The 57322-nt window shown below is 29.8% G+C and carries 63 protein-coding genes (1 of these 63 only partly in view); 11 read left to right on the forward strand and 52 right to left on the reverse strand.

The genetic code is table 11. The annotated features are described in order from the left end of the window. The 4 genes from C4S76_RS07390 to recG form a co-directional block, all read left to right on the forward strand. Positions 1 to 106 carry the final stretch of a T9SS type A sorting domain-containing protein gene (locus C4S76_RS07390; protein ID WP_105193831.1) on the forward strand. The gene continues 1904 nt to the left of window position 1, outside the view, so 106 of the gene's 2010 nt are visible here — the last part of the coding sequence; its start codon lies off the left edge, out of view; it ends in the stop codon at positions 104 to 106. 45 nt (positions 107 to 151) lie between these two features. Further along, positions 152 to 424, forward strand: coding sequence for a hypothetical protein (locus C4S76_RS07395; RefSeq protein ID WP_146105712.1), 273 nt, complete (start codon positions 152 to 154; stop codon positions 422 to 424). 56 nt (positions 425 to 480) lie between these two features. Continuing rightward, on the forward strand, positions 481 to 1800 hold the full coding sequence (locus tag C4S76_RS07400) for a TlpA family protein disulfide reductase (protein ID WP_105193833.1): 1320 nt from the start codon (positions 481 to 483) through the stop codon (positions 1798 to 1800). A gap of 200 nt (positions 1801 to 2000) precedes the next feature. Continuing rightward, positions 2001 to 4103 carry an ATP-dependent DNA helicase RecG gene (gene recG / locus C4S76_RS07405; RefSeq protein ID WP_105193834.1) on the forward strand — a complete coding sequence of 701 codons (2103 nt, stop codon included), beginning with the start codon at positions 2001 to 2003 and terminating at the stop codon, positions 4101 to 4103. 39 nt (positions 4104 to 4142) lie between these two features. Here the strand turns inward: recG and C4S76_RS07410 are convergent, their stop codons facing one another. The 7 genes from C4S76_RS07410 to sppA form a co-directional block, all read right to left on the reverse strand. Next, the gene (locus C4S76_RS07410) at positions 4143 to 5615 is read right to left on the reverse strand and encodes a mannitol dehydrogenase family protein (protein WP_105193835.1); all 1473 of its coding nucleotides are present in this window, start codon (positions 5613 to 5615) and stop codon (positions 4143 to 4145) included. An 87-nt stretch (positions 5616 to 5702) separates the two neighbouring features. Further along, positions 5703 to 6938, reverse strand: coding sequence for a rod shape-determining protein RodA (gene rodA / locus C4S76_RS07415; RefSeq protein WP_105193836.1), 1236 nt, complete (start codon positions 6936 to 6938; stop codon positions 5703 to 5705). Positions 6939 to 6940: 2 nt separating this feature from the next. Beyond that, positions 6941 to 8971, reverse strand: coding sequence for a penicillin-binding protein 2 (gene mrdA / locus C4S76_RS07420; protein ID WP_105193837.1), 2031 nt, complete (start codon positions 8969 to 8971; stop codon positions 6941 to 6943). Next, complete coding sequence (locus C4S76_RS07425; RefSeq protein WP_105193838.1) at positions 8968 to 9483, reverse strand: rod shape-determining protein MreD; 516 nt, start codon at positions 9481 to 9483, stop codon at positions 8968 to 8970. The genes mrdA and C4S76_RS07425 overlap by 4 nt, the downstream gene beginning before the upstream one ends. After that, positions 9473 to 10309 (reverse strand): rod shape-determining protein MreC, encoded by an 837-nt coding sequence (mreC, locus tag C4S76_RS07430; protein WP_105193839.1) that lies wholly within the window; start codon positions 10307 to 10309, stop codon positions 9473 to 9475. The genes C4S76_RS07425 and mreC overlap by 11 nt, the downstream gene beginning before the upstream one ends. 23 nt (positions 10310 to 10332) lie before the next feature. Beyond that, on the reverse strand, positions 10333 to 11361 hold the full coding sequence (locus C4S76_RS07435) for a rod shape-determining protein (RefSeq protein WP_105193840.1): 1029 nt from the start codon (positions 11359 to 11361) through the stop codon (positions 10333 to 10335). Between the two features lie 146 nt (positions 11362 to 11507). After that, entirely contained in the window at positions 11508 to 13271 is a 1764-nt protein-coding gene (gene sppA, locus C4S76_RS07440) for a signal peptide peptidase SppA (protein WP_105193841.1), read from the reverse strand. Between the two features lie 33 nt (positions 13272 to 13304). On the opposite strand from sppA, the gene folK reads away from it, so the two are divergent. From folK to C4S76_RS07455, 3 genes are all read left to right on the forward strand, one after another. Beyond that, positions 13305 to 13715, forward strand: a complete 411-nt coding sequence (gene folK / locus C4S76_RS07445; protein WP_105193842.1) for a 2-amino-4-hydroxy-6-hydroxymethyldihydropteridine diphosphokinase — start codon at positions 13305 to 13307, stop codon at positions 13713 to 13715. 85 nt (positions 13716 to 13800) lie between these two features. After that, positions 13801 to 15219, forward strand: coding sequence for an OmpA family protein (locus C4S76_RS07450; protein ID WP_105193843.1), 1419 nt, complete (start codon positions 13801 to 13803; stop codon positions 15217 to 15219). 80 nt (positions 15220 to 15299) lie between these two features. After that, a complete protein-coding gene (locus C4S76_RS07455; protein WP_105193844.1) occupies positions 15300 to 16157 on the forward strand; it encodes an aldo/keto reductase in 858 nt (285 codons plus the stop codon). A gap of 60 nt (positions 16158 to 16217) precedes the next feature. On the opposite strand, the gene rplQ is transcribed toward C4S76_RS07455, so the two are convergent. The 44 genes from rplQ to dut form a co-directional block, all read right to left on the reverse strand. After that, positions 16218 to 16730: a 50S ribosomal protein L17 gene (gene rplQ / locus C4S76_RS07460; protein WP_105193845.1), complete on the reverse strand. Its 513-nt coding sequence runs from the start codon at positions 16728 to 16730 to the stop codon at positions 16218 to 16220. A 9-nt stretch (positions 16731 to 16739) separates the two neighbouring features. Further along, positions 16740 to 17732: a DNA-directed RNA polymerase subunit alpha gene (locus C4S76_RS07465; protein ID WP_105193846.1), complete on the reverse strand. Its 993-nt coding sequence runs from the start codon at positions 17730 to 17732 to the stop codon at positions 16740 to 16742. 23 nt (positions 17733 to 17755) lie between these two features. Next, positions 17756 to 18367: a 30S ribosomal protein S4 gene (gene rpsD, locus C4S76_RS07470; RefSeq protein ID WP_105193847.1), complete on the reverse strand. Its 612-nt coding sequence runs from the start codon at positions 18365 to 18367 to the stop codon at positions 17756 to 17758. 18 nt (positions 18368 to 18385) lie between these two features. Next, on the reverse strand, positions 18386 to 18778 hold the full coding sequence (gene rpsK / locus C4S76_RS07475; RefSeq protein ID WP_105193848.1) for a 30S ribosomal protein S11: 393 nt from the start codon (positions 18776 to 18778) through the stop codon (positions 18386 to 18388). Positions 18779 to 18791: 13 nt separating this feature from the next. Then, positions 18792 to 19169, reverse strand: a complete 378-nt coding sequence (gene rpsM / locus C4S76_RS07480) for a 30S ribosomal protein S13 (protein ID WP_105193849.1) — start codon at positions 19167 to 19169, stop codon at positions 18792 to 18794. 4 nt (positions 19170 to 19173) lie between these two features. Then, complete coding sequence (gene ykgO, locus C4S76_RS07485; protein WP_105193850.1) at positions 19174 to 19290, reverse strand: type B 50S ribosomal protein L36; 117 nt, start codon at positions 19288 to 19290, stop codon at positions 19174 to 19176. 11 nt (positions 19291 to 19301) lie between these two features. Continuing rightward, positions 19302 to 19517, reverse strand: a complete 216-nt coding sequence (infA, locus tag C4S76_RS07490; protein WP_055425352.1) for a translation initiation factor IF-1 — start codon at positions 19515 to 19517, stop codon at positions 19302 to 19304. Between the two features lie 6 nt (positions 19518 to 19523). Next, positions 19524 to 20903, reverse strand: coding sequence for a preprotein translocase subunit SecY (gene secY, locus C4S76_RS07495; RefSeq protein WP_105193851.1), 1380 nt, complete (start codon positions 20901 to 20903; stop codon positions 19524 to 19526). Between the two features lie 7 nt (positions 20904 to 20910). Then, on the reverse strand, positions 20911 to 21360 hold the full coding sequence (rplO, locus tag C4S76_RS07500) for a 50S ribosomal protein L15 (protein ID WP_105193852.1): 450 nt from the start codon (positions 21358 to 21360) through the stop codon (positions 20911 to 20913). A 5-nt stretch (positions 21361 to 21365) separates the two neighbouring features. Then, a complete protein-coding gene (rpmD, locus tag C4S76_RS07505) occupies positions 21366 to 21542 on the reverse strand; it encodes a 50S ribosomal protein L30 (protein ID WP_105193853.1) in 177 nt (58 codons plus the stop codon). Between the two features lie 3 nt (positions 21543 to 21545). Beyond that, positions 21546 to 22067: a 30S ribosomal protein S5 gene (gene rpsE, locus C4S76_RS07510; RefSeq protein WP_105193854.1), complete on the reverse strand. Its 522-nt coding sequence runs from the start codon at positions 22065 to 22067 to the stop codon at positions 21546 to 21548. Positions 22068 to 22079: 12 nt separating this feature from the next. Then, on the reverse strand, positions 22080 to 22436 hold the full coding sequence (gene rplR, locus C4S76_RS07515; RefSeq protein ID WP_105193855.1) for a 50S ribosomal protein L18: 357 nt from the start codon (positions 22434 to 22436) through the stop codon (positions 22080 to 22082). 12 nt (positions 22437 to 22448) lie between these two features. After that, positions 22449 to 22994 (reverse strand): 50S ribosomal protein L6, encoded by a 546-nt coding sequence (gene rplF / locus C4S76_RS07520; protein WP_105193856.1) that lies wholly within the window; start codon positions 22992 to 22994, stop codon positions 22449 to 22451. 12 nt (positions 22995 to 23006) lie between these two features. Next, on the reverse strand, positions 23007 to 23405 hold the full coding sequence (gene rpsH / locus C4S76_RS07525) for a 30S ribosomal protein S8 (RefSeq protein ID WP_105193857.1): 399 nt from the start codon (positions 23403 to 23405) through the stop codon (positions 23007 to 23009). Between the two features lie 67 nt (positions 23406 to 23472). Further along, entirely contained in the window at positions 23473 to 23742 is a 270-nt protein-coding gene (gene rpsN, locus C4S76_RS07530; protein WP_105193858.1) for a 30S ribosomal protein S14, read from the reverse strand. Between the two features lie 8 nt (positions 23743 to 23750). Further along, a complete protein-coding gene (gene rplE, locus C4S76_RS07535) occupies positions 23751 to 24302 on the reverse strand; it encodes a 50S ribosomal protein L5 (RefSeq protein ID WP_105193859.1) in 552 nt (183 codons plus the stop codon). A gap of 11 nt (positions 24303 to 24313) precedes the next feature. Then, entirely contained in the window at positions 24314 to 24628 is a 315-nt protein-coding gene (gene rplX / locus C4S76_RS07540; protein WP_105193860.1) for a 50S ribosomal protein L24, read from the reverse strand. Between the two features lie 15 nt (positions 24629 to 24643). After that, positions 24644 to 25012, reverse strand: a complete 369-nt coding sequence (rplN, locus tag C4S76_RS07545) for a 50S ribosomal protein L14 (protein ID WP_105193861.1) — start codon at positions 25010 to 25012, stop codon at positions 24644 to 24646. 7 nt (positions 25013 to 25019) lie between these two features. Next, on the reverse strand, positions 25020 to 25274 hold the full coding sequence (gene rpsQ / locus C4S76_RS07550) for a 30S ribosomal protein S17 (protein WP_105193862.1): 255 nt from the start codon (positions 25272 to 25274) through the stop codon (positions 25020 to 25022). Positions 25275 to 25305: 31 nt separating this feature from the next. Next, entirely contained in the window at positions 25306 to 25482 is a 177-nt protein-coding gene (gene rpmC, locus C4S76_RS07555; protein WP_105193863.1) for a 50S ribosomal protein L29, read from the reverse strand. Positions 25483 to 25493: 11 nt separating this feature from the next. Continuing rightward, a complete protein-coding gene (rplP, locus tag C4S76_RS07560) occupies positions 25494 to 25916 on the reverse strand; it encodes a 50S ribosomal protein L16 (protein ID WP_105193864.1) in 423 nt (140 codons plus the stop codon). 15 nt (positions 25917 to 25931) lie between these two features. After that, complete coding sequence (gene rpsC, locus C4S76_RS07565) at positions 25932 to 26627, reverse strand: 30S ribosomal protein S3 (protein WP_055425367.1); 696 nt, start codon at positions 26625 to 26627, stop codon at positions 25932 to 25934. 2 nt (positions 26628 to 26629) lie between these two features. Further along, a complete protein-coding gene (rplV, locus tag C4S76_RS07570) occupies positions 26630 to 27034 on the reverse strand; it encodes a 50S ribosomal protein L22 (protein WP_105193865.1) in 405 nt (134 codons plus the stop codon). Positions 27035 to 27044: 10 nt separating this feature from the next. Continuing rightward, positions 27045 to 27323 (reverse strand): 30S ribosomal protein S19, encoded by a 279-nt coding sequence (rpsS, locus tag C4S76_RS07575; RefSeq protein ID WP_105193866.1) that lies wholly within the window; start codon positions 27321 to 27323, stop codon positions 27045 to 27047. Between the two features lie 6 nt (positions 27324 to 27329). Beyond that, positions 27330 to 28151 carry a 50S ribosomal protein L2 gene (gene rplB, locus C4S76_RS07580; RefSeq protein WP_105193867.1) on the reverse strand — a complete coding sequence of 274 codons (822 nt, stop codon included), beginning with the start codon at positions 28149 to 28151 and terminating at the stop codon, positions 27330 to 27332. 15 nt (positions 28152 to 28166) lie between these two features. Beyond that, a complete protein-coding gene (rplW, locus tag C4S76_RS07585; protein WP_105193868.1) occupies positions 28167 to 28457 on the reverse strand; it encodes a 50S ribosomal protein L23 in 291 nt (96 codons plus the stop codon). Between the two features lie 4 nt (positions 28458 to 28461). Then, a complete protein-coding gene (rplD, locus tag C4S76_RS07590) occupies positions 28462 to 29091 on the reverse strand; it encodes a 50S ribosomal protein L4 (protein WP_105193869.1) in 630 nt (209 codons plus the stop codon). Continuing rightward, the gene (rplC, locus tag C4S76_RS07595) at positions 29082 to 29705 is read right to left on the reverse strand and encodes a 50S ribosomal protein L3 (protein WP_105193870.1); all 624 of its coding nucleotides are present in this window, start codon (positions 29703 to 29705) and stop codon (positions 29082 to 29084) included. The genes rplD and rplC overlap by 10 nt, the downstream gene beginning before the upstream one ends. 167 nt (positions 29706 to 29872) lie before the next feature. Continuing rightward, the gene (locus C4S76_RS07600; protein ID WP_146105713.1) at positions 29873 to 30421 is read right to left on the reverse strand and encodes a hypothetical protein; all 549 of its coding nucleotides are present in this window, start codon (positions 30419 to 30421) and stop codon (positions 29873 to 29875) included. A gap of 652 nt (positions 30422 to 31073) precedes the next feature. Beyond that, a complete protein-coding gene (locus tag C4S76_RS11795; protein ID WP_181044082.1) occupies positions 31074 to 31226 on the reverse strand; it encodes a hypothetical protein in 153 nt (50 codons plus the stop codon). A gap of 136 nt (positions 31227 to 31362) precedes the next feature. After that, entirely contained in the window at positions 31363 to 32019 is a 657-nt protein-coding gene (locus C4S76_RS07605; protein WP_105193872.1) for a hypothetical protein, read from the reverse strand. 55 nt (positions 32020 to 32074) lie between these two features. Continuing rightward, the gene (locus C4S76_RS12115; RefSeq protein ID WP_262494552.1) at positions 32075 to 32206 is read right to left on the reverse strand and encodes a hypothetical protein; all 132 of its coding nucleotides are present in this window, start codon (positions 32204 to 32206) and stop codon (positions 32075 to 32077) included. Between the two features lie 104 nt (positions 32207 to 32310). Beyond that, entirely contained in the window at positions 32311 to 32964 is a 654-nt protein-coding gene (locus tag C4S76_RS07610; RefSeq protein WP_105193873.1) for a hypothetical protein, read from the reverse strand. A 4-nt stretch (positions 32965 to 32968) separates the two neighbouring features. Beyond that, positions 32969 to 39589, reverse strand: a complete 6621-nt coding sequence (locus tag C4S76_RS07615; protein WP_105193874.1) for an RHS repeat-associated core domain-containing protein — start codon at positions 39587 to 39589, stop codon at positions 32969 to 32971. An 11-nt stretch (positions 39590 to 39600) separates the two neighbouring features. Beyond that, the gene (locus C4S76_RS07620; RefSeq protein ID WP_105193875.1) at positions 39601 to 40029 is read right to left on the reverse strand and encodes a hypothetical protein; all 429 of its coding nucleotides are present in this window, start codon (positions 40027 to 40029) and stop codon (positions 39601 to 39603) included. A gap of 173 nt (positions 40030 to 40202) precedes the next feature. Next, positions 40203 to 42317 carry a prolyl oligopeptidase family serine peptidase gene (locus C4S76_RS07625; RefSeq protein WP_105193876.1) on the reverse strand — a complete coding sequence of 705 codons (2115 nt, stop codon included), beginning with the start codon at positions 42315 to 42317 and terminating at the stop codon, positions 40203 to 40205. 85 nt (positions 42318 to 42402) lie between these two features. Continuing rightward, positions 42403 to 43323 (reverse strand): PfkB family carbohydrate kinase, encoded by a 921-nt coding sequence (locus tag C4S76_RS07630; protein ID WP_105193877.1) that lies wholly within the window; start codon positions 43321 to 43323, stop codon positions 42403 to 42405. Positions 43324 to 43637: 314 nt separating this feature from the next. Continuing rightward, on the reverse strand, positions 43638 to 44567 hold the full coding sequence (locus C4S76_RS07635; protein ID WP_105193878.1) for a DUF3078 domain-containing protein: 930 nt from the start codon (positions 44565 to 44567) through the stop codon (positions 43638 to 43640). Positions 44568 to 44643: 76 nt separating this feature from the next. Then, a complete protein-coding gene (locus C4S76_RS07640; protein WP_105193879.1) occupies positions 44644 to 45249 on the reverse strand; it encodes a DUF4254 domain-containing protein in 606 nt (201 codons plus the stop codon). A gap of 34 nt (positions 45250 to 45283) precedes the next feature. Then, positions 45284 to 45472, reverse strand: coding sequence for a twin-arginine translocase TatA/TatE family subunit (gene tatA / locus C4S76_RS07645; protein WP_105193880.1), 189 nt, complete (start codon positions 45470 to 45472; stop codon positions 45284 to 45286). Between the two features lie 76 nt (positions 45473 to 45548). Further along, positions 45549 to 47087, reverse strand: coding sequence for a peptidoglycan DD-metalloendopeptidase family protein (locus C4S76_RS07650; protein ID WP_105193881.1), 1539 nt, complete (start codon positions 47085 to 47087; stop codon positions 45549 to 45551). Further along, entirely contained in the window at positions 47087 to 47881 is a 795-nt protein-coding gene (locus tag C4S76_RS07655; RefSeq protein WP_105193882.1) for a DUF4292 domain-containing protein, read from the reverse strand. The genes C4S76_RS07650 and C4S76_RS07655 overlap by 1 nt, the downstream gene beginning before the upstream one ends. A 6-nt stretch (positions 47882 to 47887) precedes the next feature. Beyond that, positions 47888 to 48904, reverse strand: a complete 1017-nt coding sequence (locus C4S76_RS07660) for a sugar phosphate nucleotidyltransferase (RefSeq protein ID WP_105193883.1) — start codon at positions 48902 to 48904, stop codon at positions 47888 to 47890. A gap of 46 nt (positions 48905 to 48950) precedes the next feature. Next, positions 48951 to 49385, reverse strand: a complete 435-nt coding sequence (gene dut / locus C4S76_RS07665) for a dUTP diphosphatase (protein ID WP_105193884.1) — start codon at positions 49383 to 49385, stop codon at positions 48951 to 48953. Between the two features lie 189 nt (positions 49386 to 49574). Here dut and C4S76_RS07670 point away from each other — a divergent pair, with 189 nt between their 5' ends. The 4 genes from C4S76_RS07670 to hemH all read left to right on the forward strand — a co-directional run bounded on the left by C4S76_RS07670 (position 49575) and on the right by hemH (position 55013). Further along, positions 49575 to 51122 carry a helicase HerA-like domain-containing protein gene (locus C4S76_RS07670; RefSeq protein WP_105193885.1) on the forward strand — a complete coding sequence of 516 codons (1548 nt, stop codon included), beginning with the start codon at positions 49575 to 49577 and terminating at the stop codon, positions 51120 to 51122. Positions 51123 to 51140: 18 nt separating this feature from the next. Next, a complete protein-coding gene (locus C4S76_RS07675; protein WP_105193886.1) occupies positions 51141 to 52403 on the forward strand; it encodes an exonuclease domain-containing protein in 1263 nt (420 codons plus the stop codon). A gap of 74 nt (positions 52404 to 52477) precedes the next feature. After that, on the forward strand, positions 52478 to 53539 hold the full coding sequence (locus C4S76_RS07680; RefSeq protein ID WP_105193887.1) for a class I fructose-bisphosphate aldolase: 1062 nt from the start codon (positions 52478 to 52480) through the stop codon (positions 53537 to 53539). Between the two features lie 445 nt (positions 53540 to 53984). Beyond that, positions 53985 to 55013, forward strand: a complete 1029-nt coding sequence (hemH, locus tag C4S76_RS07685; RefSeq protein ID WP_105193888.1) for a ferrochelatase — start codon at positions 53985 to 53987, stop codon at positions 55011 to 55013. A 37-nt stretch (positions 55014 to 55050) separates the two neighbouring features. On the opposite strand, the gene C4S76_RS07690 is transcribed toward hemH, so the two are convergent. Beyond that, the coding region (locus C4S76_RS07690) for a T9SS type B sorting domain-containing protein (RefSeq protein WP_146105714.1) at positions 55051 to 57322 on the reverse strand (2272 nt) is incomplete at its 5' end.

Raw genomic sequence — 57322 nt, forward strand, 5'->3', positions numbered from 1 at the left:
TGAAGATGATTATTTACTACCGATTAAAAATGTCTCTTCTTCTATGTTTATAGTTAAAATTACAAATGAGAAAGGAGATACCATAACGAAAAAAATTATAAAATAATAAATCCTAGGTTTCCTATTATTAAACATTAACATGCAACAAAAAATGAAAGTTATATTAAGCTCTGCGTTCATTATTTTTACTTATGTACAATCATTTGCATATAGTATATTACAAATAAATAATAATATTTCAATAGGAGATGACGGTCCTCCATTTCCTATTACTCCATTTGCTGGTGACCCTAGTGAACCTGTAGAACCACCAAAAAAGATTCCAGGTAGCCCTATTGACATTATTATACCTTTTTTACTTATAAGTGTAATTATTCTAACCGTATATTTTATACGTCGGAAGAATAAATTAAAAAATATTTAAAAACTAATAAAATTTCATAAATTAGCCTTGTTAAATTAATAACAAGGCTGTTTTTTATGAAAAAATTATTAATGAACTGTTTTTTAATTAGCAGTATATTACAAGCTCAATTTAATTTAAAAGGGACAATTAATAATTATTCTAACAAAAGAGTAATTATTAAATTAAATAAATCATTCGATGATGTATTAATAGGAAATCTAAATACTAGTAATAATGGAGAAATATCTATTCCTATCCGTGAAAAATATCATGGAATCATTGAGGTTACTCTTCCAGATGCAAAAAAAGCTTTAACATTCATTTCTGATAATACAAATATTAATTTTAATATTACTCTTAACTCAGATAATAACTTACAATTTAACAATGCAGGGAACCCTATAAATACAATTTATCAGGATTATCAAAATTATGATTTAAAAAAAAATATAATTTTGCCTGAATTAGAATCTATATTTAAAACTTATACTCCGAACGAAGATTTTTATAATCAAATAAAAAATGAAATCCAAAAAATTTCAAATCTTAAAGAACCAGATTTAGCTCCTTATCCATTACTTCAATATTATATTAAAACATCTGAACTTATTAAAACAACAGAAAATGCTACTAATAATAATGAAGTTCTAATTATACAGAAACAAATTACTGAACATTTTAAAAATGCTGGAGAAGAATTTGAAACTTCAGGTTTAGGGAGAAGTCTTCTCTATAATTATTTAAAATCCTCTGCTTCTATTACTAATAATCAGACTGAATGGGAAAATAATTTAGATAAATCTATACAAAGTTTATTAGAGGAAGTAGGAGTAGACACTAGCAGGGGGCAGGATATTTTATCCGCTACAATAAATTTCTTAAATAGTTATGGAATTATTAAATTAAGTAATAAATACATGAAAGAAGCTGAATCTTTAACCTGTGAAATCAGTCCAGATTTAAAAAATACAATAGAAAAAAATAATAATATTAAAGAGGGTAAAATTATACCCAATATCAAATTTACTCATAAACTAGACGGAAAATATTCTTCCCTTTATGATATTAAAACAAAATATAAACTTATCTTGGTATGGGCTACATGGTGTGGACATTGTAAAAGAGAAATTCCATATATAAAACAGTTTTATGATAACTTTAAAAAATCAGGAGGGGAAATTATAGGATTAGCTATTGAATATGAAAAAGAACCTTGGGAAAAAATGATACAAGACATTCCTTGGCTTAATGATTCTGATTTTCTTTATTGGGATAGCAATTTTTCTAAAGAGCTTAACATTAGTGGAACTCCTACTTTATTTTTAGTAGATAAAAATAATAAAATTTTAAAAATTTCTGCAAAAATATCAGATATTACTAATTTAATAAAGTAATAAATTAATACATTAATTATTTTTTTACCTTTATAAAACTAAAAGATCCATCTTGACTGCAATCAATAGTTATTAATTTTGAATTATTTATTATATTAAAAGTTGATTTTCTTGATTAAATAATAAATATATATTTATTATAACTTTTATTGGAAATAAAAAAATTATAAAATAACATCTGTTTTTTATATTTTTATAAAATGAGGAATTTGCATTTTCATACACTATTAGAATATGTTAAAGGAATTGGACCTGAAAAAGCAGCTTTACTCAAAATTCATTTAGGTCTTAAAACATGTGGCGATTTACTTAACTATTTTCCTTTCCGTTATGTTGACAAAAGTAGAATTTATACTATAAATGAAATAAACACAGCTTCTGCTGAAATTCAATTAAAAGGTAAAATAATTTCTATAAATGAAATTGTTCAGAATAAGAAAAAAAGATTAACGGGTATTTTTGAAGATTCTACAGGGACTTTAGAATTAGTTTGGTTTAATGTAACTAACTGGTTAATAAAAAGTATCCCATTATATGAAGAAATAATTATTTTTGGAAAGATTAATCATTTTAATAATAAATTTAATATGATTCATCCTGAAATTGAAAAAATTAATGACCCTAAAATAAATTCAACACCTCTTGAACCTATCTACTCTAATTCAGAAAAAATACAAAAAAGGGGAATAAATCAAAAATTTTTAAGAAAAATTATACATGAGATTCTTTTATCTTTAGAAAATCCAATACAAGAAAATTTATCTGACGAAATACTTTCGCAAAACAAACTTATTTCCAGAGCCCAAGCTTATAAAGAAATTCACTTCCCGACTAATTATAAAATTCTTCAACTATCTGAATATAGATTAAAATTTGAAGAAATGTTCTTTTTTCAATTGGGACTAGGTCTAGAAAAAAAATATAGGCAAAGTACTACTCCAGGATATTTATTTCGCAATATCGGTAACAATTTTAATAATTTTTTTTCACATCACCTTCCCTTCTCTCTTACTAATGCCCAAAAAAAAGTAATACGTGAAATAAGAAAAGACCTAGGAAGATCTGTTCAAATGAATCGTTTATTACAAGGAGATGTAGGCAGCGGAAAAACTGTAGTTGCATTAATGAGTATGCTTATTGCAATTGATAATGGATTCCAAGCTTGTATGATCGCTCCAACAGAAATTTTAGCTATACAACACTTTAACGGAATTAAAGAGCTTTTAGGAAATATGAGCCTTTCAATTAGCTTACTCACCGGGTCAACTCCAACTTCTGAAAGAAAAAATATACATCAAAATTTACAAAATGGATCTCTCAATATCCTTGTAGGAACCCATGCTGTGTTAGAAGATAATGTGGTGTTCAAAAATTTAGGTTTGGCCATTATCGATGAACAGCATCGTTTTGGAGTTAAGCAAAGATCTAAATTATGGAAAAAAAATACTATTCCTCCCCATATATTAGTAATGACTGCAACCCCTATTCCTAGAACTCTTGCTATGAGCTTTTATAGTGATCTGGATGTTTCAATAATTGATGAACTTCCCAAAGGTAGAAAAGAAATCAAGACTTACCATAGAACTGATGCTCAACGATTAATGGTATTTCAATTTATAAAAGATGTGATAAATAAAGGAAGACAAGTTTATGTTGTATATCCTTTAATTGAGGAAAGTGAAACATTGGATTATAAGGATTTAATGGATGGTTACGAAAGTATAGTACGAGAATTCCCTATGCCCAACTATCAAGTAAGCATAGTTCATGGTAGAATGAAACCTGCAGATAAAGAATATGAAATGGCTCGTTTTATCAATAAACAAGCTCAAATAATGGTAGCTACTACCGTAATTGAGGTAGGAGTAAATATTCCAAATGCATCCTTAATGATTATTGAAAGTGCTGAAAAATTTGGTCTATCCCAACTTCATCAATTAAGAGGTAGAGTAGGCCGTGGATCTAATCAATCTTATTGTATCCTGATGACAAAAACGGAACTTTCGAAAGAAGCTCAAAAAAGAATTCAAACTATGTGCGAAACTAATGACGGTTTTAAAATTTCTGAAGTTGATCTTGAAATAAGGGGACCCGGAAATATTTTAGGTACTCAACAAAGTGGTATGTTAGATTTAAAAATAACTAATTTAGTACATGATAAAGCTATTGTTTCATTATCAAAATCTGCTGTTGATCAATTATTATTTTCAGACCCTAAATTACAATTAGAAAAAAATAAGCCTATCAAAGAGTTTTTTTTAACTCATCATTTAGATAAATTTCACTGGGCTAAGATTAGTTAAATTTAATGTTTTAATAAAAAAATATTAAGTATAACGTATTTAAATTTTTTTTAAAACATTTTCAATACCTTGTTCTTTAATTTCATTTACTCTTTGTAAATATTGTTCAGTAAATTTAGAGGATGAAATTAAATCGGTACTTGAAAATGGAGATAATTTAAGGAATTGTGTTGCATCATTACTTGCGATTAATTTTTTATCTTCCTCAGTCAACCATGGTTCATTAATAGTGAAGGAATTACCTTTATTATCTTTTTTATATTTTAAATAATGTCTGTAAGCAGCAACAAAAAAGGTCAACCTGGTTAAATCTGCATTATCTTTAATCATTTTTATTAAATTAGGCATGATATAAACAGGAATTTTTGAAGCTCCATCTGAGCACAATCGGCTCAATTGATCACTAACGGACTTATTTGAAAATCTTTCAATTAACGTTTTTTTATAAACTTCTAAATCAATATCTCCTGGTGCTGGAACATAGGGAGTAATATCTCTATTCATAAAATCTTCCAATAAATGAATAAATAATTTATCATTCATTGCTTCATCTACTTGTCTATAACCTGTTAAAAATGCAGGATATGATAATAAAGAATGTGAAGCATTCAATAGACTTAATTTCATATTTTCATAAGCTGAAACATCATTTGTCATTTCTACTCCTACCTTTTCCCATAAAGGACGACCTGCTGCAAAATTATCTTCAATCACCCATTGTATAAAATCTTCACAAAAAACAGGTGCCGCATCATTTACATTATTTTGCTTATTTAATCTGTCTTTATCACTTGATGAAACAGCTGGGGTAATTCTATCTACCATACTGGTAGGAAATGTTACATTTTTTTCTACCCACTTATATAATTCAGTATCTTGAGCTTTAATAAATGAAAGAAATGCTTTGCTGCATATTTTGCCATTATGTTGCAAGTTATCACAAGATAAGATTGTAATAGGCCCATTTCCTAAGTATTCCCTTTTTTTCAAGCCTGCTGCAACATATCCAAATACTGTTTTGGGTTTATTATTAATCTCTAAATCATTCTGAATCATAGGTGATGTTAATATAAATTCTCCATTAACTTTATCTATATTATATCCTCCTTCTGTAATAGTTAAAGTAATAATTTTAATATCTTTATCTGCTATTTTGTTTATTATTTTATTTGAATCTTCAAAAGCCCATAAACAATCAATCAATGAACCTATTTCAAATGTTTCATTTTTACCATTTCTACCGCATACTGTTAAAGTATATAAATTATCTTGTCCCTTAAGTGCTTTATAAAGACTTTCATCACTAGGTAACAAACTAATTCCACAAATTCCCCAATTTTTCTGATCTGAATATGTTAATAAATGATTAGTATAAAATTCTTCATGAGCTCTATGGAAATTACCTATACCTATATGTACAATTCCTGCTTTTATTTTTGAACGATCATAATTAAATGGATGTATATCTTTATTTTTTAAACTAAATATCCCTTTTGCTTTTATTTCTTCCATAACATAAATATTTAGTGAAAATAAAAACAAAAATTACACCATTAAACAATAATTTAAGAATAATTTATCTCAATTAGTTAAAAGTAACTAAATTAAACTATTCTTATCTGCATAATTAAGCCGAAGAAATATAAATATAAATAAGGAAAAACCTAATAATGAACTTCCTCCATAGCTAAAAAAAGGTAAAGGAATTCCAACTGTTGGAAACAAACCAATTACCATACCTAAATTAATAAAAAAATGCATGAGCAAAACAGATGCTAAACAATAACCAAAAACTCTGGAAAAAGTACTTTTTTGTGTTTCTGCCAAATAATATATCCGTGCTATTAAGCAGGCATATAATATTATTAAAATTGAACTACCTACAAATCCCCACTCTTCCCCTACTGTACAAAATATATAATCTGTTCTTTGTTCAGGAACAAAACCTCCGGCAGTAACACTCCCTTGCTTATATCCCTTTCCCCAAAAACCACCCGAACCAATAGCTGTTTTTGAATATAATAAATTATATCCTGCCGTATCTCTATATTTTTTTTCCCCTTCATATAAAACCATAATTCTCTCTTTTTGATGTTTAGGTAATTTTTCAAAAACATAAGGAGATATAGCGCTTACAAATCCAGATATTGTTAAAAATACAACTATGAAAATAATATTGAGTGGTTGATTCCATTTTATTTTCCTTCTTAAAATGTACAAAAAAATTAATATTATAAGTAATAAAATTGCTATTATAATCCATGCAGGAATCCAAATAGAAAATAAAAACAAAATTGTAAAGTAAAAACCTATAATAAAAATCCATCCTGACATCCCTTCTCTATATAAAGCTATATAAAATGCTATAAATACTAAAATTGAACCTACATCGGGTTGTAACAGAATTAATATAATAGGAATAGTTATAATAAGTAGGGAAACTAATAATGAAAAAGTTTTTTTTATGTTGAAATTGGGGGAATCTATATAATTAGCCAACATTAATGAGGTGGATATTTTAGCCAATTCTACCGGCTGTAAGCTTATCGGACCAAAATTATACCATGCTTTAGCACCATTTACGACACTTCCAAATACAAGTACTCCAGCCAATAATATGAGTCCCAAAATATAAAATAATCCTGCAAAATTTTCAAAAAATTTAGGGCGTACCAAAAATGTCCAGCTTCCTACAATTACTGAAATTGTTAACCATATCATTTGTTTGGTTCCACTTAAAGAATCCACACTAAAGATATTAGCTACTCCAAACATTGCTATTAATAAATATAAAAATAGCATCAAACCATCTATGCCTCTAAATGTTTTACCCATTTTTAATCTCCTTCAAAATTATCTGTATCTTTTTTGGATATCAAAGATTCTTTATTTTGATTATTTATGATTTCTTGTATTAATTTTTGTTTAATTTTTGCTGAAAGTTTATTATCTGATTGTATTCTTTTTATACTATCTTTTATTTCAGTGCTCAAATTGGGTGGTATGTATTTTCCTATTCTTTTTAAGTATTCATTCCATTGTCTTGCATACTCTCCACTAAAATTAGCTTTTTCAATACTTTCCTCCATAGATGTCCTTTGTATAGAACCTGTAAGATATTTTTCTGCTATTAAAGAGGCTATAGGTCCTGCATATGTAGCCCCGAAACCTCCATTTTCAACCACTACAGCTACAGCAATTTTTGGTTTATCTGCAGGTGCTATAAGAACAAATATTGAATGGTCTTTTCCATGTGGATTTTGAGCTGTTCCTGTCTTTCCTTCTTGACTAAATACCTTGGTTGCTATTCTTCTTGCTGTACCACTTAAAACTACCATCTCCATTCCTTTATTAACAATATCAAAATATTTTCTATCTACTTTGGTATTTTTAGGTTTTACAAAATTCGGATTTGTTATAGGATTTCCATTTATTGCTTTTACTATATGCGGTGTATAAAAAAATCCCCTATTCGCTATGGCTGCTGTGTAATTCGCTATTTGTAACGGAGTTGCTAAGATTTCTCCTTGTCCGATAGAATTTGAAATTATGGTATAAATATTCCATTTATTTACTCCATATCGTCTATTATAATATTCTGAATTTGGAATATTTCCTTTGCTCCCTACAGCTAAATCATTATTCATGTAATTCCCTACTCCAAAACTTTTCATTATATCACTCCATTCATCAATACTTTTTTCTATATTATTGGGATATTTATTAAGTATTCTAACATACGTTTCAGCAAAAAAGTTATTGCAAGATTTTTGTATAGCTTTATCTATAGTTATTGGTGAATAAAAATATCCGCAGTGACACCCAATCCTTCTGTTTCCATAATGAAACCCGTGTTTACAAACAAAGGTTGTTTTTTCATCAATTACCCCCATCTGCATAGCCACCAAACCATTTAGCAATTTAAATGTAGACCCTGGCGGATACATAGCTTGAGCTGCTCTATCATACATAGGTTTATTTACAGAATCCATTTGCAAGGCATAAATATGCTTGTTTTTATCTTTTCCTATAAACACAGACGGATCAATCACAGGGGATGAAGCCATAGCTAAAATTTCACCATTATTTGGATCTATAGCTACTACACCTCCTCTTTTATTGGTTAATAATCTTTCAGCAAGATTCTGTAATTCATAATCAATTGTTAATGTTATATCCTCACCACTTTTCATCTGTTGGTCGTACTCTCCATTTTTGTAAGGACCTATACTTCTCATTTGCCTGTCTTTCTGAATATATTTAATGCCTTTAATACCTCTTAAATATTTTTCATAAGATTTTTCAACCCCAGACATTCCTGCTAAATTTCCAGGTAGGTAATAAGTAGAATCGGACTTTATATATTTTTCATTAACTTCATTTATATAACCTAAAATATTACCGGCTGAATTAACTAAATAATTTCTTTCAGGAGTTCTTACAATTGAAAATGCATTGTATTTAAATATTTTTTCTTGAATTCGAGCTAAATCTTCTGTTGTTAACCCTTTCATAAAGGTCATAGGAACAAGTTTAGAATAATTAGGATTTGCTTTTATATTATGTATTATTTTATTAAATTCGTTTGGGTTTATATTAACAAGTTTACAAAAGCTTAATGTATCAAAATCTTTTTCCATTTGGGCTTGTGTAAATGTTAATTCATAAGAAGGCGTGTTTCCTACTAAAATTTTACCATTCCTATCCATTATATATCCTCTTAAAGGAATTTGATATTCTGCTTTAATGGATGTGTTAGCTGCATTTAATTTATATTTTTCTGTAAATAACTGTAAGTATGCAATTCTAGCTATAAAAATAATTGTTATTGATATTAAAATCCAGATTAATATTTGAAACTTCTTCATTTTTCTAGTCTATTCTTAATAAATGCATAAAAAATTAATATAAATAAAAATGAAAATAAAGAGGTGATTAATGCATCTTTAACAGCCATTATAAACATTGATATTTTAAGACTTTCTAAAATGAATAAAGATAAATGATGAACTAAAATTATAAATATAAAATACGTTAAAAACTGTACTAAATTAAGATCTGAAAAATGAAATAGTTTCATTTCTTTTTGTAAATCTGAGATATATCTTATTACCGGGTTTCTTATATAAGCTATTAATATAGTGGAAAATGCATTTACTCCTCCTGTATCCATTAGACAGTCCACTCCAAAACCTAATAAAAATGCAAAAATTAAAAACCAATGTGATTCTGATTTATTATAGGGATAAAAAATTACCCATATAATATATACAATTGGGCTATACTTATGAAAAAAAAATATATTGTTAAAAATAAATACTTGAGCTAATATAAGAACAGGAATTATAATTATATTTATAAAAAATGTTTTATTGAGCATTGGTAATAGAATCTTGTAAACTTTTTATTTCTGTTCTGTCTAATTTATTTACTATATATACTTTTTGTATATTCCCCATATCTTGGAATAATTCAACAGATATATTCCAATTGCCTGTTTCTTCATCAATCGACTTTCCACTTACTCTTCCAATTAATATTCCTTCCGGATAAGTTCTTGATTTACCATCTGTTTCTATGGTATCTCCAATTTTAACACCAACATATTTTGGTATATCAGATAATCTCATAATTCGGGAGTCTTCTCCTTCCCAACTTAACGTACCATAATATTTACTAGATTTTAATCGAGCATTTATTTTTGTATTTTTATTAAGAATAGACATTACTTTAGAATAATTATTTGTTGAATTTATAATCATCCCAACTACACCTTCTGAAGATATCACTCCCATTTCAACATTAACTCCTTGTGCTCTACCTTTATCTATAATTAAAAAATTATTGGCTCGTGTTATTGAATTTGAAACTATATTAGCAGTTGTATAGTAATATTTTTGTTTATATTTAGTGGAATCTAACATAGGAATAAATTCCGGTTTAATTTTTTGATCTTTGCCTAAAAAAAGATTTCTATATTGTTTATTTTCTTCTAAGAGGCGTTCATTTTCCTTTTTAAGATTAAAATAAGTAGTAATGTCTGTTATATTCTTATCTACAAAACCAATAAAGGTAATTATTTTATTTTCAAGCAAAGAATTGTGGTATATATTTTTATTAAAAGTAAAAAATATAGCTATTGCCTGTAATAATAGAAAGAGTAAAAAACGACTATTTCTGTATAAAAATTTAAGTAATACAGACATTCATTTAATATTTATAGTAAGAATTATTTAATTAAAAAATTCTCAAACTTTTCTATGTTTTTTAATGCAATTCCAGTACCTCGTACTACTGCTCTAAGCGGATCATCAGCTATAAAGACAGGTAACCCTGTTTTTCTACTTATTCTTTGATCCAAACCTCTGAGTAATGCTCCTCCTCCTGCTAAATAAATTCCAGTATTATATATGTCTGCTGATAATTCCGGTGGTGTTCTAGAAAGAGTTTCCATAATGGCATCTTCAATTCTCAATATGGATTTATCTAATGCCCTGGCCATTTCTTTATAATTTACCATTATTTCTTTAGGCTTTCCTGTAATTAAATCTCTTCCTTGAACCGGTAAATCTTCAGGCGGATTATCTAATTCTTCTAATCCAGAACCTACTTCCATTTTAATGTGTTCAGCAGTCTTCTCTCCTATATATAAATTATGATGTGTCCTCAAATAATATACAATATCATTTGTAAATACATCACCGGCAATTTTTATTGAATTATCACATACTATTCCACCTAAAGCAATTACAGCTATTTCTGTAGTACCTCCTCCTATATCTATAATCATATTCCCTTTAGGTTGTGTAACATCTATTCCTACTCCTATAGCAGCTGCCATAGGCTCATATATTAATTTTACATCTTTTGCATTTACATGAGCTGCAGAATCTTTTACAGCTCTTTTTTCTACTTCTGTAATTCCTGAAGGAATACAAATTACCATTCTTAATGAAGGATTAAATACTTTTCCTTTAATGCCCGGAATTTGTTTTATAAATTCTCTGATCATATGTTCAGAAGCAGCAAAATCAGCAATTACTCCATCTTTTAAAGGACGTATTGTTTTTATATCATCATGTGTTTTTCCTTGCATTTGTTTTGCAGTTTCTCCAACAGCAATAGGTTTTCCGGTTCTTCTATCAATAGCCACTATTGATGGACTATCTACTACCACTTTATTATTATGAATTATCAAGGTATTTGCAGTACCCAAATCAATAGCTATTTCCTGTGTAAGAAAATCAAATAACCCCATTATTAAATGTTAATTTGTAATATTATTTATCTTATTTTTTTAATTAAAAATAATTCACCTTTTAAAAGGTGAATTTATGCAAAGATATAACATCTTATTGAAAAATATATATTAGTTAATATAATTTTAGGTTAAAAGATTGCATATTATTTTATGGATAATTCAAAAGGCATTAAATACAAAATTCCCGTATTTTTATTCATATTTTTTATTTTTTGATATAATTGATAATTATCTTTTCCTAAATCTTTTTTCAATACTTTTTCAACATAACTGCTTTGAATATCATCATCATCATTAGATTCCATTTTATTAAAAAAAGACTCTAAAAAATTTTTTTCTATGGGATATGAAATTGTATTATATTTCTCCAGTTTTGCTTTTTCAGCTGCAAAAACTATCGCATCATTAAAAGTTCCTATTTCATCAACTAATCTTCTATCTAAAGCCTGTTTACCACTCCATACTCTCCCTTGTCCTAAATTATCTACTTGTTCAAAGGTCATTTTACGATTATTCATAACAACCCCCACAAATTTTTTATATGTAATTTCTATTCCTTGAGTCATAACATCTTTCATTCCTGCAGTCATTCCCTGAGTGGGAGAATAATATAAAGAGTTGGTATTTGTAGTAACATAATCTGTAGTGATTCCTATATTGTTTATTAATTTCTTTACATTAGGTATCATTCCCAACACACCTATAGAACCTGTTATAGTATTTTCTTGAGCGTAAATTTTATCAGCTGCCATGGCTATATAATATCCACCGGATGCAGCCACGTCACCAAATGAAACAATTAATGGCTTTACCTTTTTAAGCTGTTCTAATTCATATAATATTTCAGCTGAGGCATTCGCACTGCCTCCCGGTGAATTTATTCTTAAAACAACTGCTTTAATATTTTCATCTTCTTTTATTTCTTTAATTTGTTTAATAAAAGTCTTAGAATAGACTGCATCATCTCCTTTTCCTGTATATATTTCTCCAACAGCATATAGTATTGCTATTTTATTTTTTGTATTTAAATCCAGATTTACATTTTCTTTATATTTTGATAAAGTAATTCTATTTATCTTTTTATCTTTAGAAATTCCTAATTTATTTTTAATAATTTGATCATATTCGGACTCATTAACTAATTTATCTACCAATTTATGCTTTAAAGATAAATTTGAAATAAATCCAAATAAACTGTCCGTAGATATATTAATATCTTGTGTAGATACTTTTCGAGAAACTGCAATATCTGTTGAAATTTTAGTCCATAAATTACCTAAAAGTTCTGTTAATTGTAACCGATTTTCTTCAGAAAGATTATTCCTCAAATAGGGTTCTACAGCAGACTTATATTTCCCATGACGCACTACATCAAAATCAATCCCATATTTTTCTCCTAAATTTTTAAAAAACATAATTTCTGTTGATAAACCGGTTAGCTCTACTATGGCATTAGGATTTAAAAACAAACTATCCGATACTGAGGCTAAGTAATAAGCTTTTTGTGAACAATCATTGCTATAAGCATAAACAAATTTTTTGCTTTCTTTAAAATCTAGTAATGCTTGCCTTATATCAGATATTTCAGAATATCCAACATCCGGGTTAGTTAATTTTAAACTAATCCCTTTTATTTTTTCATCAGTTTTAGCATGCTTAATTAAGTTTAATATATCATTAAGATATAAATTAGTTTTGTCCTCTAGTGAAAATATAGATATTGATTTTTCACTTGGGCTTTCCAAAACAGGTTTATTTAAAGTTATTTCTAAAACAGAATTATCTTCCACTCCAGAGAATAAAGAAGGAATTATTATTCCTAATAAAATTAACCCTATAACAGATATACCTATTAACGATAATATCCCTACAATGGTTGCCATTACCTGAATTGTAAATTTTTTCATTTCTTTGTAATAATTAAATTTTATTATTAGTATATGAATAAAGCTATTTTGTTACTCGGAAGTAATTTAGGAGATAAAATGAAAAACATATCTACCGCTCTATCACTTATTAATGAATCAATTGGATCTATTAAAAAAAAATCTAACATAATAAAAACTTTGCCTGAAGGATATAATTCTTCTAATACCTATTTAAACCTTGGAATTATTATTGAAACTTATTTATCTCCCATGCAATTATTAAAACAATTAAAAAAGATTGAACAAGATTTAGGAAGAATAAGGGATTCTTCTTATTCTGGAACATATGAAGACAGAATTATTGATATTGATATAATTTATTTTAATAACATAATTTATGAATCTAAAAAGCTAGTAATTCCCCATAAAGCTCATACAAAAAAAAGAACTTTTTCCAAAAAAATAATATATGAGTTAATTTAATTTTTTTTTATTTCAAAAAAAAATAATACTTTTACTCTCTGGATAAAGTTATAAAAATATTTATATTACTAATTAAATAATAGCTATGAATAAAAAATATATTCTATTTGTATTAATAGTTTTTTACGCTCTTAAAGCACAATCTCAAGAAGTAAATAGTAGTGATTTCTCTGAGGATTATGTAAAATTTACTAACGATCAAAAGCAATTTAATGATTGGTCTGTTTCCATATTTGGAGGTATTCCATGGCTTCAAGCAGCTGACTTTACATCTATTGATAATGGTATGTCTGGATCTTGGAGAGTTGGTTATGATTTTCAAGCTTCCATTAATAAACAAATTTCTCATGTATTTGGATTAAGTTTATTAGGACAGTTTGGTGAATCTAGGCAGGGATATGGTAATGACCAAATTGATGCAAAAACAAAATACTTTGGAATTACACTATTGGGAGATTTAAATGTTTCTTCACTTTTTAGACGTATTGATAATAGGTCTCCATATAGATGGGCAGCTCATGTTTATGCAGGTGTAGGAACCATCCAATATAAAGCATACAGAAAAGATATGACTTTAGGAGAAACAAAATATACTAAAACTGCTGATGAAGATATGGGTGTTGGATCTTTATTCGCACAAGTTGGAGGAGGTTTGGTATATAAAATAAATAACAAATGGGATGCTATTTTCAAAGCTATGTATGTGGTAACTGGAGATGAACAATTTGATGGTTCTGGAAAAACTGGCCATTATACTGAATTTCATTCCGGAGGAAGCTCAGATAATTTTATAACTACTTCTTTAGGGGTTACATATAAAATTGGTAAACATAATGAATATCTAGGTTGGGTTGATCCATTAAGAGAAATATTTACAAAAATTAATGATAATGCGAATAATCAGTTAGAAGTTTGTGTATTTGGAGATAAAGATGATGATGGTGTTTGTGATGACTGGGATCGTGAATTAGACACTCCTAAAGGAGCACGAGTTGATGGTTCTGGTAGAGCCTTAGATGTTGATATGGATGGAATTATAGATCTATATGATAAATGTCCTACCTTCCCAGGAAAAGCGAATACAGAAAACCCTGAACTAAACGGATGTCCAGAAGCTAAAGAAGTTCCCGATGTTGTTAATAATATTATAGCTACTATGGGGGGAATCCAATTTAATTTAGATTCAGATAAAATTTTACTAGAATCTCAACCTATATTAGATAATGTGGCTGATATAATCAAAAATTATGGTAAAGACACCCGATTTTTAGTGGAAGGTCACACAGATGCTAGAGGAAATGATGCATACAATTTCAGCTTATCTAAAAGACGTGTAACTTCTGTTATAAAATATCTTGTATCTAAAGGGGTTACCCCTTATCAATTAACTGGAAAAGGTTTGGGATTCTCTGATCCAAAATATCCGGAATGTAAACCGGCCAATAAGTGTCCAGAATGGAAAAATAGAGAAAATAGAAGAGTTATATTTAAGTTACTAGACTAAAAATAATATAAAAAAAAAATAAAAATACCTCTCATAAATGAGAGGTATTTTTATTTTTATAACTTTATAAAAAATAAATTATGAAACCAGACTTAGTTATTAGTACTATGAATTGGGGAACTAATGGTAAAAATTTCTCAATTGATCAATCGGCAGATCTAATTAAAGAATGCTATAATGAAAATCTTTTAAAATTTGATTTGGTTAACATTAGTGGTGATTATAGTGTTGAGAACTTATTTGGAAATGCATTACAAAAAACAGGTATAAATAGAGATAACATTAAAATATCAACAAAATGTGGAATCCTTTATTATCAATCGGGGTTTAATAATAAAATCAAAACTTATAATACTTCAAAAAAACATATTATTACAACTGTAGATAATACACTTCAAAATTTGAAAACAAATTATATTGACGTACTTTTTATACAAGGACAAGATTATTTAATAAACCTTGAAGAATTAGGCACTACTTTTACAGAACTGAAATTAAGTGGAAAAGTGAAATATTTTGGAGTATGTAATTTTTCAACATTTGCTTTCGATGCTCTCAATAAAAAAATACCATTAATAACTAATCAAATAGAATTTTCTTTAATAAAGCCTTTAGCCTTATTTAATGAAACCCTATTACAATTGGGTTACCTTAATAAAAAAACTCAAATCTACTCACCTTTAGGCAATTATTTTTCCAACAAAACAAATTCAAATCAAAAATTAAACGAGGCACTCGCAGTAATGGCAAAAAAATATGATGCCTCAATTAATCAAATATTATTAGCCTGGACATTAAAACCTCCTTATAAAATTACTCCAATTTTAGGAAGTACAAATATTGAAAGAATAAAGTTACAAAGTAAGGCATTTAATATTAAACTTAGCCTTGAGGACTGGTATAAATTATTAGAATTATCTACAGAAAAAACGTTTTAAACTAAAAAAACAACTCAAATAAATTTGAGTTGTTTTTTTAGTTTAATTAAATATTATTCTTTATTGAACTTCTTTTCCTTCTGATGATGAATCATCATTTTTAGTTTCTTCATTTTCTGAAGGTGCTTTATCAACTACCTGATCAACTTTTTTTGTTGTAGTGCGTCGACTTCTCCTAGTAGTTTTCTTTACAGTATCTTTTGATGTATACAATTCATTAAAATCTACTAATTCAATTAATGCAGTATCTGCTGCATCTCCTAAACGAAATCCAGTTTTAATTATTCTAGCATATCCTCCATTTCTTGAAGAAATTTTAGGCGCAACTGTTCTAAAAAGTTCAGTTACCGCTTCCTTATTTTGTAAATAACTAAAAACGATCCTTCGGTTATGAGTTGTATCTTCTTTAGATTTAGTTAAGAGAGGCTCAATATATGTTCTTAAGGCTTTAGCCTTAGCTACAGTTGTATTTATTCTTTTATGTAATATAAGAGATGAAGCCATATTTGAAAGCATTGCTTTTCTATGTGAAGCTGTTCTCCCTAAATGATTAAACTTTTTACCGTGTCTCATGATTTCTTATTATTCTGCGTCTAATTTATATTTTGAAACATCTAACCCAAAAGTAAGATTTTTTGAATATACTAAATCTTCTAATTCTGTTAGAGATTTTTTACCAAAGTTTCTAAACTTCATTAAATCTGATTTTGTAAAAGAAACTAACTCTCCTAAAGTTTCTACTTCAGCTGCTTTTAAACAATTTAAAGCTCTAACAGATAAATCCATATCTACTAATTTGGTTTTCAGTAATTGCCTCATATGAAGCGCTTCTTCGTCATAAGTATCTGTAGAAGCTACTACATCAGCTTCAAGAGTAATTCTCTCATCAGAAAATAACATAAAATGATGAATTAATATCTTAGCTGCTTCAGTCAAAGCTTCTTGAGGTGTTATAGAACCATCAGTCTGAATATCTAAAACCAATTTTTCATAATCTGTTCTTTGTTCTACACGATAATCTTCTACACTATAACTTACATTTCTAATTGGTGTATATATAGAATCAATAGCAATAGTGCCTACCGGCGCATGATTTGATTTATTTTGTTCTGCAGGAACATATCCTCTACCCTTATCTATAGTAAAAGTTATATTTAGATTAACAGATTTATCCATATGGCAAATTACCAAATCAGGATTTAGCACTTGATAAGATGATATAAATTTACCTAATTCACCTGCTGTTAATTCTGTTTTTCCTGAAACTTGAACAGTTACAGCTTCATTTCCTCCCTTATTAATTTGATTTTTAAACCTAACTTTTTTTAGATTTAAAATGATTTCAGTAACATCTTCAATAACACCAGGAATAGTAGAAAATTCATGATCTACTCCTTCTATCTTAATAGATGTTATAGCATAACCTTCTAATGATGATAGCAAAACTCGTCTTAAAGAATTACCTACAGTCAATCCAAATCCAGGCTCTAAAGGCCTGAATTCGAATTGTCCTCTAAAATCATCAGATTCAATTAAAATAACCTTATCAGGTTTTATAAAGTTTAAAATTGCCATATAAATTTTAGCTAATTTTTAAATTATTTAGAATATAATTCGACTATCAATTGTTCTTTGATATCTTCAGGAATTTGAATTCTCTCAGGTAAAACTTTAAATTCACCTGTAAGTTTTTCATCATTCCACACTAACCATTCATAGGATTTATGAGAATTATTAACTAAAGCATCTTTAATTACTTGTAATGATTTAGATTTTTCTCTTACCCCAACAACATCTCCCGGCTTCAATAAGTAAGAAGGAATATTAACTATTTCTCCGTTTACGGTAATGTGTTTATGAGAAACTAATTGACGAGCACCTGCTCTAGAATTAGATAACCCCATTCTATAGGTTACATTATCTAACCGAGATTCACAAAGTTGTAATAATACTTCACCAGTGATTCCCTTATTTCTTTGTGCTTTATCAAATAAATTAGCAAACTGTCTTTCTAAAATACCATAAGTATATTTAGCTTTTTGTTTTTCTGCTAACTGAATTGCATATTCAGATTTTTTAGCACCTCTTCTTTTATTCGGACCATGTTGTCCTGGAGGAAATTTTCTTCTTTCAAAATACTTATCTTCTCCATAAATAGCCTGTCCGAATTTTCGAGCTATTTTCGTTTTTGGACCAATATATCTTGCCATTTTTTAATTTAATAATTATTAAACTCTTCTTCTTTTAGGGGGTCTACATCCATTGTGAGGAATTGGAGTAACATCTATAATTTCACTTACTTCAATACCTGAATTGTGTATGGTACGTATAGCAGATTCTCTTCCTGCACCCGGACCTTTCACAAAAACTTTCACTCTTCTTAACCCTAATTCATACGCTGTCTGAGAACAATTCTCAGCAGCCATTTGAGCAGCATATGGAGTATTTTTTTTAGACCCTTTAAAGCCCATCTTACCTGCAGAAGCCCAAGAAATTACCTCTCCGTTTTTATTGGTTAAAGAAATAATTATATTATTAAAGGAAGCTTGAATATGTGCTTCTCCTACTGCTTCAATTTTAACTTTTCTTTTCTTAGTTGTTTTTGATGCTGTCTTTGCCATTGGTTACTATTTATTATTTAGTGGCTTTTTTCTTATTAGCTACTGTTTTTCTCTTACCTTTTCTTGTACGTGAATTATTTTTAGTTCTTTGCCCTCTTAAAGGTAATCCTAAACGATGTCTAATTCCTCTCTGACATCCTATATCCATTAAACGTTTAATATTTAATTGAATTTCAGAACGTAATTCTCCTTCTACTTTTACGTTTTCAGAAATAAACTTTCTAATATTATTAATATCATCATCATTCCATTCTGAAACTTTTTTGTCTTCACTAATTCCTGCATCTTTTAAAACTTTTGCTGCAGTACTTTTTCCAATACCGTAAATATAGGTAAGTCCAATAACTCCTCTTTTATTTTTTGGTAAATCTACACCGGAAATTCTAGCCATAGTATTAACCTTGTCTTTGTTTAAATTTAGGATTCTTTTTGTTTATGATATACAGACGTCCTTTACGTCTTACAATTTTGCAATCTGAACTTCTTTTTTTAAGTGATGCTCTTATTTTCATTTCTTTTTTTTTTAATATCTGAAAGTGATTCTCCCTTTAGATAAATCATAAGGTGACATTTCTAGTCTTACTTTATCTCCAGGTAATAATTTAATATAATGCATTCTCATTTTTCCTGAGATATGTGCAGTTAAAATGTGTCCGTTCTCTAATTCTACTCGGAACATTGCATTAGATAATGCTTCAATAATTGTTCCGTCTTGCTCTATATGCTTTTGTTTTGCCATATATAATTAATGAGGATTTCTACTTAATCTTGACTGCATTAAACCATCATAATGATGATTTAACAGATATGTATTGATTTGTTGTACTGTATCTAATAAAACTCCTACCATAATTAATAACGAAGTTCCTCCGAAAAATAAAGCAAAACTATCTGTTGCCGTAAGACCGATAATTTTAACAATTGCTGGTAGAATTGCTATTAAAGCTAAATAAATAGCTCCTGGTAGTGTAATTTTAGATAAAACATCATCTAAATAATCAGCAGTTTCTTGACCAGGTTTTACCCTAGGTATTAATCCTCCATTCCTTTTTAAATCATCTGCCATTTGATTTACAGGGATGGTAATTGCTGTGTAAAAAAAGGTGAAAACAATTATTAATATAGCAAACAGAGTATTATATTGCCAACTAAAAACCTGACTAAAGCCTGCCCAGAAGGTATTGTTGGTAGTATCAGATTTAACAATTAATCCTGGAATAAACATTAATGCTTGAGCAAATATAATTGGCATAACACCAGCTGCATTTACTTTTAAGGGAATATATTGTCTAGCAGCATTGGTTATGGATCGTAAAGATCCTGACTTGGTTCTACTTACATATTGAACTGGAACTTTTCTCACAGCTACAGTTAACATAATACATAGAATAATTACGAATAACCATACTAGCACTTCAACTAAAATCATAATTAATCCCTTACCTGTATCTCCCATTTGAATTCCAACTTCTTTTACAAACGCTGTCGGAAAGCCAGCTAAAATACCTACCATAATTAAGATAGATATTCCATTTCCTATTCCTTTATCTGTAATTTTTTCACCCATCCACATCGCAAATATAGTACCTGATATTAATATAATAATACTTGGTACCCAAAATAGCATTACACTATGAGGGTCTACTAAATAGGCACTTCTAAACTGTTCATAAGGTAAAAAAACTTGTGTTATAGAAGTTAAATAGGCGGGTGCCTGAATCAAACATATAATGATAGTCAACCATCTGGTTATTTGATTTACAGTTTTACGACCACTTTCACCCTCTTTTTGTAATTTTTGAATATATGGAATTGCTAACCCCATTAACTGAACAACAATAGATGCAGATATATAAGGCATAATACCCAAAGCAAATATAGAAGCTTTACTGAAAGCTCCTCCTGTAAATGAAGATAATAACCCTAACAATCCTGTAGCTTGCTGGTTACCTCCATTATTTTTATAAATATCAAGAATATTATCTACTTCTACCATATTAATTGAAGGTAAAGGAACATGTGTTCCAAACCTATATACTAATATTAAAGCAAAAGTAAAGATAAGTTTTTCTCTTAATTCTTTAATGCTCCAGATATTTTTTAATGTCTGTATAAATGCTTTCATGTTACTTTTATAAGGTGTTAGCCTGTCCTCCTCCTTTTTCTATAGCTTCTTTTGCAGAAGCTGTAAATTTATCTACTGTAATATTAATAGATGATTTAAGTTCACCTCTTCCTAATATTTTTATTAAATCATTTTTAGATGCTAAACCATTCTGAACTAATATTTCTTTAGTTATATCACCAGTAATTTTTTTAGTATCTATTAAATTCTGAAGAGTATCTAAATTTATACCTATATATTCTTTTCTATTAATATTTTTAAATCCAAATTTAGGAATTCTTCTTTGTAAAGGCATTTGTCCACCTTCAAAACCTATTTTGTCTTTATGTCCTGAACGTGATTTATCTCCTTTATGTCCTTTAGTAGATGTTCCTCCTTTTCCGCTTCCTTGTCCTCTACCTAACCTTTTACTATTGTGTGTAGATCCTTTTGCTGGCTTTAAAGTATGTAAATTCATTTTTATTATTCTTCTACAGTTACTAAATGTTTTACTACTGCAACCATACCTAAAATTTGAGGGGTTGCTTCATGTTCAACAGTTTTATTTAACTTTGTTAAACCTAAAGATTCTAACGTTAATTTTTGATTTTTAGGTCGTTTTATTGAACTTCTTTTTAAGGTTATTTTAATCTTAGCCATTTTTTATCCTTTGAATACTTTAGATAGTGAAACTCCTCTTTGTATAGCAATTGTTTCTGCACTTCTTAAATTTAAAAGAGCCTTAACAGTTGCTTTAACAACATTATGCGGATTAGAAGATCCTTTTGATTTGGAAAGAACGTCTTTAATCCCTGCAGATTCAAGTACTGCACGTACAGCTCCACCTGCAATTAATCCTGTTCCGTGAGATGCCGGACGGATAAAAACATTAGCACCTCCATAACTTGCTGATTGTTCATGTGGAAGCGAACCGTTTAATACAGGAACTCTTACCAAATTCTTTTTTGCATCTTCAATAGCTTTTGAGATAGCACTGGCAACTTCTTTAGATTTACCTAAACCAAAGCCAACCACACCTTTTTCATCACCTACTACAACAATAGCAGAAAATCCAAAAGCACGTCCTCCTTTAGTTACTTTAGTTACCCTTTGTACTCCGATTAATCGATCTACTAATTCTAAACCTCCAGGTTTTACTCTTTCAATATTTTTTATTCCTAACATAATTCTGATGTATTAAAATTTTAAACCTGCTTCTCTAGCACCATCTGCTAGAGCTTTAACTCTACCATGATAAACAAAACCATTTCTGTCGAATACTACAGTTTCTATTCCTGTTGCTTTTGCTCTTTCTGCAATTTTTTTACCTACAATTGTAGAGATTTCAGATTTAGTACCATTAAGACTGGCCACTTCTTTCTCACGCGAAGATGCGAAAGCTAATGTTTTACCAGTAGTATCATCTATAAGTTGAGCGTAAATATCTTTATTACTTCTATATACAGATAAACGAGGTTTAGAAGCAGATCCAAAAATATTTTTACGTACTCTTCTTTTTACTCTTATTCTTTTTTCTTCTTTAGTTAATGCCATAACTTAATTTTTTTATGCGGATTTACCAGCTTTTCTTCTAATTTGTTCACCTACAAATCTTACACCTTTTCCTTTGTATGGTTCTGGTTTACGAAGTGATCTAATTTTAGCACATACCATACCCAACAAATATTTATCATGCGAAGATAAGGTAATTATTGGATTTTTTCCTTTTTCTGTTAAAGTTTCTACTTTTACTTCTTTAGGTACTTCTAAAACTACTAAATGGGAAAAACCTAAGGCTAATTCTAATTTTTGTCCTTGGTTTGAAGCTCTGTAACCTACACCAACTAATTCTAATTTTTTTGTAAATCCTTCAGAAACACCTATAATCATATTATTCACTAAAGCTCTGTATAATCCATGTAAAGCTTTATGTTCTTTGTTATCTGAAGGTCTTTCTATAGTAATTTGTGAGTTTTCTATATTTAAAGCAATTCCTCCAGTAAGTTGTTGTTTAAGCTCGCCATTTTTTCCTTTTACAGTCACAAGATTGTTATTATATTCAACTGTTGTTCCTGTAGGTATATTTATAATAGATTTTCCTATTCTTGACATTTCTTCAATTTTTTAATAAACATAACATATAACTTCTCCTCCTACATTTTCCTGACGTGCTTTTTTATCAGTCATTACACCTTTAGAAGTTGAAATAATAGCAATACCTAAACCATTTAATACTCTTGGAAGATCTTTTGAACCTGAATATTTTCTCAATCCTGGTTTTGAAGCTCTCTGTATATTTTTGATAGCAGGAAGATTAGTAAATTTGTCGTATTTCAAAGCTATCTTGATAATACCTTGTACTGTTCCTTCTTCAAACTTATAATTAAGGATATATCCTTGATCAAAAAGAATTTTAGTAATTTCTTTTTTTATTTTAGACGCAGGAATTTCTACCACTTTATGTCCTGCCATCATTGCATTTCTTATTCTTGTTAAATAATCTGCGATTGGATCTGTTACCATATTTTTTTTAATTTTAGAGTATAGAATATAAGATTCTACTTTTAAAATTCATATTTTATTTCTATTATTACCAACTAGCCTTTTTAACTCCTGGTATTAACCCTTCATTTGCCATTTCTCTAAAGGTAACTCTAGAAATTCCAAAAACTCTCATATATCCTCTTGGTCTTCCGGTTAGTTTACATCTATTATGCAACCTTACGGGAGAAGAATTTTTAGGTAATTTCTGAAGAGCTTCATAATCTCCAGCTTCTTTTAAAGCTTTTCTTTTGGCGGCATATTTAGCAGCTAATGCTTCTCTTTTGCGCTCACGCGCTTTCATTGATTCTTTTGCCATATTTTTGTTTAGTTCTTTTTAAATGGTAAACCAAAATGAGTTAAAAGTGCTTTTGCTTCTTTATCAGTTTTTGCACTAGTTACAAAAGTAATATCCATTCCTTGAATTTTTTTTACTTTATCAATATCTATTTCAGGAAATATAATTTGTTCTGTGATTCCTAAATTATAATTTCCTCTACCATCGAATCCGTCTGCTTTAATTCCATTAAAATCACGTACACGAGGTAGTGCAGAAGAAACTAATCGATCTAAAAATTCATACATTTTATCTCCTCTTAAAGTAACCATTGCACCGATAGGCATTCCTTTTCTTAGTTTGAATCCAGCTTCATCTTTTTTTGATAAGCAGGCTACTGCTTTTTGACCAGCTATTAATGATATTTCATCAACTGCATAATCAACGATTTTTTTATCGGCAGTAGCAGAACCTAAACCTTGGCTAATTACAATTTTTTGTAATTTAGGTACCTGCATCACAGATTTATATCCAAACTCTTCTCTAAGTGCAGAGATAATTTTATCTTTATATAATTTTTTGGGTCTTGCTATATATTGCATAATTTCCTTTTTTAAATTGCCTGTCCTGATTTAGTTGCAACTCTTACTTTCGTATCTCCTTCTATTTTATAACTAATACGTGTAGGTTTTCCTGTTTTAGGATCTAATAGACCTAAATTAGATATGTGAATGGTAGCTTCTTTTTCAATAATACTACCTTGAGGACTTTCTGCAGAAGGTTTTTTATGTTTTTTAACTATATTAACACCTTCTACTATAGCTCTATTTTTATCAGGATATACGACTAATACCTGTCCTTGCTTTCCTTTATAAGCTCCTGCAAGAACCTGAACTTTATCTCCTTTTTTAATTTTTATTTTTGCCATTTTCTTAATCTTTGCTTATAATACCTCAGGAGCTAATGAAATTATTTTCATATACTCTTTATCTCTTAATTCTCTAGCAACCGGCCCAAAAACACGGGTTCCTCTCATTTCTCCTGCAGCGTTCAATAAAACACAAGCATTATCTTCAAAACTAATATAAGAACCATCTTTTCTTCTTACCGCTTTTTTAGTTCTTACAACAACAGCTTTTGATACCTGTCCTTTTTTTGCATTTCCAGATGGAGTTGCATCTTTAATCGTTACAACAATTTTATCACCTACTGATGCATATCTTCTTCTTGAGCCACCTAATACTTTAATAACCAAAGCTTCTTTTGCTCCTGTATTATCTGCCACTTTTAATCTTGATTCTGTTTGTAACATAACTGTATTATTTTGCTCTTTCTAATATTTCTATTAATCTCCATCTTTTATTTTTGCTCAATGGACGAGTTTCCATAATGCGAACGGTATCTCCTTCGTTGCATTCATTCTTTTCATCGTGAGCTGTATATTTTTTAGTTTTCATAATAAACTTTCCATACATGGGATGTTTTATTCTTGAAACTTCACTAACAACAATTGTTTTATTCATTTTGTTACTAGATACTACTCCGATCCTTTCTTTTCTTAAATTTCTTTCCATATTTGAAATTAACTTCTTTTCGGATATTTTATTATTTAAGGGCTGTCGCCAACCTTGCTATTGTTTTCCTTAATTCTCGTAATTGAATTGGATTTTCAATTGGAGATATTTTATGTGACATTTTTAGCTTTGCGTACTCTATTTTTTTTTCAGCTAATTTTGCTTTTACTTCTTCCTGATTTAAATTTTTAATATCTATTGCTTTCATTGATCTTAATTTTAGGATTGTACAAAATCATTTGCAACAACAAACTTAGTTTTAACAGGAAGCTTTTGAGCAGCTAAACGTAATGCTTCTTTAGCGACATCATAAGGAACTCCTCCTACTTCAAATAGAATTCTTCCTGGAGTTACTCTCGCCACCCAATATTCAACAGCACCTTTACCTTTACCCATACGTACTTCGGCTGGTTTTTTTGTAATAGGCTTATCTGGAAATATTTTTATCCATAACTGACCTTCTCTTTTCATATAACGAGTCGCAGCTATACGAGCTGCTTCTATTTGTCTTGCAGTAATGAATACTGAATCTAACGCTTTTATTCCGAAGGTTCCGTATGCTAGTTGGTTTCCTCTGTAAGAAAGACCTTTCATTCGGCCTTTCTGCATTTTACGGAACTTTGTTCTTTTTGGTTGTAACATAATTACCTAAGATATTTATCTTCTTTCTTTAACTTTTCTTTTTTGAGTCTTTTTTTGAAGACCTACTAATGGAGATAATTCTCTCTTACCATATACTTCACCTTTCATAATCCATACTTTTACACCTAAACGGCCATAAGTGGTATGGGCTTCGGCAATGTAATAATCAATATCTGCACGGAAAGTAGATAATGGAATTCTTCCTTCTTTAAAAGATTCAGATCTTGCCATTTCAGCTCCGTTTAAACGTCCAGAAATCATAATTTTAATACCTTCTGCATTCATTCTCATTGTAGAAGCTATCGCCATTTTTACTGCCCTTCTATAGGAAATACGACTTTCTATTTGACGAGCTACACTTTCTGCTACTAATTTAGCATCCAGTTCTGGGCGTTTAATTTCAAATATGTTAATTTGAATTTCTTTTTTCGTAATCTTTTTTAACTCTTCTTTTAGTTTATCTACTTCTTGTCCTCCTTTACCGATAATAATTCCCGGACGCGCAGTGGTAATTGTAATGGTAACTAATTTTAGAGTTCTTTCGATGTAAATTCTGGAAACACCTGCTTTTGATAAACGAGCTTCTAAATATCTTCTTATTTTGTAATCTTCTGCTATTTTATCTCCAAAGTTTTTTCCACCATACCAATTAGAATCCCAACCACGGATGATACCTAATCTATTACCTATTGGATTTGTCTTTTGTCCCATAATTAATTTACTTCGTTTTTATTCCCTAAAATAATTGTTACGTGATTAGATCTTTTTCTAATTCTATAGCCTCTACCTTGAGGGGCAGGACGTAATCTTTTTAACATAGCGCCACCATCTACGAAGATTTCTTTTACAAATAGTTTTGCTTCTTCAACATCTTTCCCTTCATTTTTTACCTGCCAATTTGAAATTGCACTTAATAAAAGTTTTTCTAATCTGATAGATGCTTCTTTTTTGGAATATTTTAAAATATATAATGCTTTATCAACGTCAACTCCTCTAATGATATCAGCCACTAATCTCATTTTTCTTGGAGAGGTAGGACAATTATTCAGACGAGCAATAGCTAAGTCTTTTTTAGCTTCTTTACGTGCTATTGCACTATTTTGTTTTCTGTTACCCATTGCTTACTGTTTATCTGTTGCCTTTATTTTTATTTCCTGCATGACCTCTAAATACACGTGTAGGAGCAAATTCTCCTAATTTATGTCCAACCATATTTTCAGTTACATATACTGGAATAAATTGTTTTCCATTATGAACTGCAAAAGTTTGCCCAACAAAATCCGGAGAAATCATTGAGGCTCTTGACCAAGTTTTTATTACTACCTTTTTCCCTGATTCTACATTTGCTTGGACTTTTTTATTTAATTTATAGTGAATGTAAGGTCCTTTTTTTAACGAACGTGCCATATCAGATTATTTTCTTTTTTGTAAAATATAACGATTCGATTCTTTCTTTTTTGAACGAGTCTTGTATCCTTTTGCAGGCATACCTTTTCTAGATCTAGGATGTCCTCCGGTAGATCTACCTTCTCCACCTCCCATTGGATGGTCTACAGGGTTCATTGCTACTGGTCTTGTTCTTGGCCTTCTTCCTAACCATCTGCTTCTACCAGCTTTTCCTGATACGATTAGCTGATGATCTGAATTGGAAATTGAACCAATTGTTGCCATACATTCTACTAAAATCATACGTGTTTCTCCTGATGGCATTTTTAGAACGGCATATTTACCATCCCTTGCAATCAATTGAGCACTGGTTCCTGCACTTCTTGCCATTTTAGCTCCTTGTCCTGGACGCAATTCTATACAAGAAATAACAGTACCTAAAGGTATGTTCTTTAATTTCATTGCATTACCTATTTCTGGAGGTGTGGTTTCTCCTGAAATAAGTTTTTGCCCAACCTTTATTCCGTGCGGGGCTACAATATAGCGTTTTTCACCATCAGCATATACCAATAATGCGATAAATGCCGTTCTGTTTGGATCATATTCTACTGATTTTACAGTAGCCGGAACGCCAAACTTATTTCTTTTGAAATCGATTTCTCTAAATCGTTTCTTGTGTCCACCTCCGGTATAACGCATAGTCATTTTTCCGGTATTATTTCTACCTCCTGACTTAGAAATTCCTCTTAAAAGAGATTTTTCTGGTTTTGAAGTAGTAATTTCTTCAAAATTGTTAACAATTCTGAATCTTTGTCCGGGGGTGATAGGTTTTAATTTTCTTACCGACATGATTCTTTTTAATAATTATATAGTTCCAAATACATCAATGGTCTGACCTTCTTTTATGTCTACCATTGCTTTTTTTAACTTATTTGATTTTCCTACCTGCAAACCTGATTTAGTAAATTTTGTTTTTACTTCCGGAGCAGAAATCAAAGTATTTACTTTCACAACTTTTACTCCATATGTTTGCTCTATAGCATGTTTAATTTCAGATTTATTCGCTTTGGTATTAACTAAAAATGTATAACGATTTTTAGTTTCTGAAAGTGAATTTGCTTTTTCCGATATAACAGGTCTTATTAATATAGACATGATTCTATTTTCTTAAATTTTCTTGAATTTTTTCTATTGAGCCTTCAAATAAAACTACTTCATTTGCTTTCAAAACATCATAACTGCTTATTTCGCTATATTCTAGCACTTTAGCATCCTGTAAATTTCGAGATGACAAATATACAAATTTATTTGACTCACCTAATATGAACAAAGTCTTTTTATTAGCTAATCCTAAATTATTAACCACCTGAATAAAATCTTTTGTTTTAGGGGCTTCAAATTTAAAATCTTCAACAACTTTTAGATTATTTTCTTTAAGCTTCTGACTAAATACAGATTTTTTCGCTAATCTTTTTAGCGATTTATTTAATTTAAACCTATAATCTCGGGGTTTAGGCCCAAACACTCTTGCACCGCCTTTAAACAATGGGTTTTTTATATCTCCTTTACGAGACCCTCCGGTACCTTTCTGACGATGAAGTTTACGAGTAGAACCGCTTATTTCTGATCTTTCTTTGGATTTATGCGTTCCTTGTCTTTGTGCTGCTAAATATTGTTTTACTTCTAAATAAACTACATGCTCATTAGGTTCTATTCCAAATATAGCATCATCTAAAGAAACTTTCCTTCCTGTTTCTTTCCCGCTTTTATCTAGTACTATTAATTCCATCTTCTTATAATTACATATGAATTTTTAGGACCAGGAACCGCACCTTTTACTATTAAAAGATTTTTTTCTTCGTCCACTTTTATTACTTGCAGATTTTGAACTGTAACTTGGTTACCCCCCATTCTTCCAGCCATTCTCATTCCTTTAAATACCCTGGATGGATCTGACCCCGCTCCGATAGAACCAGGTGCTCTTAATCGATTATGCTGACCGTGTGTTGACTGCATAACACCTCCAAAACCGTGTCTTTTAACCACCCCTTGAAATCCTTTTCCTTTAGAAGTTCCTGTTACATCTACATACTCTCCTTCTGAGAATAGTTTTACTGTTATTTCATCTCCTAATTTCAAATCATGAAATCCATGATTAAACTCCACTATTTTTCTTTTGGGAGTAGAACCTGCTTTTTTGAAATGACCTGCCAATGCTTTTCCTACATTCTTGTCACTTCTGTCATCGAAACCGACCTGAACGGCAAAGTAGCCATCTTTTTCTACGGTTCTGACCTGTAAAACCGAACATGGACCTGCTTGTATAACGGTACATGGGATGTTTTTCCCTTGTTCGTCAAATAAACTGGTCATACCGATTTTTTTTCCAATAATTCCTGACATTTCTGTTATTTATAATTTTTTCGGATTGCAAAAGTATAAAAAAAATCCTAATATTTTAACATTCTGATTCAAAATTTTTTATATTTTATGGATTATTTCATTTTTCTCTATTTTAAGGAAATAGGAAATTATATTTTTTTATAAAAAAATTTACCAAATTCTGAATTTTAAAATGTTAATTTAATACCTACTCCTTCTTGATTACTTATAATTGCTAATTTATAGTCTATACGGTTAGATATACCTGTAGTTTGCAAACTTTCATTGTATTGTTTTACTGATTCTCTAATTCTTTTTTTTCCTGATATTTTTAAAGGAATGGTAGTAACCAACATTGCTCCTCCTACAATTAAACTCACTGTAGATAATGTATAATTTTTTTCTGAGAAAGTCCCTTTATAATATCCCTCCCATGGATATGAGTTTATTGAGTGCTTTTTATCCCCTACATCTGTAAGATTATTCAAAGCTACTCCTCCTATGGCAATGATTAATCCTCCAAAAAAGGTAATATCCCCCACAGTCCTCAAAGTTTTTCCAGACTTATACAGGTGCAAAGATTCCGGATTATCTTTCATAAGTTCATGAATTTCTAATCGGGATAAATTTTCACCTTTCTGACTAATTTTTCTGGAATTTTTAAATTCCAGCATTTGACCTTGTGCCTGAATAATTAATCCAAACATTGTTATAAAACTCAATAATTTACTTTTCATTTGTAGTTATTTTTATTATTTATTTTTATTTTCATAGCAGAATAATCTATGGAATTATCCTTTATTGGAATAAGTATTAATTCTTTTACTATACACTTTCTAACTTACCGATAAAGTATTATAGCTTTATTTTTTTATAAATTTAACAAATCTTTTCTCTAAATTCTCTGTTCTTTTATTGGGTTGATTTAAAACCCTATCTACTTTACTATAAATTAGTGAAATATTAACTTCTCTTTGTTCTTTATTCTTTATCTTTGAAATATTAATCCTATAAGTTTTACTTGAAAAAGATTTCACTACAGTATATTTTTATTCTGGTACATAATTTTCTATTTTAAAGCATGATACATGTATAGGTAAATTATCTTCCATCATTTGAATATATGTATAGTTTTAAACATCACTACATTTAGGACTGAAAACTAAATTATGGTTAAAAATATAATTATATTGTGTGTTATTTTTCAGTTCATATCTTATCATTATTTGTCTCTCTTTTCTTATTTTAATTTTTGTATCCTTGACAAAAACTTGCGTATTGCTTGATAAAAAAAATAAAAAATAAAAAATAAAAATTACTTTTTCATTATCTTAATTAATTTTAGTTAATTTTCATAAAATTCAATTGTTTGATAGGCTTCTGTTACCCTCATTCTTCAAATAATTTATGCATTTCATTATTCAACCCACTAATAATTAACCCTGTGGCAGCTCCCTGCCAGAAATTACCTCCGATTAAGGCAGACCTAAAACCACCGCTAACTGTACAAAAAAAACAGGGTTTCAGCTTTCTTATCTCCATTAACACCTATAGCCGTACCCCCAATTCCTACCACTGAGGCTATCAAACTGCTAATACTCTGTGAAAAAATATAAGAAATTTCTGTGAAAATGCAAAAATTCTTCTAATCACTAGAACCTCGAAATTACAAGATTTTTTATTTAATAAATATATTTTCATTTTCTAAATAAAGTGTATCTTCAGTCTTACACTTATTATCATAAATAACATAATTATCTATTTGTAATTTTTTCATTCCTTTATAAAAACTATCAGAATTTTCTTGTCCTTTTATTCTATTATTTTTCAGTTCATTGAAAAAATTTAACAAATATATTTTTCCTTTTATATGTTTTTGCATATTCTTATCTATTGATAATTTATAAATTAGCTTAATATCCTTTTTGGAATCAATACTAATTAATCTGTTAAAATAATATAAAGAATCTAGTTTTCTTGTATCAGGGAAATATTTATTGTAATCAACTCCTGTTATAATTGAATCCATTAATAAATTAAGTTTTTTTCTATAATAAATACTACTCTCTCCTTCAACACGGATTAACATAACATTAAAGTGTCCGGCAACTAATTCACTATTTAAATTAGTATTATATTTTATATCTTCAATTAATACTGGTATTAAAAAATATTTTTTATTTGAATGATTAAATAATGTAACTTGAAACAAAGAATCTCTTTTAACAAATTGATATGACATCTCTATTTCTTCATTTAGATTAAAATTTTCTTTTTTTTTACATCCACTTATAAAAAGCAACATAAGTAACAATATTTTATTTAATCTTAACATTTCCTAATGATTTAATCTTATTATAAATGATACCAAATTTACTCTCCTTATATTATTATAGTGTTGTGATATTTCCTATTCTTCCTGTTAAAGATAATTTAGCTCTCCACCAAATATTGAAGGATTTTAAATTTCTTCGAGGAGCATCCATAAATGTTGTTGTATAACCTCCTCTTCCATTAATCATTTTCAATTCAGATTTAATGTAATAAAATGGAGAATTATCATCTTTTGAAGATCCTGTAGAATCACTATACCTTCATCTTCCTTTTCCAAAATCTATTTATTATTTTAATCATATTTGACTTTTAGAGTATCTCTTATATAAATATCTTTTTTATAAGGATAATATCCTTTTAACTTTATATTTTCAAACGCTTTCAATCTATTTTGTAGAACAGAGGATCTAGACATCTCGGATCGTACGGCATATTCAAATTGATTATTTAAAGCATCTCCATTATAATCAAATTTATACAATAAAGCTACTTTACTCTTTTTATTAATACAAATCCCCTCAAATAAACAAATTAATATACTATCATTCCCTATCCCATAGTTATTTTCAGGAACATAATTACATCGTGATGGATAGATTGAATCTATCTTTTTATTTAATGTTATCATACTTAACAAATCATATGAGCCTTCTATTTTATAAAAACCAAATAGTGTTTCATATCCTTCTAATTTATTAATTTTTCTACTTAATACAGGATATAAAAAATAGCATGAATTTCGTTTATCTACAAAAGAGAACCTATTTCCTATAAAAAAATAATTGGTATCTGTTTTATTAATATATTCTATGGTTAAAACTGTATCTTTTTTATTAAAAGTAGCCATCATTTCTATTCCATTCTCATTCTTTTTTGTATTTGTTTCTTTTTTTATGCAAGAAACTAATACTAAGAGTAAAATTATATAATATACAATGATATTCATTTTATTAAAATTTTATAATCCTTTCTAATATTTTAATTGAATTATATAACTTAGGATATTGTTCTGCTATTTCATTAGAAGCACCTAACAAATATCTATCCACACCGTTTCCAAAACCATTCAACCCTTTATTTAGCCACCCATTCATTTTCAATAAATTATATTGCATTTTATAGATAGCTGCATGTCCATAATTATCAAACCCTATTCCAGCACCTGGAACATCTGCTAATTGTGATAATCCTAATTTAATATGAATTACATGCCCCATCTCATGAAAGAATGTTGATGTCAATTGTTCTTTAGACGCAAAAGCTGCTGTCGCAAAATGAATATTTGAACTCCCATGCCCCCATATACTAGGAACTGTTACAGCTAATGCTTTAGCTCCCGTTGTATTATTTATAAAATAACCATCTCTAAAAGTATATCCTTTAGGCACCTTCATTGTTACTGCATTTAATCCCCATTTTTCTCCTCTAGGATATCCACTTTCAGAAACTGAGATATTTTTTGTTTTTATTTTTATTACTTCCTCTATATCTGGTTTTACAGGAGTATTACCTGACACTACATTAGGAGAGGTAGCTATTTGTTCATGTGGTTCCCTATATCCTGTCCAAATATTTCCTCCTAATTTATGTGCTTCTATTCCACCCATAACTCCGCCCATAATTCCACCTGTCACAGCTCCTAATAATCCTCCTTTCACTATATCTCCTCCACTTATAGCTGCACCGAATATACCTATTACTCCTCCTGTTGCAGCACCATATCCAGCTCCAGGAAGTATTCCTATTGGTGCATAAAGACTAGCTACTCCTCCTAAAGCTCCTGTGGCTCCCCCAGTTAATATACTTTTTGTAAATCCACTCCAACTAAAGGTATCTGTATACAAAGCATAGACCGTATAAGTAGCTCCCCCTATAAAAGCTCCTATAATCGCTCCACTTAAAATTATATCTAAGCCAAAAATCTCCCCACTCGGATCTGTATACATTAACGGATTATTCAATACATAACCATACCGGTTATAGTTTTGTGAGTTAAACGGCTCCTGTATATTATTATCCGGAGAAAGAAATTGTTTTAACACCGGATCATACATACGTCCATTCATATGAATCAATCCTACGGTAAAGAAATGCTCATGACCTGTATACCCCCGATCTATAAAGGTAAACTGAGGGTTTACCGATTGTGTATTTCCATTTTTATCGGTTACTTTGATAATTTTCCCCCAAGGATCGAATAAACGGCGCTCTATAGTCTGCCCCTGCTCATTACTTATAGCAAGAATTGTTCCCTGATAATCGCGATGCAAATAGTAAAAAGCGTCTTCTGTTTTTGAAAGGTTTCCGCCGGAGCCGGAAAAACGGGATATAAAAATTAGAGGAGCGTCATAAGGACTTCCGGATATATAGCTGATAATCTTTACTTCTTCAGATCCGAATGAAGCTGTAGAAAAAATTTCCACCTCTTTCGTATCGGAATAATACTTGGTTATAACTTCCGGCTGTGAAGAACTTATTTCTGCTCGTGCACGAGTGTTGTGAGGATTATAATCAAAATGAATCTTATCACTTCTTTCAGTAACATCCACCGGGTTTTTAAATACATTGTACGTAATTTGCTGGGTAGGTCTGTTTTCGTAATAAGACTTTCCTATAGTATTCAGGTTTATTGATGATTTTTTATACCGGGCAGAAGAATCATACTGATATTCACCGACCTGAGAGTTATTGGTAATCCGTCCATCCGGAGCATATTGATTGGTATTTACTCCATTGGGATCTGACCAGGAAACTAAACGATCAAAACTGTCATAGGTAAACTGTTCATTCCAGTTGTAATACTGATTGTATCGGGAGTTCAGCGTTCCTCTTTTCCAATTAAAATCATAGTTCAGGGATAAAGGGGTAGACATATTTCCTGTATGAGCAATCTGACGCATAAATCCGGCTGCATCTATCTGATTAGTAATTGCTATATTATTCCCTAATTTAGCTGAAAGCACTTGCATTCGTTCATTCATTCCAGTAACCTGCCATAAAATTTTTCCGGTTCCTACTTCAATAACCTTATCTCTAATGCCATTGTAGGAATTATAGCCATTTTTCACCGAAATGGAAGAGGTTAAATTTCGGAAAGTAGTAGTAGTTTTTTCTATCAACTCTCTTCCCCACTGATCGTAAGTAAATTCTTTCAGATAAGATGCTTGCGGAGTCATTTCCTTTTGAGAAGACAAGCGATACATATTATCATATGTATAAGAATAAGAATAGTTTTCTCCATTAGAAGTTCCGGTCTCTTTCAACAATAGCCCTTTATCGGAATATTGATATGTAGATTGTATATCTGTATTGTTTCCAGATATTGTTTTAGTTAAAACTCTTCCTGTTGGGGAATATGTAAAGCTTGTAGTTCCGTCCGGAGTAGTTTCTGTTAGTAATTCGCCATAGTTATTATAAGAATAGGTATAGGGCATTGTACTGACAGAGGGATCTTGTAACTCTATCTTCCTACCCCAACCGTCTTGTTTTGTAGTTATAATATGTCCTTTATAATTTGATGTTTTCTGGTTTCCATTTGCATAATAAGTGTAAGTAATAGTTTCTCCATTATCTATTACTTTCACTGTATTTCCATTAGCATCTTTTGTTATAGTCTGTTTTTTAACACCATCAGAGGTAGTTGCAGAAAGTCCGTTATAAGAAGTAGTTATCTCTTTTCCTGTAAATAGTGTTTGCTTTATCGGCCTGCTCAACTCATCATATTCTATTGTATTCCATAATAATGAATTGAATATACTTGGCTCACTCTCCTTTATTTTTCGTCCTAAAACATCGTATATTGTATGTTTTGAAATATATTCTCCATCTGCAAATCCTTTAGTGACTGTCTTAATATCTCTCCCCAATATATCTTTATATATGGAGGAATATTCTCCTGTTTGTTCATTGATAAAAGTAATTTCTGCCTCTCCTTCTATTCCTCTTTGATATGCGGTATAGGAAACTGACGGAGTAGAAGAAGCGCCTTTAATAACTGTTTTTTGTAATTTACCCCAGTCATCATATTTTGTATAGGTAGATACCTGAAACGGACTGATATGTGATAGAATTTGACCTAGATTATTGTAACTAAAATATTCTGTAAGATTATCTGCATCTGTTTTTTGTACTACAAATCTACCTGTTACATCATATACGTCTTTTATGGTACGGGAGGAAACTCCTGGAGCTGAAACTGTTTTTTGTATTACATTCCCAAAATTATCATAAAGCATATCTTCTGTAATATAATCTGTATTATGCCCTTTTTTCTGTGTCCGGGTAATGAGATTATTTGTATAGAAATATTTTTCTTCTGTAGTATAAACATCATTATATGCTGTAGATTTTTCAGTTTTTTGAACTAACCTACCAATATAATAATCCGCCCCGGTTCCACTCGGATTATTTATATAGGTATAATTGGTTTGTATGGTGCCTGTTCCGTTATTTACAATGGATTGTGTTAAGTTATGATGGTCATGATACTGATTGTCTGTTGTAATGGTAGTACCATTAATAAAATCTTTTTCTATTTGATAATTCAATAAAACACTATGAATTCCCGGTAAGGGTTCATCGGTAAGGAAACGAGACGAACTTTTACTTAATAACTGATTATCTTCAGGATTAGCTATCAAGTGATAATTATCTCCTTTGAAAGTCCATGAAGAGATTAACGGAGAAAATAAATTTCCATCTCTACCGAGTTGTGGATACATTTCTTCAACAGACCAAATAGAAGTTTTTACTATATTTTCATCTGTCATCCAATTAGAACGAGCTATTTTTTTAAATCCTAGCAAGCCCAGTCCCCGGGTATGAGTTGTTAATCCAAAATACTTAAATCGTTGATATAGTGTTTTTCCCTTGGTTGTTACAGATAATTTACTAACTACATCCATATTAGGGATTCTGGTAATTTCTTTATAGGGGTAGTTTTCTTGATTGGATGAAAAGTATAATCCGTTTACATTTCCTAAGCCGTTATTAGCTTCATTAGGTTCTAGAGAAGAATATTCGATTACTGAAGAGATATTTCCTTTAACTTCTGTTACCTTTGTTAATAAAAGATCTTTTCTTAGGTCTTTATTAAAAACTCCTCTCCATATTTCATTTTCTTGCACAAAAACATAATTTCCTGTTTTTTCATTATTTTTATAATCTGCTATAATTAAAGTAATAGGATTACTATATCCATCACCTGAACGGACTTCACTTTCCATTTTAGCTCTAAAAACCGGATTTTCTCCATTATTTCCACCTCCAATATTTTCAAAATATCGAATATAACCTCTACCATCTCTATTTCTAGGTTCTTTTGTCCAAGATTCATATTCCGACTCTATAAAATCTGATTTTCCATCTTTATTTAAATCCAACGCCCTATATTTTTTATACCTTCTTCTATTAGCTGATGGTCTACCTTTCCATGATGGTTTATATTCTACAAAATTATCATACCTCACCTTTTCAAATCCTTTTCCGGTAGAAATATACATAAACCAGACACTTGAACCTTCTTTTTCGGGTATCATTAGATCCGATTTTCCATCCCCATTAAAATCCCCTATTAATAAAGATTTATCTTTTTCATACTCTGGTATTTCCCCGCTAAATAAAACCTCAAACTCCTTATTTTTATTTAAAAATGATACATAAAAATATTTTCCATGAAAACTTAATATATCTGATTTTCCGTCTCCATCTATATCTACAACAAATTTATCTGATGAATAAGTAAAAAAGTATGGACTTAATTTTTTATAGCTATTTTCATCCGGGATATCCGGATTCATATCAACATAATAAACACTAGCATAAAAATTTGAAGTTTCATATTCACAACGTGGAATTTCCATTAAAGGCGGTAATTTCGGATCTCTATTAGTATAAATAGCCTTAGTTAAACCATATATTCCTTCTCCAAAAATTAATAATTCCGAAATTCCATCCCCATTAAAATCTCCTTCTAAAAACTCTTTTTTTATTGCAGTTTCATATACAATTCTATTTCCTCCTGTCACAATGTCAAAACATTCATCTCTTGACTTATTCCTATAAGGATAATTGATCTTTTTTACATATGTTTTTTGAAAATTATTGTTATTTTTATTAAAATCATATACACTTATTAATAATTTATTTTCAGTTTCATATCTATGGTCATTTATATTAGAAATTCCAGCAGGACTTTCATCTTTATACGATGCTATAGATTGAAAATTGTTTAGTTTTCCATTAGTCACAGTACTAATTGGATGAGTTATTAAAAATCCATCATAATTCACAGAATTCCTATCATTTGTTTTCCCCAAATTGCTCATTAAACCTCTGTACATAAGTCCTGAAGCTATAACATCTACTTCTCCATCCCCATCAAAATCACCGGTTAAATTTATATGTTTCAATTCTCGCAAAGCCTCGGACTTATCATAGGTATACTCTCCAAAGGAATTAGAAGTATCTTTATAAGTAAAAATTATCGGATTTGCAGGTTCATTAGCTCCATTAAATTCTTGAAGTGAAGTGACTCTTTGATAATTTCCGGTTATGGTTTCATAATTAACCTGATATTTGCGAAATAATTTTCCTGCTGTAGATACTTCCACCTTATTCAGGATACGATCATTTACTAATTTGATTCCTTGTATGTATGCAAATTCTGTTCGATCTCTTCGTTTATAAAAAAATCGGACAGTATTGTAATATTGCGTATTCACATTTTCGTTAACCGCATACACAATTCTGCTTATATAGTTTGTATTCTTATCTTTATCATAAAAATATTCCACATAATTTCCTTGAGGATCTTTCCACCTTTTAATTAACCATTCGGTAATTCCTCTTGAATCTGAAGAAGAGCCGTAAAACACTTGAATACCATCAGGAAAAGTTACTTTAAAGTATTCGGGATAAGTACCTTCAATTCCAGGAGAACTAATTTCTCCGACGGCTTCTATTTGTAAATTAGATAGATTTTCAGTTTTATAAGTAGATCCTGCAGCTCCATAGTTACCTTTATCTAAAATTAGCCGTTGCCCGTCTAAAGAAAATTTATCATTAGAATTCAATTTTACTCCCCCTATAAATCCGTCTATATCTAAACGGGAAGAAACTCTGGAAACAGATGAGATTCCTTTTATGTTCCAACCGTAACCTACCATTCCATTATCGGAAGCACTATTATACACCAGAGCAAGCTGTGGAGCTATGCCTTTAATTCCTGGAGGCAAGGATATGGGAAGTGTATAATTCGCATTTCCTAAATCGGTAATGGATAACTCTCCTTTTGTATCAGAAAAATGCATGGTATTTCCTTCCACTATACCGCCACCTGTTGTATCTCCTCCTTCAGGTATTCCATCTCCATAGCTATCTATAAAAGCATGATAAAAAGTTCCATTTTGTGCAGTTACTTTAAAACCAGGTTTAAATTGTATGAATTTGGTAGCTGTAACTTTTCTGTTAGGATTATCTTGATTAGACAAAATTACCTGAGATTTGCCTATACTACTCAATAAAAAGAATAGTATTACGGCTATCTGTATTCTTAAATATGAAAATATCATAGCGTAGGTTGTTAGTTTTTTATTAAAGAGTGATTGATTATTCTTCCGTCTGATAAATAAATTCTTATATAATAAACTCCGGAAAGCTTATTTCTCATATTTATTACAGATTTTCCTTCTCTTGATATAAATGGAATATTTTCTAATATAGTCCCATTATAAGGAACTAATTCAATTTTAGATATTAGATCGGAAACAGCCGGTTCCCAACCAATAATCAATTCCGTATCTACCGGATTTGGATAAATATACGTTTCTTTTTGTAAAGATTTAAACGAACTATGTAAGGATTTTCCCTCAACATACTGGGATACACTTTCGTTTTTATATTGTCTTAAAATTTGATTACCTGAAAGATCATATTCAAAAAATAACTTATCTGATTGGGAAAAGATAAAGTTAAATAAAAATATAAACAAAAGAGAGTAAAAATGTTTCATATCATAGTAGTTTATTATGCTATATTTAAATGTATAAAAATATTTGTATATAAACATTTTTTTTATTCTATTATTTTATAACATATATAAATATTTTTTTTTACTGAAAACAAAATATCAGGAGTTCAATTATAATAAAACTCCTGATATTTTATATTTAAATTAGAAAAATTTTATTTCAACTCTCTGATTCCAAAATTATAAAGGGCAAAAGAAAATTTATCTGCTGTTTCTTCTAAAATTAAATCGGTAGGCTTTCCTGCTCCATGCCCTGCACGGGTTTCAATGCGTATTAAGACCGGATTGGAACAATCTTGTTTTGCCTGCAATTCGGCTGCAAATTTATAGGAATGTGAGGGCACTACTCTGTCATCGTGATCTCCTGTAGTTATTAAGGTAGCAGGATAGCATGTTCCTTTCTTTACATTATGCACCGGAGAATAAGATTTCAAATATTCAAACATTTCTTTATTGTCGTCTGCTGTTCCATAATCATATGCCCAACCTGCTCCGGCAGTAAAGGTATGATAACGCAACATATCTAATACCCCAACAGCAGGCAAAGCTACCTTAGCAAGATCCGGACGAATGGTCATGACTGCTCCGACTAATAATCCTCCATTGGAACCACCTGACAGAGCCATATATCCTGATGATGTATAATTATTGGAAATAAGATACTCTCCTGCAGCTATAAAGTCTTCAAATACATTTTTCTTGTTCAGTTGTGTGCCTGCATCATGCCATTTTCTACCATATTCTCCACCTCCTCTCAAATTAGCTACTGCATATATACCTCCGTTTAACAACCACACCGCATTGGAAACGGAAAAAGTTGGAAGTAAACTTATTTCAAAGCCTCCGTAACCGTATAATATAGTTGGATTTTTTCCATCTAATTTCAACCCTTTTTTGTAAGTAAGGGTCATAGGAATTTTTGTTCCATCTTTAGAGGCGTAAAAAACCTGTTTACTTTCAAAATCTTTAGGGTTAAAGTTAATTATTGGTTTTCTGTAAATTTCTGATTTCCCTGTTTCCGTGTTAAGTTTAAAAATAGTGGACGGATATATATAGCTGGTAAACGAGTAATAAATTTCTTTTTGATTATTTTTTCCTGAAAAGCCGGTCGCCTGGCCTAATCCCGGTAATTGAATAGTATGAAGTATTTTACCACTCAGATCATACTGTTTTACTTCGGTGTATACATCTACAATATATTTCGCAAATAAAGTTTTATTAGCCGTTGTTACTTGCAATACAGAATTTATTTCCGGAATTACGATTTTTAAATCAAGAATTTTATTGCCAATATGTGATGAATGTAATTTTACTAATTTTTGATTAGGAGCATCTTGATTTGTTTGTATATATATCCAGTCTCCTTCTGTAGTTACTACATTATAAGTGTTAGAAAACCCGGTTATAACAGGTATTATCTTATTGGAATTTTTGAAATCCTGAATATATAGTTCATTCCCTGATGTAGAATTTGCGGCTGTAATTACTAGATATCTTTGATCTTCTGTAATAGTTGCATTAATGTATCTTCTTGGAATTTCATCTCCTCCAAAAATAATTTTATCTTGAAACTGTGATTCTCTTATATCATGAAAATAAAGTTTATGATGTTCTGTTTTACCCGATAGTGAACTTCCTTCCTTGGGCTTATCATAACTGGAATAATAAAAACCCTCATTAGCTTTCCATGCTATATTAGAAAATTTTACATCATTTAATGTTTCTCCTATTTGCTTTTTTGTCCTGGTATCCCATACAACAACCTTCCTCCAGTCTGATCCTCCTTCTGAAACCTGATATGCTACAAGACTTCCATCTTTGCTGAAAGATATTTCACCTAATGAAGATGTTCCGTCTTCTGAAAATTTATTCGGATCTAAAAATATTTCTTCAGGTCCTCCCTTGGTTAATTTTCTATATAAAACAGATTGTGACTGTAATCCATTATTTCTGAAATAGTAAGTATAGTCTCCACTTTCAAAAGGAGCCGAAACTCTTTCATAATTCCAAAGCTTTGTAAGTTGATCTCTTAGCTGACTTTTATATGGGATTTTATTTAAATATTCAAAAGTTACAGTATTCTGTTCTTTTACCCATTTCTGGGTTTTTGGGGATTGATCATCTTCCAACCACTTATAAGGGGAAGGTATTTTTTCTCCAAAATATTCATCAGTTATATTTTGTTTTTCTGTTTCAGGGTATTTCATATTTTGTGCCTTTATTAAAAATGTTGAAACCAAACCTATGGTTATAAATTTTGCATTTATCATAAATTATTTTTTTATAAAGTATAAATTTACAAAAAGCCTTTAATTAAGTAATTAAAGGCTTTTCTCATAATTTTTTCTATATTTTTTAAATTATATAATTATATTCTGTTAAATTTTTAAATTCTTCTAATCTTGATTTATATTCTTGTGAGGTTAATTCCTGTAATTTTTCTGTACCAAATTTTTCTACAGTAAATGAGGCTAAGGCACTTCCTACTATTATGGCTTTTTTTAATCCTTCAAAAGAAAGATCTCCGGTTTGTGTTAAATAACCTGCAAAACCTCCGGCAAAAGTATCCCCTGCTCCTGTTGGGTCAAAAACATCTTCTAAAGGTAAAGCCGGGGCAAAAAATACTTGTTTTTTATTAAATAATAATGCTCCGTGTTCTCCTTTTTTAATAACTACTACTTCCGGACCCATCTCTTGAATTTTTTGTGCTGCTTTAACTAAACTAAACTCTCCAGATAACTGACGAGCTTCTGCATCATTTATAGTAATTACATCTACTTTTGATATTACTTGCATTAAAAGATCCCAGGTAGAATTCATCCAAAAATCCATAGTATCTAGAATAGTTAGTTCAGGTTTCTTTTTCATTTGATTTAATACAGATAACTGAACTGCCGGATGTAAATTTCCTAGCATAAGAATTTCGGAATCTTTTTGGTTTTCAGGAATTACAGGGTCGAAGTTTTCCAGAACATTGAGTTCTGTTGCCAATGAATCTCTATTATTCATATCTATATGATATTTTCCTGCCCAAAAAAATGTTTTACCCTCTTTTATCTCTTTTATTCCTTCAATACCTATTTTATTTTTTTGAAAAACCTCTATATATTCTTGAGGAAAATCTCCTCCTATTACAGAAACAATATTAACCTGAGCTCCTAATTTTGAAGCTGCTAATCCTATATAAGTAGCTGCTCCTCCTAAAATTTTATCTGTTTTACCAAATGGTGTCTCTATTGCATCAAAAGCAACTGTGCCGACAGTCAACAATTTCATAATTATTATCTTTAAAACAAAAACAGTTGCAAATATAGGCGTAATTGAAAGATGTAAAAAAGAATTTTTATATAAAATTCATTTTTTATTGAAGATTTTTTTATAAATTAAATCTATGCCATTAACAATATAAACTTAAAATTATTCTAAAAAATTAATTTTGGATAATCAAATTTTCAATTTTTTATAAAATCTTGTATTCTTAATTTACTATTAAGAAGCTTTTATTAGATTATTTGTTTTTATAATTAATTTATTGAAGTTATTTATTATTAAATATTTGAATATATAAAAACTATTGGCAAATAATAAAATTAGGATTTATCCTTGTTTGTATTTTTAAAGGCATATGTAAATCCAATTCCTAAAGTTTGTTTAATTTGCATTTTTTTTAGCTGATCATGATCATATAGCGCATTAAATGAAAGAATCGCTGAAACGTAATCATTTACTTTCATGTCAAAAATGGTATTAAAATTCATATCGATTCTTTCTGTATGGGAAAGATAATTGGTAAAGAAGTTTAAATCACTTTTCCAGGTTATATTTTTCATAATCTCCAATTCGTATTTAATTCCTATATAAGCACCTAATTCCAAATATTCAGAATCTCCATCATTACGCAAACCAAAATTTCCTTTTTTCTGTAATTTTTTATCTAAAACAAAGGTAGTTTTAGAGGTTATAGGATATAATGATAACTGAAATTTACCTTGAGGTTTATATTCAAAACCAACACCTAAAGTAAAATAGCCCGGAGCCATAAATGCAGACCTTCGGTCTTTAGGTGTGTAATTGGGGTAAGTATTATAATCATACCCATTGGCTATTTGAGTCTGTAAAGACATAGCTATACTTCCATACCAATGGTTACTAATCTCATTTCCATAGGTAGATGATATAAAAACATTATCATCTGTTTTTTTCGGTTTCTCACCTTCATTACTTAATTGCCCATAAGCTATACTAACTTTATTATTCCAAATATGCTTCCCTTTTTTGTAATTAAATTCATAATTAGTTTTTACATTCACCCCAAAAGAATTTGTTCCACCTGCTACCCAATTTGAAAAAGCATTTTGAGATAATGACAATGAATTTCTCCCTAAAACCTCCCAATTACTTATTTTTTTTGCTGAAAGTGTATCTTTTATTTCTGTAGAGGGTTTGTCTACTTTTTCTTGAGAAAAGAGAATTAAAAAATTAAACAAAAATAGATATAAAAAAACTATTTTTCTTGACATTTTGATATAAAGTTAATGAGTAGGAATTTACAATATATTATATTATCTAAACACACCTTTTGAAATTAAATCCTATTTATTTATTATTATATAAAACCGGATTTAATTCTTTATCATTATACATTTTCATTTGTTTATAAACCTTCATAAATTTATTACCTGATTGGTAATCTTGCAATAATTCTTCTATCGCGGTAGAAAGGTCTTTGTGTTGGTCTAATAAAATTTTTAATTTAGCCCTACATTTTTCTTGATGTTCAATTGAACTATCTTTTCTGTCAACTTCTATTTGCATATGATAAATTTTTAATGCTAAAATAGAGAGTCTATCAATAGCCCAAGCAGGACTTTCTGTATTTATCTTTGCATCAGGCCTTATTTTAACTTCTTTATATTTATTTAAAAACCAACTATCTAAATTTTCAACCCTATCTGTTCTTTCTTGATTAGATTTATCGATCCATCTTTTTAATTTTAAAGCTTCAGCCGGATCTATATTTTCATCTCTGATTATATCTTCTAAATGCCATTGTACAGTGTCTATCCAATTTTTTAAATAAAGAAGATGCTCTATTTCACCTTTAGGATAGGGATTATTTATAGATTGAAAAATATTATCTTGAATATGATAATCTTGAATACTTTGATTAAAAATTTCCCAAGCTTTTTCTGTAAATTTCATTAATGATAATTTAGTAATAAATTAAAAGTAGTTTTTATTCTTCTTTATTAGATGAGGATTGGGAAGAATTATCTTTTTTATCTTCAGATTTAGTAGCATCTTTAAATTCCCTTAATCCCGTTCCTAATCCTTTCATTAATTCCGGAATTTTTTTTCCTCCAAACAATAATAAAACCACTACTAAAATGATTACTATTGACATTGGATGCTCAAATAACCTCATATTCCTCTTTTTTTAATATTGACATCAAAGATAATAATAATTCTTTTAATGAATTCATTCTGAATTTATTATTTTTTTACATTCCTGAAATCCAATTAGATGGATTTTGAGGAACTGTACCTTTCCATACCTGAAAGCCTAAAAGAGTGTTATTACTATCATCTGTATAAATTTTCCCTAAAGCTTGACCTGTTTTTATTTTATCTCCTTCTGAGACAATAACCGTAGAAAGATTTGCATATAAAGTAAAGTAGTTCCCATGACTTATCAATACAGCTTTCCCCCCTCCCGGAATTATCATAATTTTACTTACCGAACCATTGAATACTGCTTTTGCCAAGCTACCTGAAGAAGCTGCGATTTCTACGCCTTGATGTTCAACTGTAATATTAGGGACTACGGGGTGTGGAGTTTTCCCAAAATGCGAGACAACAGTACCATTTACTGGCCAAGGTAATGAATTTTTATTGGCTTCAAAAGATTTAGATAAGGTTTCTGATGGTGATATTGGGGAAGAAGTGGCTCCTATTGATTTCCTTTTTTCAACTGCTTTTGCTTCTGCAACATCTGCTTCAGAGGTTTTTTTGGCTAATATTTTTTCTGCTGCTCTTTTTTCAGCAACTGCCCTTTCTGCTAATTTTCTGGATTCTTCGGCTTTTTTGGCTGCAATTTTATCATTTTCTTCCTTTTCTGCAGCTTTTTTGGCTGCAAGAGCATTTTTGGCTGCAATCTCCGCAGCTTTCGCTTTTTCTGCAGCAAGCCTTTCAGCTGCCAATTGATCTTCTCTTGCTTTTTTAGCTTTCTCTTCCTCTATGGTTTTTTTTCTTAATCGTTCTGCCTCTTCTGCTCTTCTTTTCGCTTCAGCTTCTTTCGCTTTAGTTAATCTTATTTCTTCAGCAATTATTGCTTGTACCTGACGTTCCAATGCCTGTCTTTGTAGTTGCTTTTCTTTTATTTTAGCAATCATATCGCCTTGTTGTTTAATATACTGTGCAACTACTACTTCTTTTTCTTTTTTCTCTATATCTAATTGATTTACTTGTACTTGTTGTTGAGAAAGAACCATCAGTTTTTCTTTTTTAGCCTTTTCTCTGGAATCTATAGTTTTTAAAATAGCAGCTTGTTTTTCATTAATTTCTGCTACTTTTTCATCCTGATATTCGGAATATTTTTGTAAATATTTAATTCGTCGAAACGCCTGCGATATATTTTTGGATGAAAGTATAAATAGTATTTTATTTTGTATAGATTTATTTTTATAAGATCGAATCAAAACCTCTGCATAATTTTCACGTAATTCTGACAAATCTCTTCGTAGTTTATTGATTTCTAACTGATTTAAATATATTTCATCTTCTAAAATGCGAGTTTCTTTTTTACCTGTTAAAATTAAAGCTGTTCGTGCCTCTAATTTTTTTGTAAGATTAGCTATATAAAGTATAGATGTTTTAGATTCGTTTTTACTAGCTGCTAAAGCTTTATTAAGATCTGAAATTTCCTGTTTTAGTTGTGCACTTTGTTTCTGTAATAACTCTTTTCTATTTGGCTGTTGGCTAAATACTAAAAGTGTAATAAAAAACAAACAAAAAGTGTATACTATTTTCTTTTTCTCCATTAGTTAATTTTTCTTTGAACATATCCTTTAGGGATTTCAAACGGTGTATCCATTTTTATTGATTCAAATTTATTATAATCTAAAGAAATTTTAGTCTCTTTTTTGTCTTTTATGAAAATTTTAATATTTTTTGGTAAAATTGTGTTTTCAAAATTCACATAATCTCCATAATTGAGTTTTAATAAGGATTGTGAATTTTTATCTTCTAAAATTACTTCTTTTAAATTAAAATTGGAATCATATGTAATTTGAATTGCAAAACTCCTTGCTTCGCCGTCTTTTCCTATTTTAATGGGTTTAGAAGAAGTTAATATATAATTGTTGTTATTTATAGAAAAATCATAATCCCCTTTATTTACAGGAAAAAATAATTTACCTAATAATAAATTTTCTATATTCTGATAATCAATAAAATTGATTTTTAACAAATTTTTAACGTAATCAAAATCTGAATCAATATAAGTCTTGTTTATTCGCTCATACATTTTAAAGCCTGAAGGTTTGATGCTTGCTCTGGCTAAAGGTAATAAAAGTGACGCATTTGCCCAGATTTGCTCATTTTTTTCAAAATATAAAGTTAAGTTTATTGCCGGATAGCTATTCCCTGATTCGATATCTGCACTTGCTTTTATTTTTAAATTTGTAAAATTTAAGGGAGCTGCAATATTTTTGAATAATTTTTCTTCATCTAAATTTTCAAACTTTATATCTTTTCCTTTTATAACCGCATTTTTTTGTGTATGACAGGACACCAATGCGAAGGTAATGACTAGTATAAAAACTAATTTCTTCACGTTTTTCTATTTTGATTGAAAATCCATAACACTATAATCTCCTAAACTCAAAGCGCTGGATACTCCAAAATATTTAGAGGAATTCCCAATCATTGAATTGTTAAGATTTCCATATCGAATATATGTATTTTCTTGTATTAATGAATTTTCTATATTACTATTATTAATTTTAGTACCATTTCCTAAAGACACATTGGGTCCTATTTTGGAATTTACAATTTTAACATTTTCACCTATGAAACATGGAGGTATGATAAGGCTATTTATAATTTCAGCATTATCCGGATATATAGAAACTTCTTGTTTTTCATATTCTAAAATTTTAGAATTAGTTTCTACGGTTGCATTTTTATTTCCGCAATCCATCCAATCATCTACTTTTCCTAAAGTAAATTTAGCTCCTTTTTCTCGCAAATTATCTAAAGCATCGGTAAGTTGATATTCATTTCCTGTTCTTATATTATGATTTATTAGGTGGTCTACTTCAGACATTAATTTTTCTGCTTCTTTAAAATAATAAATACCTATTATGGCTAAATCTGAAACAAAGTTTTGCGGTTTCTCTACAATTCCTTCAATAATTCCATAAGCATCTAATTTCACCACTCCAAAAGCGCTTGGATCTTCAACTTTTTTCACCCATATTACTCCATCAGAGTGTTTATCTAATTGGAAATCAGCTTTAAATAAAGTATCCGCAAAAGCAATAATTACAGGTCCGGACATACTTTCTTTGGCACAATAAATAGCATGTGCTGTTCCTAAGGGTTCTAATTGATAATATATGGAAGCTTTAGTTCCTAATTTATCTGCAATAGACATTAATTTTTTTTCAATTTCGGGACCAAAATCTCCTATTATAAATGCTATTTCATCAATTTTTTCATCGACTACTTTTACAATATCTTCTACTAATCTTTGAACTATAGGCTTTCCTGCAATTGGAATCAAAGGTTTGGGAACGGTTAAGGTGTGGGGCCTTAAACGAGACCCTTTTCCTGCCATAGGAATAATAATTCTCATATTCTGTTTATTAAAAAGATTTACTTATATATATTTTAATTATTTATTATTTAATTCCTGAACTACCGTAACCTTTATCTCCTCTTTCTGAATTATTTAGTTGTTCTACTTCCTCCCAGATAATAGTTTCATGTTTTGCAATAATAAGTTGGGCTATACGATCACCATCATTGATAGCAAAATCTTCTTTAGATAAATTTATTAATATTACACCTAACTCTCCTCTATAATCGGCATCGATCGTTCCTGGTGAATTCGGACAACTTATTCCATGATTAAAAGCCATTCCACTACGTGGTCTTATTTGCCCTTCATAACCCGGAGGTATTTCTAGATATAAACCTGTGGGTATGATTTTTCTTTCTAAAGGTTTTAGTAATATAGATTTATCCAAATTAGCTCTTAAATCCATTCCCGCAGAAAAAGCTGTTTTATATTCTGGCAACTCATGTTTCGATTTATTTATAATCTTTATCTTCATATATCTATTTCTCTTATGATAAGATTGCAAAAATACAAAAGTTTAACCGAGTAAAAAATTCTATTTACCACCACCTAACAACTTGTAATAAAACATTTTATAAAAACACAATATATAACATAAAAAAATTAATCATATAAAAAATCAACAATTTTAATTACCTTTACAAGTTATTAAAATTGTCACAATATGAAGGAACAATTCATTGAAGAATTTAACAACCGATATTCATATAAAGGGGATAAAATTGTTTTAGGTAAAGGAATATTTGAAGGAGAAGTTATTCCGGAAGTCGAAATTTCTGTTCCTTTAAAAATGCTTAATCGACATGGATTAATTGCCGGAGCTACAGGAACAGGAAAAACCAAATCTCTTCAGATATTGGCTGAACAACTTTCTATTAAAGGTATACCTACTCTTTTAATGGACATAAAGGGGGATTTAAGTGGTTTGGCTGAACCTGGTGATTCTAACAGCTCCAAAATTCATGAACGTTATGAAAAACTTAAAATGCAATATTCTGCGAAAAGTTTTCCTGTAGAATTGTTATCAATTTCTGATGAAAAAGGGGTAAGACTTAGAGCTACTATTACTGAATTTGGTCCTATTTTACTTAGTAAGATTTTAAACCTTAATGATACTCAAACAAGTATCATGTCAATTATTTTTAAATATTGTGATGACAAAAAACTACCTTTAATTGATCTGGATGATTTAAGAAAGGTTTTACAGTTTGTTACAGAAAATGAACAGGGAAAATCTGAACTTGTACAAAATTATGGATCTATTGCTTCAAGTTCTTTGAGTACTATATTGAGAAATATTGTTGCTCTAGAACAACAAGGGGCTTCTCGTTTTTTTGGAGAACCTAGCTTTGATACTCAGGATTTATTACGAACACGAGATAATTTAGGGGTTATAAATATTATACGATTAGCAGATATACAATCATATCCTCAATTTTTTTCAACTTTTATGTTGAGTTTATTATCTGAAATTTATCAAACCTTTCCAGAAGTGGGAGATTTAGACAAACCCAAATTAGTAATTTTTATTGATGAAGCTCATCTCATTTTTAATGAAGCTTCTAAAGTTTTATTAAATCAAATTGAAACCATAATCAAACTCATACGATCAAAAGGTATTGGTATTTATTTTTGTACTCAAGTTCCCGGAGACATCCCTGAAGGAGTTTTGAGTCAATTAGGTCTTAAAATACAACATGCTTTAAGGGGATTTACTGCCAAAGATAAAAAAGAAATAAATAAGGCAGTAGAAAATTACCCTACTTCTATATACTATAATACCAGTGAATTAATTCAACAACTCAGCATAGGTGAAGCATTTATTACATCTTTAGATGAAAAAGGAATCCCTACACCATTAGCTGATACTTTCATGATTTCTCCAAGTTCGCGAATGGATATACTATCCTCTTCTGAAATTGATACTTTAGTTAATAATTCTGATTTAGTTAAAAAATATGCACAAGATATTAATAAAGAAAGTGCTTATGAAATTCTAAGTGGAAGAATGAACTCAGACTATACCTATATGACTAAAAATAAAGAGATTATGTCTGAAACAAAAAATACTGAGAAGCATTCACCCTCTTTATTTGAAACAATAATGAACTCTCCTTTCGTAAGGGATATTAGCCGAACATTCATAAGAGAAGGCTCAAAAGCGTTTTTCGGCACCTTAGGAATAAAAAATAAAAGAAATGCTAAAAAATGATCAGAGGTTTTATTTATTATGAATTACGCTATTTTAGATGTTGAAACTACAGGGGGACAATATAATGAAGAAGGAATTATTGAAATTGCTGTTTATCGTTTTGATGGAGAAAAAATTACTGATACTTTTATATCATTGGTAAACCCTGAAAAAGAAATTAGTTTTTTTGTACAAAAACTAACAGGAATTACGCCTAAAATGGTTAAAACAGCTCCTAAATTTCATGAACTAGCCAAAAGGCTGGTGGAAATAACAGATGAAGCTACAATAGTAGCACATAATGTAAATTTTGATTACCGAGTAATTAGAACTGAATTTTCTCATTTAGGGTTTGATTTTGTAAGACCTACGCTGGATACTATTGCTCTAAGTAAAACTCTTATCCCTGGAATCCCATCTTATTCTCTCGGTAAATTATGCTCCTCTTTAGGTATTCCTTTATCTGATAGACATAGAGCTCATGGAGATGCTAGAGCTACTGTAAAACTATTTCAATTATTACTAGATAAAGATTCTCAAAAAAATATTATACAAACTTCTATAAAGCATATAAAATATCCTTCTTTAAATAAAAAGATAATTCGTTTATTGGAAGAACTCCCTCAAGAAACAGGAGTATTTTACTTTCATAATAAAGAAGGTAAAATAATTTATATAGATAACGATACTAATATATCTAATAAAGCACGCCAAATTCTAACAGGTAAAGGAAAAAGGACTAGACTTTTACAATTAAAAACAGAAACCATAAGTTATGAAATTACAGGTAACTATATTATAAGTTTAGTAAAAGCACAAAATGAGATAAAACTAAATCAACCTGAATTTAAACCACGTAAAAATTTATCACCTTTTATTTATGGAATTTTCAAAGAAAATTCTAATGAAAATTTTACTATTTTTCCGCTTAATAAAACGAATAAAAAACGTGCATTATTAGCCTTTTCATCTTATAAAAAAGCTCAAAATTTTATTAATCAAAACAATAAAAAGGACTATTTATTTTCGAAAAATTTATTTAAAAAAATAAACCCAGAAATACAAAAGAAAGAAAAATATGTATTACTTAGTGGAAAAGGTAGAACTTTAAGTGAAAAATCATTTTTATGGATTGAAAAAGGAGTATTAAAAGGATATGGTTATTATTCTCTTCATTCTCAAATAAAAAACATAGAAAAAGTAAAAAAAATAATGATTCCGGCTCATGGTAATCATTATATCTCATTATTAATTCGTAACAAATTATTTGTAAACAAAGGGTTAAATAAAATCATTTATTAATAAAAGCTATTTACACTTCTAATTTTTTTCATACCTTAGATATGAATTATAAACCTTAAAATATTTATTTTAAAATGTCACAAAAAAAAATATTAGAATTGTTAGGTAATAAATCAGATTTTTATCTGAAACATACCTGTAAAACTGTAGATAAAAAACTATTACACTCTCCTTGCCCAAGTGTTATTGATGATGTATGGGTTAATACTGACCGAAATATTCAAACTCTAAGAAGTTTACAAACAATTTTAGGTCATGGTCGTTTAGCAAATACCGGATATGTTTCTATATTGCCCGTAGATCAGGGAGTTGAACATACAGCGGGTGCTTCATTTGCTGCTAATCCTTTATATTTCGACCCTGAAAATATTATTAAACTGGCTATAGAGGGTTGTTGTAATGCTGTAGCATCTACTTATGGAGTATTAGCTGCCATGGCTCGAAAATATGCTCATAAAATACCTTTTATTGTTAAAATTAATCATAATGAATTACTCACTTATCCTAATACGCCAAAACAGATATTGTTTGGAACAGTAAAAGAAGCATGGAATATGGGAGCCGTAGCTATAGGAGCTACCATTTATTTTGGCTCTGAAGACAGCCGAAGAGAAATTATAGAAATTGCCGAAGCTTTTGAATATGCACATGAATTAGGTATGGCTACTATACTTTGGTGTTATTTAAGAAATGACGCATTTAAAAAAGATGGGATGGATTATCATTCTTCTGCGGATCTTACCGGACAAGCTAACCATATAGGAGTAACTATAAAAGCTGATATTATTAAACAAAAATTACCCAATATAAATGGAGGGTTTATTTCTATTAAATTTGGAAAAACTAATCCGAAAATGTATTCTGAACTTTCAACAGATCATCCGATTGATTTATGTAGATATCAAATAATTAATAATTATATGGGAAGAGTAGGCTTAATTAATTCAGGAGGAGAATCTCATGATGAATACGATGATTTAAAAGATGCAGTCATTACTGCTATAGTTAACAAAAGAGCCGGAGGAATGGGACTAATCTGCGGAAGAAAAGCCTTTCAAAAAACTATGAAAGAAGGGATTGAATTATTAAATACCATACAAGACGTTTATTTAGATAAATCTATTACTTTGGCTTAAACCAATATTTAAAAAAGACTTCATTAAATAGAAGTCTTTTTTTCTAAATATTATTAAATCAATGCTATTATAATTTTCAATTTGAATATTTTGTTCGCATATCAATAATAATTATATCTACACTGAAAGGTTTGATCTAATTATATGATTTTTTTCTTTTTTCTCTATTGAATTTATAAATAATTAAGACATATTTTTTTATTCAATAATAAAATTCACATATAAATTTTATAAACAAAATAACTTCTTTTAATTGCTAAATTTTCCAAGAATATTTTTATTATCTTATTTTTTTATAAAAAAAATTAACACAATAATTTTAAAAAAAACAAAATTTATAATTTTTGTTTTTTTATACATATATAAAATTTAATGATATTAAAAAAACAACTTTTACTTATTAGATTATTACATTTGTAAAATTGATATAAGTGATATATAAATAATGAAAGGTATACTTTTGGTTAATTTAGGCTCTCCTAAAACACCTACAGAAAAAGATGTACGAATCTACTTGCGTGAATTTCTAATGGATAAGAGAGTTATTGATGCCCCATGGATCATACGCAAAATAATTGTTGAGGGATTGATATTACCTAAGCGCCCTAAAGTTTCAGCACAAGCCTATAAAAGTATATGGTGGAAAGAAGGTTCACCTCTGGTTGTTATATCTAAAAGGGTATTTAAAAGTATACAGAAAAAAATCACTCATCCTGTTGCTTTAGCTATGAGATACCAAGAACCATCTATCAAAAAGGGATTACAAGAACTATATAATAAGGGAGTTACAGATGTTTTAATAATTCCTTTATATCCTCAATACGCTATGAGTACAACTGAAACTGTTGTTGAAAAATCAAAAGATATACAAAAAAAATACTTTCCTAATTTAAAATTATTTTTTTTACCTCCTTTTTATAAGGATGATGAATATATAAAAATTTTAAGTAAACATATAGAATCAAATCTTCCTGAGGATTTTGATTTATTATTGTTTAGCTACCATGGATTGCCAGAACGACATATTTTTAAAACAGACCCTACTAAAACGTGTAGATTAGATGATAGTTGCTGTATTGAAACCGGACTTAAATCACATAAATATTGCTATAAACATCAATGCTGTTATGTTACTGAAAAAGTCAGAGAAACATTAGGACTGGAAAAATCAAAAATAAAACAAACTTTCCAATCTCGTCTAGGAAGAGAACCATGGTTACAACCTTATACAGATCAGACTTTGATAAAACTTCCTGAAACCGGAGTAAAAAAAATTGCTGTTGTAGCTCCTGCCTTTGTTTCTGATTGTTTAGAAACTTTGGAAGAACTAGCTATTGCAGATAAAGAATTATTTTTATCTAATGGTGGAAAGGAGTTTCACTATATAGATTGCTTAAATGAAAATGAAAACTGGGTTAATTGGTTAATTAATCATATAAATTATTTTCTTAAAACTCGATGTAAAAATAATTAGATTATATTAAGTTTATTTTTTATTATTTATTTAGAAATTAATCTAATTCATTATAATTTCTTACTGCTATCCAACCTGTTATTTTCTTTCCATTAGTCAAGGTAATAACATACCAATAAGAAGAAGATTCAACTTTTCTACCTAAATATTTTCCATTCCATTCTACTATTTCATCTTTATTAATAACTTGTTTTTCAAATAGAAGTTTTCCATACCTATTATAAATTTGTATATGGGTTCCTACACTTAAATTCTTTAATTTCCATGTATCATTAATTCCATCCCCGTTAGGAGTAATTACATTTGGAATGTCTGTAATTTTAAAATTAAAAGGACCTGATGTACATCCTAACAAAGTTTTTACCCATACTTTATAAAATCCGACATTTAAACTCTCAAAAATATTAGATGATTGCCAAGTAAATGAATCTAATGAATATATATAATTTCCCTTAGGGTATACGATTACTTCTGCTTTTCCTTCAATATTAGATACTATAACTTGACTTATAGTAGGATATGGTATTGCTTTTACAGTAATCTGAGTAGTTTTAGTACATCCTTTATATTTTACCGTAAGATAATAAGTACCTGATTTTGTTACTACAAATTCTGATTTATTAGAAAGTGCATTAATACCATCTGACCATTCATAACTTTCAAAAACTTTATTTGATGACAATGTTGATCTATCTCCTTCACAAAATTCTTTCTCACCAATAATATGTACATCAATTTTATTTTCATCTACTTTTACACTTACTACTCCTTCACAGCCGTTCTTGTCGATTACTTTTAGGGTATATTTTCCAGGTTGATCTACCTTATGGATACGATTGGGTGATTCGCCTTTTATATTTGGGCCACTCCAGGTATACTTGACATATCCATCGTTCCCTTGTAATTCGGTAAATCCTCCTTGGCAATAGGTTAAGTTTCCTATGACTTGAGGATTCGGCTCGGGATACTCTTCTACTTGTACACTTACTACTCCTTCGCAGCCGTTCTTGTCGATTACTTTTAGGGTATATTTTCCAGGTTGATCTACCTTATGGATACGATTGGGTGATTCGCCTTTTATATTTGGGCCACTCCAGGTATACTTGACATATCCATCGTTCCCTTGTAATTCGGTAAATCCTCCTTGGCAATAGGTTAAGTTTCCTATGACTTGAGGATTCGGCTCGGGATACTCTTCTACTTGTACACTTACTACTCCTTCGCAGCCGTTCTTGTCGATTACTTTTAGGGTATATTTTCCAGGTTGATCTACCTTATGGATACGATTGGGTGATTCGCCTTTTATATTTGGGCCACTCCAGGTATACTTGACATATCCATCGTTCCCTTGTAATTCGGTAAATCCTCCTTGGCAATAGGTTAAGTTTCCTATGACTTGAGGATTCGGCTCGGGATACTCTTCTACTTGTACACTTACTACTCCTTCGCAGCCGTTCTTGTCGATTACTTTTAGGGTATATTTTCCAGGTTGATCTACCTTATGGATACGATTGGGTGATTCGCCTTTTATATTTGGGCCACTCCAGGTATACTTGACATATCCATCGTTCCCTTGTAATTCGGTAAATCCTCCTTGGCAATAGGTTAAGTTTCCTATGACTTGAGGATTCGGCTCGGGATACTCTTCTACTTGTACACTTACTACTCCTTCGCAGCCGTTCTTGTCGATTACTTTTAGGGTATATTTTCCAGGTTGATCTACCTTATGGATACGATTGGGTGATTCGCCTTTTATATTTGGGCCACTCCAGGTATACTTGACATATCCATCGTTCCCTTGTAATTCGGTAAATCCTCCTTGGCAATAGGTTAAGTTTCCTATGACTTGAGGATTCGGCTCGGGATACTCTTCTACTTGTACACTTACTACTCCTTCGCAGCCGTTCTTGTCGATTACTTTTAGGGTATATTTTCCAGGTTGATCTACCTTATGGATACGATTGGGTGATTCGCCTTTTATATTTGGGCCACTCCAGGTATACTTGACATATCCATCGTTCCCTTGTAATTCGGTAAATCCTCCTTGGCAATAGGTTAAGTTTCCTATGACTTGAGGATTCGGCTCGGGATACTCTTCTACTTGTACACTTACTGCTCCTTCGCAGCCGTTCTTGTCGATTACTTTTAGGGTATATTTTCCCGCTTCTGTTACCTCGCAGGTTGGTTCTGTTGATATAACATTATGTCCATTTGACCAACTATATTTTGAATAGATTTTGTCTGTGCTTAAAATTGTAGTTTTTCCTTTACAAAATTCCAATTTCCCTTTGATTTCTGGATTCAGCTCG

Source organism: Apibacter adventoris (assembly GCF_002964965.1).
GTDB classification, from domain to species: Bacteria; Bacteroidota; Bacteroidia; order Flavobacteriales; family Weeksellaceae; genus Apibacter; species Apibacter adventoris.

Bases quoted from the DNA above. Each gene is read 5' to 3' on its own strand.
- C4S76_RS07395 (WP_146105712.1), top strand. From the start codon at position 152: ATGAAAGTTATATTAAGCTCTGCGTTCATTATTTTTACTTATGTACAA.
- C4S76_RS07400 (WP_105193833.1), top strand. From the start codon at position 481: ATGAAAAAATTATTAATGAACTGTTTTTTAATTAGCAGTATATTACAA.
- recG (WP_105193834.1), top strand. From the start codon at position 2,001: ATGAGGAATTTGCATTTTCATACACTATTAGAATATGTTAAAGGAATT.
- C4S76_RS07410 (WP_105193835.1), bottom strand. From the start codon at position 5,615: ATGGAAGAAATAAAAGCAAAAGGGATATTTAGTTTAAAAAATAAAGAT.
- rodA (WP_105193836.1), bottom strand. From the start codon at position 6,938: ATGGGTAAAACATTTAGAGGCATAGATGGTTTGATGCTATTTTTATAT.
- mrdA (WP_105193837.1), bottom strand. From the start codon at position 8,971: ATGAAGAAGTTTCAAATATTAATCTGGATTTTAATATCAATAACAATT.
- C4S76_RS07425 (WP_105193838.1), bottom strand. From the start codon at position 9,483: ATGCTCAATAAAACATTTTTTATAAATATAATTATAATTCCTGTTCTT.
- mreC (WP_105193839.1), bottom strand. From the start codon at position 10,309: ATGTCTGTATTACTTAAATTTTTATACAGAAATAGTCGTTTTTTACTC.
- C4S76_RS07435 (WP_105193840.1), bottom strand. From the start codon at position 11,361: ATGGGGTTATTTGATTTTCTTACACAGGAAATAGCTATTGATTTGGGT.
- sppA (WP_105193841.1), bottom strand. From the start codon at position 13,271: ATGAAAAAATTTACAATTCAGGTAATGGCAACCATTGTAGGGATATTA.
- folK (WP_105193842.1), top strand. From the start codon at position 13,305: ATGAATAAAGCTATTTTGTTACTCGGAAGTAATTTAGGAGATAAAATG.
- C4S76_RS07450 (WP_105193843.1), top strand. From the start codon at position 13,801: ATGAATAAAAAATATATTCTATTTGTATTAATAGTTTTTTACGCTCTT.
- C4S76_RS07455 (WP_105193844.1), top strand. From the start codon at position 15,300: ATGAAACCAGACTTAGTTATTAGTACTATGAATTGGGGAACTAATGGT.
- rplQ (WP_105193845.1), bottom strand. From the start codon at position 16,730: ATGAGACACGGTAAAAAGTTTAATCATTTAGGGAGAACAGCTTCACAT.
- C4S76_RS07465 (WP_105193846.1), bottom strand. From the start codon at position 17,732: ATGGCAATTTTAAACTTTATAAAACCTGATAAGGTTATTTTAATTGAA.
- rpsD (WP_105193847.1), bottom strand. From the start codon at position 18,367: ATGGCAAGATATATTGGTCCAAAAACGAAAATAGCTCGAAAATTCGGA.
- rpsK (WP_105193848.1), bottom strand. From the start codon at position 18,778: ATGGCAAAGACAGCATCAAAAACAACTAAGAAAAGAAAAGTTAAAATT.
- rpsM (WP_105193849.1), bottom strand. From the start codon at position 19,169: ATGGCTAGAATTTCCGGTGTAGATTTACCAAAAAATAAAAGAGGAGTT.
- ykgO (WP_105193850.1), bottom strand. From the start codon at position 19,290: ATGAAAATAAGAGCATCACTTAAAAAAAGAAGTTCAGATTGCAAAATT.
- infA (WP_055425352.1), bottom strand. From the start codon at position 19,517: ATGGCAAAACAAAAGCATATAGAGCAAGACGGAACAATTATTGAAGCA.
- secY (WP_105193851.1), bottom strand. From the start codon at position 20,903: ATGAAAGCATTTATACAGACATTAAAAAATATCTGGAGCATTAAAGAA.
- rplO (WP_105193852.1), bottom strand. From the start codon at position 21,360: ATGAATTTACATACTTTAAAGCCAGCAAAAGGATCTACACACAATAGT.
- rpmD (WP_105193853.1), bottom strand. From the start codon at position 21,542: ATGGCTAAGATTAAAATAACCTTAAAAAGAAGTTCAATAAAACGACCT.
- rpsE (WP_105193854.1), bottom strand. From the start codon at position 22,067: ATGTTAGGAATAAAAAATATTGAAAGAGTAAAACCTGGAGGTTTAGAA.
- rplR (WP_105193855.1), bottom strand. From the start codon at position 22,436: ATGGCATTAACTAAAGAAGAAAAAAGAATAAGAGTAAAAAGAAGAGTA.
- rplF (WP_105193856.1), bottom strand. From the start codon at position 22,994: ATGTCAAGAATAGGAAAATCTATTATAAATATACCTACAGGAACAACA.
- rpsH (WP_105193857.1), bottom strand. From the start codon at position 23,405: ATGGTAACAGATCCAATCGCAGATTATTTAACAAGAATAAGAAATGCA.
- rpsN (WP_105193858.1), bottom strand. From the start codon at position 23,742: ATGGCAAAAGAATCAATGAAAGCGCGTGAGCGCAAAAGAGAAGCATTA.
- rplE (WP_105193859.1), bottom strand. From the start codon at position 24,302: ATGCAATATATAGCAAGACCCAAAAAATTATATAAAGATAAAATTATC.
- rplX (WP_105193860.1), bottom strand. From the start codon at position 24,628: ATGGCAAAAATAAAAATTAAAAAAGGAGATAAAGTTCAGGTTCTTGCA.
- rplN (WP_105193861.1), bottom strand. From the start codon at position 25,012: ATGTTACAAACAGAATCAAGATTAAAAGTGGCAGATAATACAGGAGCA.
- rpsQ (WP_105193862.1), bottom strand. From the start codon at position 25,274: ATGGAAAGAAATTTAAGAAAAGAAAGGATCGGAGTAGTATCTAGTAAC.
- rpmC (WP_105193863.1), bottom strand. From the start codon at position 25,482: ATGAAAGCAATAGATATTAAAAATTTAAATCAGGAAGAAGTAAAAGCA.
- rplP (WP_105193864.1), bottom strand. From the start codon at position 25,916: ATGTTACAACCAAAAAGAACAAAGTTCCGTAAAATGCAGAAAGGCCGA.
- rpsC (WP_055425367.1), bottom strand. From the start codon at position 26,627: ATGGGACAAAAGACAAATCCAATAGGTAATAGATTAGGTATCATCCGT.
- rplV (WP_105193865.1), bottom strand. From the start codon at position 27,034: ATGGGTAACAGAAAACAAAATAGTGCAATAGCACGTAAAGAAGCTAAA.
- rpsS (WP_105193866.1), bottom strand. From the start codon at position 27,323: ATGGCACGTTCGTTAAAAAAAGGACCTTACATTCACTATAAATTAAAT.
- rplB (WP_105193867.1), bottom strand. From the start codon at position 28,151: ATGTCGGTAAGAAAATTAAAACCTATCACCCCCGGACAAAGATTCAGA.
- rplW (WP_105193868.1), bottom strand. From the start codon at position 28,457: ATGTCTATATTAATAAGACCTGTTATATCGGAAAAAGCAAATTCACTT.
- rplD (WP_105193869.1), bottom strand. From the start codon at position 29,091: ATGGAATTAATAGTACTAGATAAAAGCGGGAAAGAAACAGGAAGGAAA.
- rplC (WP_105193870.1), bottom strand. From the start codon at position 29,705: ATGTCAGGAATTATTGGAAAAAAAATCGGTATGACCAGTTTATTTGAC.
- C4S76_RS07600 (WP_146105713.1), bottom strand. From the start codon at position 30,421: ATGAAAAGTAAATTATTGAGTTTTATAACAATGTTTGGATTAATTATT.
- C4S76_RS11795 (WP_181044082.1), bottom strand. From the start codon at position 31,226: ATGGAGATAAGAAAGCTGAAACCCTGTTTTTTTTGTACAGTTAGCGGT.
- C4S76_RS07605 (WP_105193872.1), bottom strand. From the start codon at position 32,019: ATGTTAAGATTAAATAAAATATTGTTACTTATGTTGCTTTTTATAAGT.
- C4S76_RS12115 (WP_262494552.1), bottom strand. From the start codon at position 32,206: ATGATTAATGGAAGAGGAGGTTATACAACAACATTTATGGATGCTCCT.
- C4S76_RS07610 (WP_105193873.1), bottom strand. From the start codon at position 32,964: ATGAATATCATTGTATATTATATAATTTTACTCTTAGTATTAGTTTCT.
- C4S76_RS07615 (WP_105193874.1), bottom strand. From the start codon at position 39,589: ATGATATTTTCATATTTAAGAATACAGATAGCCGTAATACTATTCTTT.
- C4S76_RS07620 (WP_105193875.1), bottom strand. From the start codon at position 40,029: ATGAAACATTTTTACTCTCTTTTGTTTATATTTTTATTTAACTTTATC.
- C4S76_RS07625 (WP_105193876.1), bottom strand. From the start codon at position 42,317: ATGATAAATGCAAAATTTATAACCATAGGTTTGGTTTCAACATTTTTA.
- C4S76_RS07630 (WP_105193877.1), bottom strand. From the start codon at position 43,323: ATGAAATTGTTGACTGTCGGCACAGTTGCTTTTGATGCAATAGAGACA.
- C4S76_RS07635 (WP_105193878.1), bottom strand. From the start codon at position 44,567: ATGTCAAGAAAAATAGTTTTTTTATATCTATTTTTGTTTAATTTTTTA.
- C4S76_RS07640 (WP_105193879.1), bottom strand. From the start codon at position 45,249: ATGAAATTTACAGAAAAAGCTTGGGAAATTTTTAATCAAAGTATTCAA.
- tatA (WP_105193880.1), bottom strand. From the start codon at position 45,472: ATGAGGTTATTTGAGCATCCAATGTCAATAGTAATCATTTTAGTAGTG.
- C4S76_RS07650 (WP_105193881.1), bottom strand. From the start codon at position 47,087: ATGGAGAAAAAGAAAATAGTATACACTTTTTGTTTGTTTTTTATTACA.
- C4S76_RS07660 (WP_105193883.1), bottom strand. From the start codon at position 48,904: ATGAGAATTATTATTCCTATGGCAGGAAAAGGGTCTCGTTTAAGGCCC.
- dut (WP_105193884.1), bottom strand. From the start codon at position 49,385: ATGAAGATAAAGATTATAAATAAATCGAAACATGAGTTGCCAGAATAT.
- C4S76_RS07670 (WP_105193885.1), top strand. From the start codon at position 49,575: ATGAAGGAACAATTCATTGAAGAATTTAACAACCGATATTCATATAAA.
- C4S76_RS07675 (WP_105193886.1), top strand. From the start codon at position 51,141: ATGAATTACGCTATTTTAGATGTTGAAACTACAGGGGGACAATATAAT.
- C4S76_RS07680 (WP_105193887.1), top strand. From the start codon at position 52,478: ATGTCACAAAAAAAAATATTAGAATTGTTAGGTAATAAATCAGATTTT.
- hemH (WP_105193888.1), top strand. From the start codon at position 53,985: ATGAAAGGTATACTTTTGGTTAATTTAGGCTCTCCTAAAACACCTACA.